At 71.7% G+C, this 57671-nt stretch carries 48 protein-coding genes and 4 pseudogenes; 14 read left to right on the forward strand and 38 right to left on the reverse strand.

The window, feature by feature from the left end; translation table 11 throughout:
- Positions 1–611 precede the first annotated feature (611 nt).
- From ABD990_RS00005 to ABD990_RS00020, 4 genes and pseudogenes are all read left to right on the forward strand, one after another.
- Positions 612–1193: pseudogene (locus ABD990_RS00005) on the forward strand (molybdopterin-dependent oxidoreductase); the annotation flags it as partial.
- A 247-nt stretch (positions 1194–1440) separates the two neighbouring features.
- The gene (locus ABD990_RS00010) at positions 1441–2715 is read left to right on the forward strand and encodes a molybdopterin-containing oxidoreductase family protein (RefSeq protein WP_345377510.1); all 1275 of its coding nucleotides are present in this window, start codon (positions 1441–1443) and stop codon (positions 2713–2715) included.
- A 407-nt stretch (positions 2716–3122) separates the two neighbouring features.
- Positions 3123–3968, forward strand: a complete 846-nt coding sequence (locus tag ABD990_RS00015; protein WP_345377511.1) for a mycofactocin-coupled SDR family oxidoreductase — start codon at positions 3123–3125, stop codon at positions 3966–3968.
- Positions 3969–4529: 561 nt separating this feature from the next.
- Complete coding sequence (locus ABD990_RS00020) at positions 4530–5477, forward strand: alpha/beta hydrolase (RefSeq protein ID WP_345377512.1); 948 nt, start codon at positions 4530–4532, stop codon at positions 5475–5477.
- 21 nt (positions 5478–5498) lie between these two features.
- Here ABD990_RS00020 and ABD990_RS00025 read toward each other — a convergent pair whose 3' ends face one another.
- Positions 5499–5879, reverse strand: coding sequence for a VOC family protein (locus tag ABD990_RS00025; RefSeq protein WP_345377513.1), 381 nt, complete (start codon positions 5877–5879; stop codon positions 5499–5501).
- 297 nt (positions 5880–6176) lie between these two features.
- Between ABD990_RS00025 and ABD990_RS00030 the strand changes: the two genes are divergently transcribed.
- Complete coding sequence (locus ABD990_RS00030) at positions 6177–7898, forward strand: flavin-containing monooxygenase (protein WP_345377514.1); 1722 nt, start codon at positions 6177–6179, stop codon at positions 7896–7898.
- Between the two features lie 63 nt (positions 7899–7961).
- Here the strand turns inward: ABD990_RS00030 and ABD990_RS00035 are convergent, their stop codons facing one another.
- Both ABD990_RS00035 and ABD990_RS00040 read right to left on the reverse strand, forming a co-directional pair.
- Positions 7962–9698 carry a PHA/PHB synthase family protein gene (locus ABD990_RS00035; RefSeq protein ID WP_345377515.1) on the reverse strand — a complete coding sequence of 579 codons (1737 nt, stop codon included), beginning with the start codon at positions 9696–9698 and terminating at the stop codon, positions 7962–7964.
- Between the two features lie 38 nt (positions 9699–9736).
- The gene (locus ABD990_RS00040) at positions 9737–10972 is read right to left on the reverse strand and encodes a polyhydroxyalkanoate depolymerase (protein WP_345377516.1); all 1236 of its coding nucleotides are present in this window, start codon (positions 10970–10972) and stop codon (positions 9737–9739) included.
- Positions 10973–11362: 390 nt separating this feature from the next.
- Between ABD990_RS00040 and ABD990_RS00045 the strand changes: the two genes are divergently transcribed.
- The gene (locus ABD990_RS00045; RefSeq protein WP_345377517.1) at positions 11363–11653 is read left to right on the forward strand and encodes a hypothetical protein; all 291 of its coding nucleotides are present in this window, start codon (positions 11363–11365) and stop codon (positions 11651–11653) included.
- A 232-nt stretch (positions 11654–11885) separates the two neighbouring features.
- On the opposite strand, the gene ABD990_RS00050 is transcribed toward ABD990_RS00045, so the two are convergent.
- The 3 genes from ABD990_RS00050 to ABD990_RS00060 form a co-directional block, all read right to left on the reverse strand.
- Positions 11886–12848, reverse strand: coding sequence for a DUF5996 family protein (locus ABD990_RS00050; protein ID WP_345377518.1), 963 nt, complete (start codon positions 12846–12848; stop codon positions 11886–11888).
- A gap of 891 nt (positions 12849–13739) precedes the next feature.
- Positions 13740–14009 (reverse strand): anti-sigma factor family protein, encoded by a 270-nt coding sequence (locus ABD990_RS00055; protein WP_345377519.1) that lies wholly within the window; start codon positions 14007–14009, stop codon positions 13740–13742.
- Positions 14006–15541, reverse strand: a complete 1536-nt coding sequence (locus tag ABD990_RS00060) for an MFS transporter (protein WP_345377520.1) — start codon at positions 15539–15541, stop codon at positions 14006–14008. Before ABD990_RS00060 ends, ABD990_RS00055 begins: the two co-directional genes overlap by 4 nt.
- 854 nt (positions 15542–16395) lie before the next feature.
- On the opposite strand from ABD990_RS00060, the gene ABD990_RS00065 reads away from it, so the two are divergent.
- From ABD990_RS00065 to ABD990_RS00085, 5 genes and pseudogenes are all read left to right on the forward strand, one after another.
- Entirely contained in the window at positions 16396–16758 is a 363-nt protein-coding gene (locus ABD990_RS00065; RefSeq protein WP_345377521.1) for a nuclear transport factor 2 family protein, read from the forward strand.
- Positions 16759–17190: 432 nt separating this feature from the next.
- Entirely contained in the window at positions 17191–17346 is a 156-nt protein-coding gene (locus ABD990_RS00070) for a cupredoxin domain-containing protein (protein WP_345377522.1), read from the forward strand.
- Positions 17347–17720: 374 nt separating this feature from the next.
- A complete protein-coding gene (locus tag ABD990_RS00075; protein ID WP_345377523.1) occupies positions 17721–19226 on the forward strand; it encodes a serine hydrolase domain-containing protein in 1506 nt (501 codons plus the stop codon).
- Positions 19227–19402: 176 nt separating this feature from the next.
- On the forward strand, positions 19403–21028 hold the full coding sequence (locus ABD990_RS00080) for a wax ester/triacylglycerol synthase family O-acyltransferase (protein ID WP_345377524.1): 1626 nt from the start codon (positions 19403–19405) through the stop codon (positions 21026–21028).
- 223 nt (positions 21029–21251) lie between these two features.
- Positions 21252–21320, forward strand: a pseudogene (locus ABD990_RS00085) (metal-sensing transcriptional repressor); the annotation flags it as partial.
- A 13-nt stretch (positions 21321–21333) separates the two neighbouring features.
- On the opposite strand, the gene ABD990_RS00090 reads toward ABD990_RS00085, so the two are convergent.
- The 20 genes and pseudogenes from ABD990_RS00090 to ABD990_RS00180 form a co-directional block, all read right to left on the reverse strand.
- Positions 21334–21705 (reverse strand): hypothetical protein, encoded by a 372-nt coding sequence (locus ABD990_RS00090; protein WP_345377525.1) that lies wholly within the window; start codon positions 21703–21705, stop codon positions 21334–21336.
- Positions 21706–22232: 527 nt separating this feature from the next.
- Positions 22233–23105 (reverse strand): TIGR03621 family F420-dependent LLM class oxidoreductase, encoded by an 873-nt coding sequence (locus tag ABD990_RS00095; RefSeq protein WP_345377526.1) that lies wholly within the window; start codon positions 23103–23105, stop codon positions 22233–22235.
- On the reverse strand, positions 23102–23332 hold the full coding sequence (locus ABD990_RS34250) for a winged helix-turn-helix domain-containing protein (protein ID WP_425569328.1): 231 nt from the start codon (positions 23330–23332) through the stop codon (positions 23102–23104). Before ABD990_RS34250 ends, ABD990_RS00095 begins: the two co-directional genes overlap by 4 nt.
- Before the next feature lie 54 nt (positions 23333–23386).
- Positions 23387–23893: a CoA transferase gene (locus ABD990_RS00100; RefSeq protein WP_345377527.1), complete on the reverse strand. Its 507-nt coding sequence runs from the start codon at positions 23891–23893 to the stop codon at positions 23387–23389.
- The gene (locus ABD990_RS00105) at positions 23890–24291 is read right to left on the reverse strand and encodes a Zn-ribbon domain-containing OB-fold protein (RefSeq protein WP_345377528.1); all 402 of its coding nucleotides are present in this window, start codon (positions 24289–24291) and stop codon (positions 23890–23892) included. The genes ABD990_RS00100 and ABD990_RS00105 overlap by 4 nt, the downstream gene beginning before the upstream one ends.
- A 5-nt stretch (positions 24292–24296) precedes the next feature.
- Positions 24297–25426, reverse strand: a pseudogene (locus ABD990_RS00110) (thiolase family protein).
- Complete coding sequence (locus ABD990_RS00115) at positions 25423–26448, reverse strand: alcohol dehydrogenase catalytic domain-containing protein (protein WP_345377530.1); 1026 nt, start codon at positions 26446–26448, stop codon at positions 25423–25425. Before ABD990_RS00115 ends, ABD990_RS00110 begins: the two are co-directional and overlap by 4 nt.
- Positions 26430–27824, reverse strand: a complete 1395-nt coding sequence (locus tag ABD990_RS00120) for an FAD-binding oxidoreductase (RefSeq protein WP_345377531.1) — start codon at positions 27822–27824, stop codon at positions 26430–26432. The genes ABD990_RS00115 and ABD990_RS00120 overlap by 19 nt, the downstream gene beginning before the upstream one ends.
- A complete protein-coding gene (locus ABD990_RS00125; protein ID WP_345377532.1) occupies positions 27818–31330 on the reverse strand; it encodes an indolepyruvate ferredoxin oxidoreductase family protein in 3513 nt (1170 codons plus the stop codon). Before ABD990_RS00125 ends, ABD990_RS00120 begins: the two co-directional genes overlap by 7 nt.
- A gap of 63 nt (positions 31331–31393) precedes the next feature.
- Positions 31394–32314, reverse strand: a complete 921-nt coding sequence (locus ABD990_RS00130) for a TIGR03620 family F420-dependent LLM class oxidoreductase (protein ID WP_345377533.1) — start codon at positions 32312–32314, stop codon at positions 31394–31396.
- Positions 32311–32709 carry a Zn-ribbon domain-containing OB-fold protein gene (locus ABD990_RS00135; protein WP_345377534.1) on the reverse strand — a complete coding sequence of 133 codons (399 nt, stop codon included), beginning with the start codon at positions 32707–32709 and terminating at the stop codon, positions 32311–32313. The genes ABD990_RS00130 and ABD990_RS00135 overlap by 4 nt, the downstream gene beginning before the upstream one ends.
- Before the next feature lie 7 nt (positions 32710–32716).
- Positions 32717–33898, reverse strand: a complete 1182-nt coding sequence (locus ABD990_RS00140; protein ID WP_345377535.1) for a thiolase family protein — start codon at positions 33896–33898, stop codon at positions 32717–32719.
- A 26-nt stretch (positions 33899–33924) separates the two neighbouring features.
- Positions 33925–34917, reverse strand: a complete 993-nt coding sequence (locus ABD990_RS00145; RefSeq protein ID WP_345377536.1) for a cyclase family protein — start codon at positions 34915–34917, stop codon at positions 33925–33927.
- Positions 34917–36521, reverse strand: a complete 1605-nt coding sequence (locus tag ABD990_RS00150) for a class I adenylate-forming enzyme family protein (protein WP_345377537.1) — start codon at positions 36519–36521, stop codon at positions 34917–34919. The genes ABD990_RS00145 and ABD990_RS00150 overlap by 1 nt, the downstream gene beginning before the upstream one ends.
- Complete coding sequence (locus ABD990_RS00155; protein ID WP_345377538.1) at positions 36518–37375, reverse strand: hydantoinase B/oxoprolinase family protein; 858 nt, start codon at positions 37373–37375, stop codon at positions 36518–36520. Before ABD990_RS00155 ends, ABD990_RS00150 begins: the two co-directional genes overlap by 4 nt.
- The gene (locus ABD990_RS00160) at positions 37357–37980 is read right to left on the reverse strand and encodes a hydantoinase B/oxoprolinase family protein (protein ID WP_345377539.1); all 624 of its coding nucleotides are present in this window, start codon (positions 37978–37980) and stop codon (positions 37357–37359) included. Before ABD990_RS00160 ends, ABD990_RS00155 begins: the two co-directional genes overlap by 19 nt.
- 91 nt (positions 37981–38071) lie before the next feature.
- Positions 38072–38632, reverse strand: a pseudogene (locus ABD990_RS34255) (hydantoinase B/oxoprolinase family protein); the annotation flags it as partial.
- Positions 38551–40656 carry a hydantoinase/oxoprolinase family protein gene (locus ABD990_RS00170; RefSeq protein ID WP_345377541.1) on the reverse strand — a complete coding sequence of 702 codons (2106 nt, stop codon included), beginning with the start codon at positions 40654–40656 and terminating at the stop codon, positions 38551–38553. The gene ABD990_RS00170 and the pseudogene ABD990_RS34255, both read right to left, overlap by 82 nt.
- A gap of 158 nt (positions 40657–40814) precedes the next feature.
- Positions 40815–42155, reverse strand: a complete 1341-nt coding sequence (locus ABD990_RS00175) for an MmgE/PrpD family protein (protein ID WP_345377542.1) — start codon at positions 42153–42155, stop codon at positions 40815–40817.
- Between the two features lie 5 nt (positions 42156–42160).
- On the reverse strand, positions 42161–43471 hold the full coding sequence (locus ABD990_RS00180) for an MFS transporter (protein WP_345377543.1): 1311 nt from the start codon (positions 43469–43471) through the stop codon (positions 42161–42163).
- A gap of 34 nt (positions 43472–43505) precedes the next feature.
- On the opposite strand from ABD990_RS00180, the gene ABD990_RS00185 reads away from it, so the two are divergent.
- Positions 43506–43676, forward strand: coding sequence for a hypothetical protein (locus ABD990_RS00185; RefSeq protein WP_345377544.1), 171 nt, complete (start codon positions 43506–43508; stop codon positions 43674–43676).
- Between the two features lie 60 nt (positions 43677–43736).
- On the opposite strand, the gene ABD990_RS00190 is transcribed toward ABD990_RS00185, so the two are convergent.
- The 3 genes from ABD990_RS00190 to ABD990_RS00200 form a co-directional block, all read right to left on the reverse strand.
- Entirely contained in the window at positions 43737–44378 is a 642-nt protein-coding gene (locus ABD990_RS00190) for a TetR/AcrR family transcriptional regulator (RefSeq protein ID WP_345377545.1), read from the reverse strand.
- A 1134-nt stretch (positions 44379–45512) separates the two neighbouring features.
- Positions 45513–45761, reverse strand: coding sequence for a hypothetical protein (locus ABD990_RS00195; RefSeq protein ID WP_345377546.1), 249 nt, complete (start codon positions 45759–45761; stop codon positions 45513–45515).
- Positions 45762–45806: 45 nt separating this feature from the next.
- Positions 45807–47132 (reverse strand): MFS transporter, encoded by a 1326-nt coding sequence (locus tag ABD990_RS00200; RefSeq protein WP_345377547.1) that lies wholly within the window; start codon positions 47130–47132, stop codon positions 45807–45809.
- 105 nt (positions 47133–47237) lie between these two features.
- Between ABD990_RS00200 and ABD990_RS00205 the strand changes: the two genes are divergently transcribed.
- Positions 47238–48167, forward strand: a complete 930-nt coding sequence (locus ABD990_RS00205) for a LysR family transcriptional regulator (RefSeq protein ID WP_345377548.1) — start codon at positions 47238–47240, stop codon at positions 48165–48167.
- Here ABD990_RS00205 and ABD990_RS00210 read toward each other — a convergent pair.
- From ABD990_RS00210 to ABD990_RS00250, 9 genes are read right to left on the reverse strand one after another with little or no spacing between them, the layout of a single operon-like run.
- The gene (locus ABD990_RS00210) at positions 48151–48348 is read right to left on the reverse strand and encodes a ferredoxin (RefSeq protein WP_345377549.1); all 198 of its coding nucleotides are present in this window, start codon (positions 48346–48348) and stop codon (positions 48151–48153) included. The genes ABD990_RS00205 and ABD990_RS00210 overlap by 17 nt on opposite strands.
- Positions 48345–49529, reverse strand: a complete 1185-nt coding sequence (locus tag ABD990_RS00215) for a cytochrome P450 (protein ID WP_345377550.1) — start codon at positions 49527–49529, stop codon at positions 48345–48347. The genes ABD990_RS00210 and ABD990_RS00215 overlap by 4 nt, the downstream gene beginning before the upstream one ends.
- Positions 49526–50644, reverse strand: a complete 1119-nt coding sequence (locus ABD990_RS00220) for a cupin domain-containing protein (protein ID WP_345377551.1) — start codon at positions 50642–50644, stop codon at positions 49526–49528. Before ABD990_RS00220 ends, ABD990_RS00215 begins: the two co-directional genes overlap by 4 nt.
- On the reverse strand, positions 50641–51960 hold the full coding sequence (locus ABD990_RS00225) for an MFS transporter (RefSeq protein WP_345377552.1): 1320 nt from the start codon (positions 51958–51960) through the stop codon (positions 50641–50643). Before ABD990_RS00225 ends, ABD990_RS00220 begins: the two co-directional genes overlap by 4 nt.
- Positions 51957–53174, reverse strand: coding sequence for a cytochrome P450 (locus ABD990_RS00230; protein WP_345377553.1), 1218 nt, complete (start codon positions 53172–53174; stop codon positions 51957–51959). The genes ABD990_RS00225 and ABD990_RS00230 overlap by 4 nt, the downstream gene beginning before the upstream one ends.
- Before the next feature lie 21 nt (positions 53175–53195).
- On the reverse strand, positions 53196–54116 hold the full coding sequence (gene dapA / locus ABD990_RS00235) for a 4-hydroxy-tetrahydrodipicolinate synthase (protein WP_345377554.1): 921 nt from the start codon (positions 54114–54116) through the stop codon (positions 53196–53198).
- Positions 54113–55033: an ornithine cyclodeaminase family protein gene (locus ABD990_RS00240; protein ID WP_345377555.1), complete on the reverse strand. Its 921-nt coding sequence runs from the start codon at positions 55031–55033 to the stop codon at positions 54113–54115. Before ABD990_RS00240 ends, dapA begins: the two co-directional genes overlap by 4 nt.
- On the reverse strand, positions 55030–55878 hold the full coding sequence (locus ABD990_RS00245; RefSeq protein WP_345377556.1) for a fumarylacetoacetate hydrolase family protein: 849 nt from the start codon (positions 55876–55878) through the stop codon (positions 55030–55032). Before ABD990_RS00245 ends, ABD990_RS00240 begins: the two co-directional genes overlap by 4 nt.
- Positions 55875–56987: an LLM class flavin-dependent oxidoreductase gene (locus ABD990_RS00250; protein ID WP_345377557.1), complete on the reverse strand. Its 1113-nt coding sequence runs from the start codon at positions 56985–56987 to the stop codon at positions 55875–55877. Before ABD990_RS00250 ends, ABD990_RS00245 begins: the two co-directional genes overlap by 4 nt.
- A 223-nt stretch (positions 56988–57210) precedes the next feature.
- Between ABD990_RS00250 and ABD990_RS00255 the strand changes: the two genes are divergently transcribed.
- Positions 57211–57525 carry a hypothetical protein gene (locus tag ABD990_RS00255; RefSeq protein ID WP_345377996.1) on the forward strand — a complete coding sequence of 105 codons (315 nt, stop codon included), beginning with the start codon at positions 57211–57213 and terminating at the stop codon, positions 57523–57525.
- Positions 57526–57671 lie beyond the last annotated feature (146 nt).

The raw sequence follows: 57671 nt of genomic DNA on the forward strand, positions 1-57671 counted from the left end.
GTCCGCCTCGAACGGGCGTGAGCGGCGCAGCACGCGTCGCCTGACCGGTGGCGAACGGCGCTCTCGTTCACATCTACTGAGCGAAAGCGCCGCTCGCTCAGGCGACAGGGGCGGCGCGGAGGCGGGCACCGCTGCGCTGCTCTTCGCACTTCCTCTCCTCGCTTGCGGTTTCGGCGGGCACAATCGGCGCGCTCGCGGAATCAGGGCCGCCGAATTGCCTGCGGCGACACCCTGAACCGTGGTGATCGGCACCCTTTCGGCGCAGCTGCAGAGAGGGGTGGCGGGCGAGCGAGGTGATTACACCTGCCTCCGAGCTCCGACGTCATTCCGCCGAGCCCGCCTGAATCGACTTCGTCGCACGGCAGGCGTGCAGATGCAGAGGGTCGCCGAGCAATTCGGCAGCGTTCACACGGCGTTACCTTCGAGCAATGAGGGCGAAAAGACCCGCTGCGTGACTTGAACGCGAACCGGCGCTCGCGTCGGCACTCGTTCACCGATCCCGCCCGGAGGTCCTCCCGATGACGCTCGCACCCGAGGCCGGCTCCACCTCCGGCCGCGAACTGAAGATCGTCCGTGGGGCGTGTCCCCACGACTGCCCGGACACCTGCGCGATGCTGTTCCACGTCGAGGACGGCCGGCTCGTCGACGTCAAGGGCGACCCGGACCACCCGATGACCAAGGGCGGGCTCTGCGTCAAGCTGAAGAACTTCCCCGAACACCACTACCGGTCCGACCGCGTCCTGCACCCGCTGCGCCGGGTCGGGCCGAAGGGTTCGGGTGACTTCGAGCGGATCACCTGGGACGAGGCGCTGGCCGAGATCAAGCAGCGCTGGACCGACATCATCGCCAAGTACGGCAGCCAGGCGATCATGCCGCACGCCTACCTCGGCCATCAGGGCGTGATCAACGGCCTCACCTCGGGCGACGCCTTCTTCAACCGGCTCGGCGCCACCGTGGCCGAGAAGACCTACTGCGAGTCCGGCTCCTCCACCGCCTGGCACATGACGGTGGGCGGCACGGGCGGGCTGGACATCGAGTCGATGGCGTACTCGAAGTACATCATCGTCTGGGGCATGAACATGACCAGCACGAACCTGCACGGCTGGCCGTTCCTGCTCAAGGCGCGCAAGGACAACGGCGCCAAGATCGTTGTCATCGACCCGGTCCGGACCCGCACCGCCCGGCAGGCGGACTGGCACATCCCGATCCGTCCCGGCACCGACGGCGCGCTGGCCATGGGCATGATCCACGAGATCATCGCAGGGTCTGGTCGACACCGACTACGTCGAGCGGTACACCGTCGGCTTCGACGAGCTGGCCGAGCGGGCCGCCCAGTACCCACCGGAGCGCGTCGAGGAGATCACCGGGATCCCCGCCGACGACGTCCGGACCCTCGCCCGCGAGTACGCCACCACCCGACCCGCGGCGATCCGCCAGGGCGTGGCCATCGAGCGCAGCCGCGGCGGCGGCCAGGCGATCAGGGCCATCACCTCGCTGCCCGCGCTGGTCGGGGCCTGGCGACACGTCGGCGGCGGCACCATGGAGATGCCGATCTGGGAGTTCCCGACCCTGTTCGACAAGATCTGCATGCCGGAGTGGATCCCCGAGGGCACCCGCGTCGTCAACGAGCTGGACCTCGGCATGGCGCTGACCGGGGAGATGGAGCTCGACCCGCCGATCAAGTCGCTGTTCGTCTACAACTCCAACCCCGTCTCGCAGGGCCCCGCCCAGGCCAAGACGATGGCCGGGCTGCTGCGCGAGGACCTGTTCACCGTGGTCAGCGACCACTTCGTCACCGACACCGCGAGGTTCGCCGATCTGGTGCTGCCCGCCACGATGCAGGCCGAGCAGCTGGACATCATGGTCACCTGGGGCCACCTCTACATCTCGCTCAACCAGCCGGCCATCGCGCCGCCGGGCGAGGCCGTGCCGAACTCCGAGCTGTTCCGCAGGCTCGCGAGGACGATGGGCTTCACCGACGACTACTGGGACCGCACCGACGAGCAGATGCTGCGGGACTTCCACGACTGGGAGGCCCCTGCCCTGCAGGGCATCACCTACGACTCGCTCAAGGAGACCGGCTGGGCCCGGCTGAACGTGGGGCTGCCGCACGAGCGGGCCCCGCACGCCGAGGGGAACTTCCCCACGCCGTCGGGCAAGTGCGAGTTCAGGTCCAGCCTCGCCGAGGGCGGCAACTTCGTCGTCCCGGTCTGGCGATCGATGTACGACCGGATGCAGCCCGGCGACCCGCTCGACCCGCTGCCGGACTACGTGCCGCCGTTCGAGTCCCCCGGCTCCAACCCGGAGCTGGCGAAGCGCTACCCGCTCAACATCGTCTCGCCCAAGCCGCACGCGTTCCTCAACAGCCAGTACGCCAACGCCGCGGACAAGCAGGACGTCCAGGGCGACCAGCGCGTCTGGATCCACCCCGAGGACGCGGCCGACCGCGGCATCGCCGAGGGCGAGATCGTCCGGGTCTTCAACGACCGCGGGTCCTTCGCGGGGCCGGCCGTCGTCGCCGACATCGTCATGCAGGGCCTGGTCATGGCCAACGTCGGACACTGGCAGAACAAGGCGTCGGGCAGCACGGTCAACACCATCACCCTCGACCGGCACAACCAGCTGGGCAACGCGGGCGTCTACTCCGACAACCTCGTCGAGGTCGAGAAGGTCGTCGGCTCGGCACTCGCAGCGGAGCCCGTCGCCGGCTCCTGACGGTCTCGGGCCGGTGGATGCTCCCACCAGCCCGCACGTTCCGCCCGTAGGTGACTGCACCGGCCCGCCCTCACGAGGACGCGGGCCGGTGCGGTGACCACGCTCCCGGAGCTCCCGCTGACGCTGCCCTGCCGCACACCCGCCTCCCCGATCGACCCGGCGGCTCCTCGCGGCGGGCGTGCGGAAGGAGCGCTACGTAGGTGTGCGTATGTCGCAGATCGCTGCGCGCCGGGAAGGATCGGTGGCGGGATGACCGTCGGGCATGACGGCAGGGCGTCGCCGGACATCCGTGATGTCGCCCTGTCCCGGGCCGCCTCGAAGGCATCCAGGCCATCGGCGAAGGGGTCCTTCCGAAGACCTCTCCACCGAGCAGGAAAGTGGCACGAGGTGCGCCGAAGGGAGCTGTCATGGGACGCGTCGAGGGGAAGGTCGCACTGATCACCGGGGCCGCCCGCGGGCAGGGCCGGACGCATGCGCTCCGGCTGGCCGAGGAGGGCGCCGACATCATCGCGATCGACCTCTGCAGCCAGCTCGACACCGTGCCGTACGCGCTGGCGAGCGAGGCGGACCTCGAGGAGACTGCGAAGCAGGTCGAGGACCGCGACCGCCGGATCCTCACCCGCCAGGCCGACGTCCGCGACCTCGGGCAGTTGCAGGCCGCGGTCGCGGACGGCGTGTCGGAGTTGGGGCACCTCGACATCGTCTGCGGGAACGCAGGGATTCTCAGCAGCGCCCCGGCCTGGGAGCTCTCCGAGGAGTCCTGGCAGGAGATGATCGACGTCAACCTCACCGGCGTGTGGAAGACGATCAGGGCGACGGTCCCGCAGATGATCGAGCAGGGTACGGGTGGCTCGATCATCCTCACCAGCTCGATCTTCGGCCTCCAGGGGGCGCCCAACGTCGTGCACTACGTCGCGGCCAAGCACGGGGTGACCGGGATGATGCGCGCGCTGGCGATCGAGCTCGCCCCGCACGGGATCCGGGTCAACTCCGTGCACCCCACGACCGTGGACACCGCCATGGTGCAGAACCCGATGACCTACGAGCTGCTCCTCGGCCGCTCGGGCGCCAGCCGCGCCGAGGCGGAGGCCGAGGTGAAGGCCATGAACGCGCTGCCCGTGCCATGGGTCGAGGCGGTCGACATCAGCAACGCGGTGCTCTACCTCGCCTCTGACGAGGCCCGCTACGTCACGGGCACGACGCACATCGTGGACGCGGGCTCGCTCTCCCCCTACAAGATCCCGCACGCATGACGGTCGGCCACCGGACACCTGCCGCCGTCGTCAACGGCATCTAGCTCGGCAGGACCCCGTGAACACGGGTCCTGCCGGTGCGCCGGGCAGCCCGGTTCTGCCCTCACCGCGCAGGAGGCGCGGCTGCGCTCGTCGCCGTCGGTGGGACCAGGACGCCCTGCTGCCAGCGCGTTGAGCGAACGCGGCAGTGCCGTTCCGCCAGCCGGGGCAGGTCATTCCAGTCCACGCCGGACGCTCTGCGCCACACTCGCGTCCGATCGGCCGCTGGTGCAACGACCTCGGCCGGAGGACCCTGCACGAGGTGGAGCCGGCACAGGTGCGGCCCATGCGTTCGCAGCTCCATCCGGACCGAGCGCGCAGGCCGTGGCTCACCCCCGCGCGAGACTTCTGCGGCCCAGCAGGCGGGATTCGCGACGACGTGGCGGTGGCCGGTACGGCAGAAATCCTCTTGGCCGTTGCCCGACCGCGAGCTGTGCACTCCACCCGGCGCCGGCCGGCTCCGCAGCTGAAACGGCTCGACGCCGTCGGGCCGACGATCACCGAACCTCTCGGGAGGACGTCATGTCGGAAAGGGTGCTGGATCCACAGGTGAAGGCGCTCCTGGAACAACTGGCCGAAGCCGGGCAGCCCCCGTTCGAGCACATGACCGTGCCGCAGGCGCGCCGGGCCGCGTGGGCGTTCGCCGACCTGCAGGGCCCGGCGCCCGACGTCGGGGAGGTCCAGCACCGCTTCATCCCGGGACCGACCGCCGATCTCCCGGCCCGGATCTACCGGCCCGCCGGCGACCGGCCCAGGCCCGCCATCGTGTACTTCCACGGCAGCGGTTGGGTCATCCTCAACATCGAAATCTGCGATCCGAGCATGCGCGCACTCGCCAACGACACGGACTGCATCGTCGTCGCCGTGAACTATCAGAAGGCCCCGGAGCACAAGTTCCCGGTGCCGTTCAACGATGCCTGGGCAACGACGTGCTGGGTGGCCGAGCACGCCGAGGAACTCGGGATCGACCCCGCCCGGATCGCCGTCGGCGGGGACAGCGCGGGCGGGAACCTCGCGGCCGCGGTGGCGCTCAAGGCCCGCGACCAGGGCGGTCCACCGCTGGCGTACCAGCTGCTCGTCTACCCCGCCACCGACCATGACGTCGACAAGCCCTCGGCCGTCCAGAACGCCGAGGGCTACCTGCTGCAGCGGGAGTCCATGCGCTGGTTCTGGGGCCACTACCTGGACGGGGCGACCGACGAACCCGACTGGCGGGCCTCGCCGCTGCGCGCCGGGACCCTCGCCGATCTGCCGCCCGCACTCGTCGTCACCGCCGAGTTCGACCCCCTCCGCGACGACGGGCGCCTCTATGCCGACCGGCTCCGGGCCGAAGGCGTGAAGGTGACCTACAGCGAGTACCGGGGCATGATCCACGGCTTCTACTGGATGCAGGGTGTCCTCGACCGCTCGCGGGACCTGCATGCGGAGATCGCGCGAGAGGTCAGGGCAGCACTGCACTCCGCCGACTGACGAGGGCCGTCACGTCCGCGGCTAGGCTCCACCGCTGCCGTACGGCCGGGTGATCACCTCGAGATTGTGGCCCTCGGGGGAGTCGAAGTACGCCCCGCGGCCGCCGTCGTTCGTGTTGTGGCCCGGCGTCCCGTGCCAGGGGTCGGCGTAGATCGGCACCCCCCGGTCCCGCAGCCGCTCGGTCACGGCGTCGAACACGGCTTCGGAGACGAGGAACGCGTAGTGCTGCGGGTGCACCTCGTCGCTGTCCATGTAGTCGAGGCTCGCCCCGTCGGGCAGCGCGACGACGCTGAACGGCCCGAAACGGGTCGGCGCGGGCAGCCCGAGCACCTCGGCGAGGAAGCGCGCACCGGCCTCCTGGTCGCGGGTGGCGACGATGGTGTGGTTGAACGCGACAGCCATGAGCCGATGGTGCAACCTCGATCCGGGTTCAGGTCAAGAGCGCTCGGGGCCTGCGAGCCTTGACACCCGCTGTGTCTCAGCTCACACTCCGCCACATCACCGTCCGGCGCACCTTCTGCCGCACCGGGACGTGACGGCGGAACGTGAACGGCCACACAGCTGGGCCTCGACGATCCGTGGAGTACCGGTGAGAGCTTCCTGGAACCGTACGCCCGGCCCACCCGGGCTACGTCCTTCCCTGCCGGCAGGTCCTGCCGGAGGTGGTACCCGACCAGGAGAATCAACGGGGAGTGAGGCATGTCCAGCGAGCAGCAGAACACTCCGGGAAACGGCGCCGGAACGGGCACCGATTTCGATGCGCTCGTCGTCGGGGCGGGATTCTCGGGGTTGTACATGCTCCACCGCCTGCGCGACACGCTCGGATTGTCGGTGCGCGTGTTCGAAGCGGCGGACGACGTCGGCGGCACCTGGTACTGGAACCGCTACCCCGGCGCGCGGTGTGATTCGGAGAGCTACTTCTACAGTTTCTCCGACCGCTTGTCCGAGGACCTCCTCCAGGAGTGGACCTGGAGCGAGCGCTTCGCCGCCCAGCCGGAGATCCTGCGGTACCTGCAGCACGTCGCCGACCGCTTCGACCTCCGGCGTGACATCCAGTTCGGCACCCGGGTGACGAGCGCCGCCTACGACGAGGCGACCAACCGCTGGGGGATCGGCACCGACGACGGCGGCTGGGTCACGGCGAAGTTCCTCATCACGGCCGTCGGCTGCCTGTCCGCGGTCAACCTGCCCGACTTCGAGGGACGCGAGAGCTTCCGGGGCGAGCAGTACCACACCGCGCGCTGGCCCCGGGAAGGAGTGGACTTCACGGGCAAGCGCGTCGCGGTGATCGGTACCGGGGCGACCGCGGTCCAGGCCATTCCGGAGATCGCCGAGCAGGCCGCGCACGTCTACGTGCTGCAGCGCACCCCGAACTACGACATCGCGGGGCGCAACGGGCCGCTGAGCGACGAGTACGTGCGCGAGACCAAGGCGACCTACAAGGACATCTGGCAGCGGACCCGGGAGACGAGCTTCGGCTTCCCCTACGACGCCCCGGAGCGACCCGCTCTCTCGGTGTCGGAGGAGGAGCGGCAGCGCATCTACGAGACGGCGTGGGCGCAGGGCGGCTTCCGCATCGGCCTCACCTTCAACGACCTCCTGACCGACCCGGCGGCCAACGAGACGGCCTCCGAGTTCGTCCGCAACCAGATCCGCGCACGGGTGCACGACACGGAGGTGGCCGAACTCCTCGCGCCCAAGGACCACCCGTTCTTCACCAAGCGGCCGCCCCTCGAGAACGGCTACTACGAGACGTTCAACCGGGACAACGTGACGCTCGTCGACGTACGGCGCTCACCGATCGAGGAGATCACCCCCACGGGCGTGCGGACGCGGGACGCGGAGTACGAGGTCGACGCCATCGTGTTCGCGACCGGGTTCGACGCCATGACCGGCATGCTCTTCAGGATGGGCATCTCCGGACGGGGCGGTGTCACGTTGCGTGAGAAGTGGGCCCAGGGGCCGCGGACCTACCTCGGCGTCGCGACCCACGGCTTCCCGAACCTGTTCATGATCACCGGACCGCAGAGCCCGTCGGTGCTGAGCAACATGCCGGTGTCCATCGAGCAGCACGTCGACTGGATCGCCGACTGCATCGGGTACATGCGCGAGCACAAGCTCGACAAGATCGAGCCGCTGCCCGAGGCCGAGGACGACTGGGTCGACCACCACAACGAGGTGACCCGGGCGACGCTGCTGCCGATGGCGAACTCCTGGTGGGTCGGCGCGAACATCCCGGGCAAGCCGCGCAGCCTCTACCCGTACGTCGGCGGCGTCGGGAACTACCGGAAGATCTGCGAGGAGGTCGCGGCACACGGCTACGACGGGTTCGGGATGGCCAAGTACGGGAAGAGCTCGGTGACCGGCACACGTCCGGCCAGTCGCTTCCCGGTGAAGACGGCGCGCGCCGTGATCGGCTGAGGCGCTCGCGGACGCCACACCACTCCGTCGGGCGGCGGACTCCGAGCCGGCGGTCCGGTCGCGTCAGGGCGTCCGGTCCAGTACGTAGGACCCCGGGGCCGGTTCCAGCGGCGGGTGGTTCGCGCTGCCGCCCGAGGTCGGTGCCGGACGTTCGGCGCCCGACCTCTCCAGGATCCAGTCCGCCCAGGCCTCCCACCAGGTCCCCTGCCGCTTCTCCGCGGTGGCGCGCCAGTGCTCGGGACCGTCCGAGGGGTCCCCACCGATGAAGTAGCTGGCCTTCGGGTTGCCGGGCGGATTGACCAGGCTCGCGATGTGGCCCGCGTTGCTCAGGACGTAGGTGCTCGGCCCGCTCACCAGCTCCGTCGTCCGGTAGCAGCCGGTCCACGGGGTCAGGTGGTCGTTGAGCGCCCCGGTGACGAACACCGGCACGGTGATCTTGCCGAGGTCGATCGGCGTTCCCAGCACCTCGAGGTGCCCCTCGGCGAGAGTGTTCGACCGGAAGATGTCGAGGAACTCAGAGTGCAGCGCCGCGGGGAGGTTGGTGCCGTCGGCGTTCCAGGCCAGGATGTCGAAGACCGGCGGCCGCTCGCCCATCAACCAGTTGTTGACGACGTAGTTGAACACCAGGTCGTCCGGCCGCATCCAGCTGAACACCGTGCCCAGCGACCGGGCGGTGATCACCCCGCGGCGCTGCGAGTCCGCCCGGGCCATCTCCAGCGCGCGCGGCGCGGAGAAGGCGCCGATCGGCGCCCGGACGCCGAAGTCCAACAGCGTGACCCCGTACGACGCCGAGTGGATCGTGTGCTCGCCCTGCGCGGCGAGATGGCCGAGGACGGTCGACTGGAGGATGCCCCCGGCGCAGAAGCCGAGGGTGTTGACGTCCTCGACGCCGGCGATGTCCTTGACGACCTCGGCGGCGCTCAGGATCCGTCCGGCGTAGGTGTCGATGTCCCAGTCCGCCTGCTCGGCGGTCGGGTTGCGCCAGCTGATCATGAAGACGCGCAGGCCGCGGCTCGCCGCGTACTCCACGAAGCTGCGGCCGGGCCGCAGGTCCAGGAAGTAGAACCGGCCGATGGGCGGCGGGACGATCAGCAGCGGCCGCTCCCGGACGGTCGCGGTGCTCGGTCGGTACTCGATGAGCTCGGCCACCTCGTCCCGGTCGACGACGTCCCCCGGCGTGACGGCCAGGTCCTCGCCCACGACGAAGGCGCTGCGGTCGACCTGCGAGGGCAGGCCACCGTTGTGCCGGACGTCGTGCGCGAACTGGCGTACCCCGCGGACGACGCTCGCCCCCGCGGTGTCGAAGGCCCGCTTCAGCGCCGCGGGGTTCGTCGGCAGCTGGTTGGTCGGCGAGAGCGCGCTGGTCAGCGCGGTCACCGCGAACCGGGCCCGCTCCACGTCGTGCCAGTCCGCGGAACTCCTCTCGTACTCCTCGACCAGCCGGCCGAGCTCCGAGCCCAGGGCGACGTAACTCTGCCCCAACCGACGGAAGAGCGGGTTCTCCGACCACGCCGGGTCGGCGAAGCGCTTGTCCTTCGGGTGCGGCGTGTGATCGTCCGTCCCGCGCGCGATCGACACGAGGTGCCCGACGAGCCGTCCGGCACCCCGGGTGACGGGCCCGGGCTGGGCCAGCGCCGAGGTGATCCCCTTCAGGACCCCGAGGACCGACGGGATGCCGACCGCCTCGCCACCCTCGATCACCTCGATCGCGTCCGCCTCGTTGGAGGGGACGGGATCCGTGGCCTGCCCGCGCGGAGCGGTCCGCTTCTCACCGGTGCGGCCGGGAACGGTCGTGGTCATGAGCGGCTCCCATCCTGACGCGTTGCGCGGTACTCGAACTAGGACGCGGTGCGGGCCGCCGACCGGGCCGCGACGAAGTCCCGGAACACCGGGTAGATCTCCTCGTTCCAGCGGGACCCCGCGAACACCCCGTAGTGCCCGACGCCCGCCTGCAGATGGTGATGGTGGTCCTCGGAGGGGATCCCGGTGCACAGCCCGTGTGCCGCCTCGGTCTGCCCGGGGGAGCACATGTCGTCCTCGGCCCCCTCGACGGTGAGCAGGGCGGTGCTGCGGATGGCGGCCAGGTCGACCCGCTGTCCGCGCCAGAAGAACTCGCCGCGGGGTAGGTCGTGCTCCATGAAGACGTGCTGCAGGGTCTCCAGGTAGAACTCCGCCGCCACGTCCATGACGGCGCCGTACTCGTCGTAGAAGGCGCGGATCCGCGCCGCGGTCGCCCCGTCGCCCGCGACCAGCGCGCGATACAGCTGGACGTGCGAGTTCAGGTGCCGTCGCGTGTTCATCGACATGAACGCCGTCAGCTGCGCGAGCCCCGGGTAGACCCGCCGCCCGGCCCCGGGGTAGCGCCGCGGCACCGTGGAGACGAGGAACCGCTCGTAGAACGACAGCGGACGCCGGTCCGCGAGCTCGTTGATCTTGTTGGGGTTGACCCGGGTGTCGATCGGCCCGGCCATCAGGGTGAGGCTGCGCGGCTGGGCGGGATCCTTCGCCACCGCCAGGACGCCGACGGCCGCGAGCACCAGCGGCGACGGCTGGCACACGGCGAGTGCGTGGTGCCCCGGGCCGAGGTGGCGCATCGCGGCCAGCACGTGGTCGATGTACTCGTCGAGCCCGAAGCGGCCCTCGGCGACCGGGATGTCCCGGGCGTTGTGCCAGTCCAGCACGAAGACGTCGTGGTCGGTCAGCAGCGTGCGAACCGTGGGGCGCAGCAGGGTGGCGAAATGCCCGGAGATCGGTCCGACCAGCAGGATCGGCGTCCTTCCGGTCAGCCCGGGCGTGGCGAAGTGCAGCAGGGTGGCGAACGGGGTCGTCAGCACGGGCCGGACGTCGACCGCGACGGGTTCGCCCCCGACCGTCACCGAGTCGATGCCCCAGTCGGGACGGACGTGTGTGGGCCGACTGGCCGCCACGATCTCGCTGACGGCCTTCAACCTGCGGGTGCCGCCCAGCCTCGCGACCGGTTCGGGCAGGCCGGACAGGGTGTGGTGCAGGAGCGCTGACGACAGCCGGGCCGGCTCGGTCAGCCGCCGGTGCCATTCGTACGCCGGGTAGAGCATTCCGCCCGACCTCCGTTCAAGGTGCGACGTGCGTCACATACGAACGGTAATCGACCGTTGCACAGCCGGCCACCGCTGGTGACATCTGGTTGGTCGAGGCGGTGAACACGCCCGACGGACCCGCCGTGTTGGTGGGGGCGCGGCATCAGCGTTCCGCCCGACCTGAGGGAACAGGGCGCGAAGCGCTCTCTGTACGTAGGTCTGCGTATTGACGACGTCAGAAGCCGGCGGGACGCTGCCCTGCTCGGACCGCCCTGGGCGTCGCGCGGAGGCCGGCATGGTCGCGGAGAGCGGGGATTCGTCCGCCACGCCTGAGCAGTGCGACCCGTGTCGCATCCTCCGACATCAGGGAGCGGTACGAGTCACCCACTCACGGGACGGAGGTCCGTCATGCGCATGCTGCTCGTAGCCCAGCCCGACGTCGACAAGGGAAGTGAGGCCATCGCCAGCGGCAACATGGCCAAGACCGTCCAGTCGGTCATCGAGCTGATCAAGCCCGAGGCGACCTACTTCGCGCCCGTGCGGGGTCAGCGCACCATGATCGCGGTCTTCGACATGGACGACCCGGGCCAGCTTCCGAAGATCACCGAGCCGCTGTTCAAGATGGGTGCGGTGGTCGAGATCGTGCCCGCGATGAACCTGGAGGACCTCCAGCGCGGACTGGCCGCGATCGGCGGCTGACCTGATCAGACGATCGTGTGGTGCGGAAGCCTGCCGTCGGACACGACGGCAGGCTTTCTGCTGGTCGACCTCTGGAGCGGGCGACGGGAACCGAACCCGCGTAGCCAGTTCGGCACGAGCGGTCGGTGATCGGAAGCCGGCAGCGTCCCGGCGGACGTTCGGGTCGTCGCGGATCGACTGCGGCGTGAGCCCGGTGGTGACGTCGTAGGATCGGGGTGGTTGTCGGCTGCACTCACCGAGCTGCTGATCGGGTTGCTCGCAGCAGACGATGCTGCCACCTGTCGGGGTCGGCCTCCAGCGCTGCGCGGTCCCACTTGCCGAGGTCGGCGGCCGCCTCGTAGGTGCTCTGCAGGAACTCCCGCACCACTCGGTCCGGGTCGCCGGCGGTGCGCGCGGCCTCGTAGGGCAGCACGAACTGCTGGAACTCCGAGCTGTAGAACGCGCCCTTCGCGTCGACCGGGTAGCCGGAGAACCCGTCGGGCGCGGGATAGGCGTAGGCGTAGAAGGCGCCCTCCTGGCCACCACCGGGCCAGAACCCGCAGCTGGACAGTTCGTGGGAGTAGCCCTCGACCATCACCCAGTCCCCGCAGTTCGGCGCCCCTCCGGGATGCGGCGGGGCCGGGCGCCCGGAGAACCGGGTGCAGGCCAGGTCCATCGCGCCCCAGAAGAAGTGGACGGGGCTGACCTTGCCCACGAAGCGCGACCGGAACTCGCCGATCAGGCGGTTCGCCTGCAGCAGCTGCCGCCAGAACAGCCCGGCGGCCTCGTGGTCGTAGGACGCGTGCTCGTGGTCGTCGGGAAACGGGATGGCCGGATCCACCTCGTTCGGCACCGGGCGGATCGGCGCCTCGATCCCCAGCCGGCCGAGCACCGCCATCGTCTCGGCGTGGAAGTCGGCGACGGACATCGGACGCAGCGCGAGCCCATCCGTGCCGCCGTCGCTGCTGCGGACCTCGAGCCGATGACCGAGGAAGTCGAACTCGATCTCGAACGCACCCGCGCCGTACGGGATCGCCGACGTCGTCAACCCGCGCGGGCTGACATACAGCGTCACCTGCCACCAGTGGTTGACCAGCGGCGCGTACGCCTTCCGGATCTTGCCCACGATCTGGGTCCACATGTGCAGGGTGTCCCGCGTGTCCGGCCAGTCCGCGACCCGCAGACCGGGCCACGCGCTCCTCTGCTCCACGCCCACGGCGCGCTCCCTCCGTTGTTGTCCTGACTCGTCGAAGCCCGAGGTCAACGTCGGCGCGGCGCGTCAGGAGCGGCTCGGTGGCCGGCTTCACCGCGGCGGGCTCAACCGGGCGGTTCGCCGGTTGGCCCGACGTCAGTCAGGTCGGTAGGTCGGTCCCCACCGTGTCCGCCACCCTGTAGGCGGCATCCCAGGCCGGCCACGCGTCGTCGCGCTGCCCGGTGCGGCAAGATCGGGCTCACCTCGACTCCGCCCCGACGAGCCCATCGCAGTTAGCCGTGATGTCGCTGACGACCAGGTACGTGGTTGCCGACCCTGGTGGCGCGGAGCTGAGGGTCGGGCCGAACGGCACCGAGCAGGCCGAGCCGTGCGGGGTGAGCTGAACGACGCGCGGTGGCGTGCGGTCGAGCCGCCATCCGAGCCCGCGGCAGAACTCCCTCGTCCGGTCCTTCGGTCGCCAGGCTCGCGACGGCAGCGGCTTTCGTACGCCTGACATCCGTCGTGCTCCATCGCAGCCTCCTCGGTCGTGTCACGAGCGGCGTTCCGGAGCCCGAGCAACTCGTCACGCATCCGCGGATCTCATACACCGGCCCCGACAGCGGCGGCCACCGTCCGCGCTCCGCCCGGCACCAGCTAGGGCCATCGGTCTCGCACAGGACGGGACCGTTGCTCCTGCCAACGGTCTCCCGGGCGAGACGCGCCTCGGATGGGTCGGGGCCGGAGAGCCTCCTTGCCCGCGCCTCACCCGTCCGGTGCCCGAGCCCGCTCGCGATCATGCTGACGCCTCCCGCTGAGCGCCACCGGTCGGCCGCCGGATGCGAGCTGAACCAGGTCCTCGACAGCAGTTCCCCCGGTCGTCCTCGAGCCGGAGGCCCGGCCCGGCGAGGGCGAGGCTCATCGCCGGCGTGGGGCGCGGAGCGTGGCCAGGAGGCGCTCGCGCACGTACGGGTCGAGGCCGGCGACCTCGGCGGCGGTCAGCCTGCCGGCCAGGCCGGCCACGGTCCGCCACTGGGCGAGCGCGGCACGGCAGCCCGGGCATCCTTCGAGATGCTCGTCGAAACGCCTGCGCGTCTGCGCGTCGAGGCTGTCGTCGAGGTAGGCGGTCAGGAGTTCGACGAGCTCGATGCAGCGGTCATCGGCGCCCGCCGGCCGCTCGCCGGTCATGGGTTCCTCCGCTCGAAGTAGTGTTCCAGCCGTTCGCGGACGAGCCCGCGAGCGCGGTGCAGCGCCGCGATCTCGTCCGCCGCGTCGAGCCCCAGCGCCGCGCACACCTGCTCCGCGGAGCGGCCTTCGACGTCCCGCTGCACGATCACCTGCCGTAGCTCGGGCGGCATGGCGAGGACGGCCGCGCGCACCTCGGCGAGCGTCGCATCGTCGTCGACCCGCGCGTCGGCCCACTCCCGTGGCGGGGATGCCCAGTGGCCCGGCCAGGCCGGGTCGTCGTCGGGGAGGAACCGGTCCGCGGGGAACGCCGGCTCGCCGGCCACGGGCCCCGGCGGCGCCGGTGGCGGTGGCGGTGCGCCGGGGAGCACGACGACGAGCAGGATCCCCGCGGCGACCCCGATCGCGACGAGCGCCCAGCCCGCCGTGCCGACGCCCGCCCGGTCGCTGAGGAACCCGATCGCGAGCGCGAACGGCACGAACGTCACCCAGGTCAGGGTGCCCACCCCGGAGGCGACCCCGGCCCGGACCGCCGAGGGGACGCCGTCGTGCAGGCGCCGCAGCACGGGGATGCCGCCCGCGACCACGAGTGTGGTCAGCACCACCTGAGCGGCGATCACCACGGGGGCGGAGCGACTCGTCGTGAGGATGAGGCAGCAGGCCACGATCATCAGCGCAAGCAGCACCGCCGCCGGACGCCGGGTCCACCACGGGCGTGCGCCCAGCAGACCGCCCAGGCCGAGCGCAGCCGTCAGCCCGGCCCAGTGCGGCCCGTACACGAACGCCGGCACCGCGAGCGCGACCAGCCAGAGCGGGCCGAACTCGAGCATGCTCTGCATCAACAGGGTTCCGGCGACGGTCACCGCGATCACCAGGCGCAGCCGGCCCGGCTGCAGGATCACCCGGTAGGTGGCACGTACCTGATCCCGCAGCGACGTGGACTCGTCCGCCCCGTCGGCCCGGTGCAGCCGGGGCTCCCGGAACGCGAGCAGCGCCAGGCAGGCCCCGATCAGCAGCGGCACGGTGAGGAAGTACGTCGCGCGCAGCGAGACGACCTCGGCGATCACGCCGCCGGCGAGGGCGCCGACGACGAGCGCGCCGCTCTCGACGAGCCGCAGACGGCCTGTCGTCGCCTCGAAGGCGGTGCTGGCGCCGGTCTCCTCCAGGATCGTGTCGTAGACGATCGCCTCCACGGTGCCCGACTGCATCGCGAAGAACAGCCCCAGGAACACCGCGGCGACCAGGTACGTCGGCACGTTCCGGCTCAGCCCGCCGATGGCGACGCTCGCCGCGGCGGCGACCGAGCCCAGGACGAGCACTCCGCGGCGGCTCCACCGATCCGCCAGCAGGCCGGACGGCACCTCGAACAGCGGCACCACAGCCGCGTACACCGCCGCCATCACGCCCACCCCGGCGGCGTCGAACCCGATGCCGGTCATGAACAACTTCTCGATCGGCACCCAGAGCGCCAGGTTCTGCAGGAACACCGCCGCGAACAACGGCGCCAGCCGACGCCGCCCGGCTGCGGTGAGCACCCGCTGCTCGGTTCTGCTCCTGCCGAGTCGCTCGGCGAGCGGGCCCATCACGTGCCCCCTGTCGTGCCGGCGCCGAGCGACGGCGCTTCACCCCTGGCCCAGGTGCAGAGCAACGGCGAGTGGTCCGTTGCCTGAGGTCTACACGGTGGTGGTGCCGCTGTGCGGAGCGCGGCCATCGTCGGCCTCCCTCTCTGCCGGCTCGGAATGAGCGGACAGACCGAGCGGCGGCGCGGAACTCATCGGTGAAGCCGGATCGCCCGTGGAACCGGCGGGGCCGGGAATGCGGAGTCCTCGGCTGCGGCCGCCGGTTCAGCGGTGCCGGCGGTATGCAGCCCGACGGTCCCGTTGCCGAACTCGGTGCCGGTGACCAGCTCGAGCCGGTAGGACTCGAGAAGGACACGACGCACGATCACTCTGGATCAGTCTGCGTCGCTCGAGGGCCTCGGCGGAGATCCTCTCCCCGCGCGGTTGATCACTCCCGTGCCCGGGCCCTCGACGATCAGGCTGCCCTCGGAGGCGCGCCGCAGATCTCGCCGGAGCCCTATCAGCCATCGTCGGTGAAGGCGCGGGTGTTGGACGGCCTCGTAGTACGGCAAGCGGCCTGTCAGGTCAGGCAGCGCCGGCGTGCATGCGAAACCGTCGCTGCCGCCGGCCCGGGACCTTCAGCACCGCGACGAGGGCCGGGCACAACCCGACGCTGCCACATCCCCGGTGCCCGCCCCAGCCACGGCCCCCCGTCTCCGCGGCGGCGTCTCACGCCGCCACGGCCCACACTGGAGCGACCGAAACAGCTCGGCGCGACCGGGACGCATCCCTCCGTGCGCACTGACCGCACCGCAACCTCAGGGGACGGCGTGGACGACGAGACAACCCGCGCAACTGTCGAGGCCGTCAAGCGGCTCGATGCTGCATGCGACCGCGGCGACATCGACGCCTTCATGGCGGCCATGACCGACGACTGCATCTGGGAGTCCTTCACCCCGGCCCCCGATGGGCAACGCTACGAAGGCCAGGCGGCGGTACGGCAGGCGATGGCGGACTTTTTCGGCACCTCCCCGGTCTTCGACGGCGAGGAGATGCTCGCCTGTGCTGATCGCGTGACAGTGCGCTGGACCTGCCGCTTCGATGGCGGACACGTCCGAGGAGTCGACGTCGTGCGAGTCCGCGACGGGAAGGTCGCCGAGATTCTCTCCTACGTGAAGGGTGACCGTCCGTAGACCCGTGTCGTAGTACGGCAGAGCCGCAGCAGGGCTCGCCGTGCCCGGCGGCGGCCCACTCGTCGCGGCGGCGGCGGATGGTGCGGTCGGAACACCCGGGGTGGCGATGTGCCCGTTGCCGCGACCGTGCACCAGCGCTGCGACATGATCGAAGACGACGCGGGCGCCGATCCGTTGTGGCAGTCCCACGGGGCCCGGGGCGAATCCCGGCCGCTCGTCGACCCCGTCGCGACTGGCTAGGTCGGCGTCGGGCCGGATTTCACATGACCGTCAGCCCGACCCACGTGAGGGGCGGCGAGATCTCGCTGCTGGTCACGAACCTGGGCTGGCGCCCACATGAGCTGGTCGTCGCTGCCCTCGCGCCGGAACACGCTGTGGGGCAACGTCCGAGCGGGGCCGACGGGCGGATCGACGACGGGCAGCCTCGGAGAGGTGTCCGCCAGCTGCGCCGCGGACAGCGGTGACGGCATCGTGCCGGCAACGACGGGATGGACCACCTTGACCCTGCCGCCCGGCCGCTACGAGCTGGTCTGCCACTACCCCGGGCACTACCGCGCGGGGATGTACGCCGAGCTCGACCTCGCCTAGCGTCCTGGGCTAGCGGGACTGTTGCGGGACACCTCTTGGCGGCGGCACGGAGGCCGGCACCGTGCTTGGCCGCCGGTCCGGCGGTCACTCCTGGTAGGAGTCCTGCGCCGCTCAAGCCTCTCGGTGGGGTGAGTAGCCAGTCCTGGTGGCGGTGAGGCGACGAGGCCGGGGCGAGCGTAGCCGGCGCCGGTGCAGACGAGCGCCCGGCGCTCTGTTGCGGATCGAGGTGGTCGGTGCCGGCGTCATCGAGGTGGGTCGTTCGGCCCGGCGATCGGAGCCGCTCGCCTCCTCTGCACCCGGTCAGGGTGGAGGACCGTCGGCCACCGCAGCTCGGCCGGCATGCGGCCGGTGGCCGTGCCGGAGGGGAGGCCGTGGTGACGGTCGAGCAGCTGGACCTGGGCACCGAGGTCGACCGGATCCTTCACCGCCGGCCCGCCGTCGGGTTGGCGGTCGGCGTGGTCCGGCGCGGTGGGCTGGATCTCTTCGCCGGGCGCGGCCTGGCCGACATCGCCTTGCGGACGCCCGTCGTCGAGGACACCGTGTTCCGGGTCGGGTCGCTGAGCAAGACCTTCACCGCGGTCGCGGTGATGCAGCTGCAGGAGCAGGGGTTGCTCGACCTCGACTCGCCGGTGAACGACCACCTCCGGGCCTATCGGCTGATCCCGGCGCGGACGGGCTGGCCGCCGGCCACCGTGCGGCACGTGCTGACCCACACCGCCGGGATCCGGGAGGTGCAGCATCCCTCGGGCATCGCCCGGCAGCTATTCGGCGAGACGGTCCCGGCGGGCCGGCGGGTGCCGTCGCCGGCCGAGTACTACCGGCACGGGCTGCGCGTCGTCGCGGAGCCGGGTTCCCGGTTCCGCTACACCGACCACGGCTTCACCACACTCGGCCAGCTCGTCGAAGACATGACCGGCGAGCCGTTCGACCACTACCTGCGCGAGCACGTTTTCGGCCCGCTCGGCATGACCGACACCGACCTCGGCCGGTCCGCCCGGATCGGCGCACGGCTGGCCACCGGCTACGACCTGACCACCCGCGGCCCCACACCTCATCCCGACTACGAGATCGTGACCACGGGCGCCGCCGCCGCCTACTCGACGCCCCGCGACATCGGCCGCTACCTCGCAGCGCTCCTCGGCGGCGGCGCGAACCAGTACGGCGCAATCCTCGGACCGGGCACCCTCGCCACGATGTTCGCCCCGCAGTTCCGTCCCGATCCCCGGGTCCCGGGTGTGGGCCTGGCGTTCTTCCGCGGCGACGCCGGTGGGCGCCTCGTGCTCGAACACCAGGGCGTGGTGCCCGCCTTCACCTCGCAGATCCACCTGGCCCCCGACGCCGCACTGGGCCTGGTGGCCTTCACCAACGGCACCCGCAACGGCGGGTTCTGGCTGCCGGTGGAGACCACAGCGCTGTTCGGCCGCCTGCTGGGGGTGCCCGACGAGACCAGCCGCACCGACGTGCCGCAGCATCCGGAGGTCTGGCCCGAACTCTGCGGCTGGTACCTCCTGCCCGGCCCGCTCACCGACGTACGAGCCCGCAGCATGCTCGGTGCGGGAGTGGAGGTCCTCGTCCGCCGCGGCCGGCTCGTCTTCCGGTGCCTCGGCCCGGTGCCCGCGCTGGCACGGGGGCTGCCGCTGCGCCCGGACGACCCCACGGACCCGTACGCCTTCCGGGTCGAGGTGCCCGCCTTCGACCTCACCCTGCGCGTGGTGTTCGGCCCCGACCCGGCAACCGGGACGATGGCGGTCCACCTCGACGTCATGCCGCTGTCGGCGCTCAAGCAGCCGGCCGCCACCAACCCCCGCCGCTGGGCGCTCGGCGTCGCCGCCTTCGGCGCCACCGCGCTCGCCCTGCACCGGCACCGCAAGCCCCGTTGACCGCAGCCACCCGGAGCCCTCGGGCGGGGGCCCCACCGGAACGGCGGCCTTCAGCACGACGCCGGCCTGACCGTCGAACGAGCGAGCAGGCGGCCGCCTGGACGTCTGCGTGATCGACTACAGCGTCAGCACAGGGTCGAACAGGAATGCCAAGCATGTCCACGGGCTGGCAGACGATGTCCGAGCCCGCGCAGCAGCGGGGCAGGCCCAGTGCGCCGGCTCCGCTCGCAGAGCCGATGTGCCCGTCGGCTCTGGGGCGCCCGCCCCTGGACCCTGATGGGCCCGCGCAGCACTGTGCCCAGCAATTCAGGGCCGCTAGTACGGCAGCAGAGCGGGTGATGGCCATGGATCGGTTGACCGCACAGGATCTGATGAGCCTTTGGCCGGATGATCTGGGGTGGCCCATGGACATCGGCGCGCTGGCCGTCCTCGACGGCGCCCGGCTGCTGGATGCCGACGGCCACTTCCGGCTGGAGATGGCGCGCGAGGCGATCGCGCAGCATCTTCCCCGGGCACCGAGGTTGCGCCAGGTGCTGTATGTCCCTCGGCCGGGGCTGGGCGGGCCACTGTGGGTCGATGCGCCGTCGTTCGAGCTCGATGAGCACGTACACGTCGCCGCGTTGCCCGCACCGGCCGGCGAGGCGCAACTGCTGGCCGCCGTCGAGCAGCTGTGCTCCCGGCGGCTGGACCGCTCTCGACCGCTGTGGCAGATCTGGTTTCTGCCCGGGCTGCCGCAGCGGCGGGTGGGCATGTACATCAAGCTGCACCACACCGTCGCCGACGGCCGCGCCGGGGTCGCGACCCTCGGCGCCCTCCTCGACCTGGAGCCGGACGCGCCGCTGCCACCCGCCCCGACGTGGACCCCGGCGCCCCTACCGTCGAACCGGGAGCTGCTGCAGGACAGCCTGGAACGCCGGCTGCGGGCGGCTCGGTCCGCGCTGCGCACCCTGGCCCGTCCGCGCGCTACCGCCGCGCGGGTGCGGCGGGCCTGGCAGCCGGCGATGGTCGGCATCCTCGATCAACGAGCGCCGCGGACCAGCCTCAACCGCCGGATCGGCGCACACCGCCGGCTGGCCGTCGTTCGCACCCGGCTCGACCTGGCCAAGCAGATCGCCCACGCGCACGGAGGCAAGGTCAACGACGCGTTGTTGTCGGCCGTCGCCGGTGGGTTGCGGGAGCTGCTGCTGAGTCGCGGTGAACCGGTCGAGGGCGTCGTGCTCAAGGCGTTCGTCCCGGTCTCGCTCCATCATGAGGACGTCGGGCGCGAGCGGGGCAACCAGGACGCGATGCTGATCGCGCCGCTGCCGATCGGCGAGCCCGATGCGGGGCGCCGGCTGCGCCTGATCGCCCGCGAGACCGCCGAGCTCAAGGGGATCACCCACTCGCCCGGCGTCAACGCCTTGCCCATCGGCTGGCTGCAACGCACCGCCTGGCGCCTGGCTCCCCATCAGCGCTACATGAACGTGTCGATCACCAACGTGCCCGGCCCACCCAAGCCGCTGTTCATGGCCGGCGCCCCGCTGCTCGAGGTGGTCCCGATCGTGCCCATCAGCGCCAACCTCACCCTCGGCGTCGGCGCCCTCAGCTACGCGGGGCTGTTCACCGTCATCGCCGTCGCCGACCGGGACGCCTGCCCCGACGTCGAGGTCTTCGCTCACGGCGTGCGCGCCTCGCTGCAGGAACTGCTGGCCGCGTCGATACCAGCCGGGCGGTCGCCCGGCACGCCCGCCTCGGCGGCGCACGACAAGGCGACGGTCATGACACGACCCGAGGAGGATGGGCACTCCCTCCGACCTGGGTGACCTCGAGCTTTCCCAGGAACGCCCGCTGGATTCACCAGTGACGGGCTCGTGTGGCGGTAGTTCATCGCGCCTCGACCGCGACAGCGTGGACGTGAACGCTGATGATTCATGCAGGGTGGGGTGCTGCGAACTGGTGCGGGCTCCCTCGACGCCCGTCGAGGAGTAGACCCGGCCAACGGTGTGAGAGGCCCGGCCCCTCGCATGGGCGCCAGGCACAGCCCACCTCACGCGGATGCGCCGGGCCGAGGGCCAAGTCCGAGGCGTCGTCAAGATGATCGAGCTCGACACGTGATGCACCGACGTGCTCAGCACCAGACGGCCGGTGGTTGCTGGGGTGCTGAGAACTGGCCGTCCTCGGAGTGGTCGGCGTGCCGGTCCTGGTGGCGGTGCAGCAGCCAGATGCCGTAGCCAGCGGCAAGCGCGCCCACTACCAGCTCGATCACAATGGCGACGACGCCCGGACGCGAATTCGCTCCCGGCTCGAAGAAAAACGGGATTTGCATAGCGGCGTTGATGAGCACCAGTGGCCAGATTGTGCCGGTCACCACGACGACGGCCGCAAAGGCGACGCTCATTCCCACCATGTTCAGGGCATAGACCCCGACGAGGACGGGGTCGACGCCTGCGGCAATGATGCCGATATGTGCCGCGCCGTACAGGAATGACGAGATCAGCACGGCACGCGGTCCCGCGCGGCAGAGTGCCGGAGCTTGTTGCGCTTGGCAGCGACCTCCCTCAACAGCCGGTTCTTCACGTCCTCGGCCTCGCGCCACGCCCTCGGCCCGGCGGGGACGGCCTCGCGCAGGTAGTGGCGTCGGCCTGTGACGGGTTCGATCCCGGCATACACGGAGACGCATAGCGACCCGTTGGCGCGGGTCTCGATGGACCCGCGAGCGCGGCTGTCGCCAGCGCCGGAACGTCGCGGCATGGGAGCAGGATGAGCGAGGTTTCGCACCCCGTGTGATCCCCCGCGGCTGCCCTGACCCCGGTTCCCGAGACCGCAACCGCTGGTCGAGCGTGGAACGGGCGACGGGAATCGAACCCGCGTAGCCAGTTCGGAAGGCAACGGATCCACGTCCGCCAACGCGTCTACCAGCACAACAGTCTCCGAAGAGCATGCTCACGTGTCTCTGAGCACCTCTTTGAGCGCAGGTTCGTGCCACATCTGGTTCCACGGAAGTACAACCCTTGAGCGCAAGATCGATCATCGAACTCTGCTGATGACCTTGGCGAAGTCCTCCATCGCTGGTTCGGGGACAGTGATGTAGCCGATCCCCAGTTCGGCCTGGAGCCGTTCTAGGTCTTCCACGAGTTGGGTGGGGGCGCCGACCAGCAGTGTCGGAACGTCAGCGAGTTCCCCCTCGGACCAGGTGACGTCGAAGCGTCGGAGTGCAGCGGCGGCTTCGCGGCGGGATCCGCTGAGCGCCACAGCGTGGATCAACAGGTTCAGCTCGGGAGGTGTTGGGCGGCCGTCTGCGTGTCGCTGGAGGTGCCGGACCCGGTGCGTCAGCTCGCCGTACCGGAGCAGGCGAAGACGCCCCGGGCGGTTGCCCTCAGCGGCGCCGCTGAGGGCGACGGTGTCGGCTTGCCGGGCGGCGAACCGGAGGACACGATCCCCGTTGCCCGCGATGGTCAGCGGCACGCAGGTCTGCCGGGGCCGCGGGAGGTGCTCGGGATCGGCGAGGAGCCGGCGTACCTCGAGCGTCGTCCGCTCGAGATGGTCGACGCGCTCGCGGGCGGTTCCCCAGCGCAGGCCGGCGGCGTCGAACTCGTCCTTGACGTAGCCGGCGCCGAGGGCTGCGTCGAGCCGCCCGTCCGTCAGCTGGTCGGTCGTGGCCAGGTCACGAGCGAGCAAGGCCGGGACGTAGAAGCCGGTGTTCAACACGAACACCGACAGCCGCGGCCGCGTGGTCACGGCCGCTGCCGCCACCAGGGCGGGAAACGGCGCGGGCATGCCGAGGTGATCGGCGACCGAGATCACGTCGTACCCGAGATCCTCGGCCCGACGGCACCGGTCCTGCCACGTGACGCGGTCGGACGGGCTGAGCAGGTTGATTCCGAACCGCAGCCGGCTCACCAGACCGCTCCCCCTTGCTCCTCGATGTAGGTACCGGACTGCCGGCGCGTCCTGACCAGGCCCGCCATGTCGAGCTCACGTAGGGCCTGACGGACGACCGCCCGACCGACACCGTGTTCATCGGCCAGACGTCGTTCGGAGGGCAGTCGCTCCCCGGGCTCGCCGAGCCGGACGCGGGTGCGGAGCCGCTCGAGCAGCTCTGCCGAGTCAGGTTCGGTGGATGGCATAGACGGAGTTCTCCTTGTCGGCGGTGACGAAGACGGTGCCGTCGGCTGTGACCGTTACTCCTCCGGATCGGGGGTAGTGGCCCTCGAGATGGTCGACGGCGAGGCCCTCGGCGAGGGCCCGGTGATCGACGGGACGCCGACCTCGGCGTTGACGGTGTAGTCGACCGCGGGGCGTCCATCGGGATGCCCCTGCACGCGTAAGTGGATCAGGTCGGTACGGCGCTCGCGCAGGCGTTCGGGGGCCAGCCATGGCCGTCCGACGACGTTGTCGACGAGGATCCCGCGGCCGGGTCCGGGGGCGGCGATGAGGGCGAGCACGAGTTCCCGTCCCTCCGCGGAGCGCAGGTCGACGGCGACGGAACGTCTGCCGGTGTTCGGCGACGCCCAGTAGTAGCTCGCCCCGCTCGGCGCGACCGGCCACCGATGCTGGTCACTGCTGCCGCGGAGCGGGTCGATCCGGACGACGTCCGCACCGAGCTGGGCCAGGGTCATGCCGCCTGTCGGCCCGGCGGCGAAGCTCGCGCACTCGACGACGTGCATATCGGGCAGCGGTCGCGTCATCGGGTCCCCCGCTCCGGCCGGAAGCGGACCTCGGCGGCGCCGCCGGGGCCGAAAACGGGGAGAACGGCTTCGCCGACGCGCAGCGTGGTCGGGTCGGCGTCGACGACGTTGGTGACGAGGTGGGGCCCCTCGACCAGCTCGACGACGGCGACCGTGTACGGCGGCTGGGGGGCCGGCGGCGGGAGGTAGGCCTTGTGGAACACGCAGAACGACCAGATCGTCGCCCGCCCGGAAGCGGTCTCCCAGACGAACGGCCCGGCCGTGTGACAGCCGGGGCACACCGAGCGGGGCGGAAACTGCGCCCGCCCGCAGGCGCAGCAGCGGGTGATCCTCAGCTCGCCGTGCCGCAGCCCGTGCAGGTGGCGCTCGAGGCGGGCGGCGGTCGGCTCGGCTGGCACGGTACTCACAGCTCCTTCCCGTACATCACCGAGGTGACGACCGGTGACGAGCAGGCCCACTGGATCAGCGACGCCCCCTCGACTTGCCGCGCGCCGCACTCGCCGCGCAGCTGGCGGACGGCCTCGACACTGAGTCCCCAGCCCTGCATGTAGCTCTCGGAGAGGTGCCCACCGGAGGTGTTGACCGGCAGTGCGCCGCCGAGGCCGATCGGCCGCCCTGGATGAAGTCGCCGGACTCCCCCACCGGGCAGTAGCCGAGCCCTTCCAGGGTGAACAGCACGTTGGGGCTGAAGTTGTCGTAGATCATCAGGGCGTCCACGTCGGCACGGTCGCGGCCCGCGGCGGCGAGGACGCGCCTGCCCACGCAGGACAGCGCGCCCGCCCAGAAGTCGTCCGGTGGGAAGTCGGACTCCACGAGTTGCCCGGCCTGGGCCGCGCCGAGCACGTAGACCGGGGGGCGTGGGTGGTCGGGCGCGGCCTCGGGGACGGTGAGGATCATCGCCGCGCCGCCGTCGTTGATCAGGCAGTAGTCGAGCAGGTGCATCGGCTCGACGACGAACCGGGAGGCGAGGTAGTCCTCCAGCGAGATCGGCTTGCGCATCACGGCGTTGGGGTTGAGGCGCGCGTGGTCGCGGAAGGTCATCGCGATCGTGGCGAGCTGCTCCTCGGAGGTGCCGTACCTCGCCCGGTGGCGTTGCAGCATCATCGCGTAGAACGCGCCGGGCGAGGTCATCCCGTACGGCAGGACCAGCGACGCCGAGGTGCCGTATCCCTCGCCGGCGCCGCCGTAGGTGGCTCGGGCCGAGGCACCGTCGTTGCCGTAGACCAGCGCCACGGTGCGGCACTGCCCCGTGGCCAGTGCAGCAAGGGCGGTGTGCACGGCCACCCCGCTCATCCGGCCCTCGGCGGGCAGATGGGAGACCCAGCGGGGCTGGATGCCGTGATCGGCGGCGATCGCCTCGTAGCTGCTCACCCGGCTGGTGATGAGCCCGTCGACGTCGGCCGCCGTCAGGCCGGCGTCCGCGAGCGCCTCGCGCAGCGCCCAGCCGCCGAGGTCGTCGGCGGACAGACCGGGCAGTCTGCCGAAGGTGGTGGTGCCGACACCGACGACGGCGGCGCGCAGCCCGGCGGTCATGACGGTCCTCCGGTGGTGGGGACCAGGACGGCGCGGCCGACGACGCGGCGCTCGTCGAGGTCGGTGAAGGCGCGCCCGATGTCGTCGAGTGCGTAGCGGGTGACCAGTGGGGTGACCCGCCCGTCGGCGACCATCCCCAGCGCGTCGACGAACGTCGACATCGGTGTCGAGCCCGAGCCGGCGAGGGTCGCGTCCTTCGCGAAGAGGAACGCCGGGTGCAGCCGCAGCGGCTGCGAGCCGACCTGGCCGGTCAGGACGTAGCGGCCACGGTCGGCGAGGCCGCGGAAGGCGTGGGAGAACACGTCCGGGTGCCCCGTGTTGTCCAGCACGACGTCGGCGCCGCGCCCTTCGGTCGCCGCGAGGACGGCCTGCCACGCCGTGCTCCCGGCGATCACGACTTCGTCGGCGCCGAGGTCGCGCAGCCGGTCGGCCTTGCCGGGGTCGCCGGTGAGCGCCACGACCCGGGCCCCGAGCGCGGCCGCGACCTGCACCCCGTGCAGGCCCAGACCCCCGCCCGCCCCGGTGACCAGCACGGACTCGCCCGCGCGAAGCCGGGCGACACCTCGCAGGGCCTGCAGACCGGTTCCCACCGCACACGCGACGACGGCGGCGCTGGTGAGATCGACGTGCTCGGGCACGGGCAGCAGGCTGGACTCGCGCAGGACGACGTACTCGGCGAAGCCGCCGTAGGTGAAGGCGCGCTCCGGGCAGCGCAGCTCGTCGGCGCCGGTGCAGCAGGCGCACCGCCCGCAGGTCGCGAACTGCTTGCCGGCGACCCGGTCACCGGGGGCGAAGCGGGACGTCGCCTCGCCGGTCTCCACGACGAACCCGGCGATCTCGTGGCCGAGCACCGCGGGCAGCGGGATCCGGAGCAGCCCGGCCCGGTCGGCCTGGTCGTGCCCGCACAGCCCGCACGCGGCGACCCGTACGAGGACCTCGCCGGGTCCGGGGCGGGGGCGGGCGATCTCCTCGACGCCCACGACGTCCGGCCCCCCGGTGTGCCTCAGCACGGCGGCGCGCACGCGATCACCTTGCCCGGGTTGAGAATCCCCTGCGGGTCCAGCGCCTGTTTCACCGCGGCGTGCATCGCCAGAACGGGCTCGGGCAGCTCCCTTCGCAGGCCCGCTCGCTTGAGCAGGCCCACGCCGTGCTCGCCGGTCACCGTGCCACCCAGGGCGAGCGCGGCGTCGAGGATTTCGTCGAACGCAATCTCCGCGCGGGCCCGTGCCACCTCGTCTCCGGCCGGAACCACGAGCACCGGGTGCAGGTTGCCGTCTCCGGCGTGGGCCACCGTGGCGATCTGGACCGTGTGTCGCCGCCCGATCATCTGGATCTGGTCGAGCATGGCGGGTACTGCGCTGCGGGGGACGCAGATGTCCTCGGTGAGCACCGGACCCAGCCGTTCCAGCGCCGGGTAGGCCAGCCGTCGGGCGGCGAACAGGGCGTCGGCCTCGGCTGCGTCGGAGGACGCGGCCGCCCAGCTCGCGCCGGCCTCGGTGAAGCAGCGCAGCAGCGCCTCGGCCTCCTGCTCGCCGGCCTCCCCGGGTGCGTCCGTGCGGGCGAGCAGCACGGCGTCGGCCTCGGCGGACACGCCCATGTTCTTCCAGTCGTCGACCGCGACGAGGGTGGCGCGATCGATCAGTTCCAGGGCCGACGGGGTCAATCCGGCCGCGGCGACCCCGGCGACGGCACGCCCTGCCGCGGTGAGGGCCGGGAAGTACCCGGCGACCGTGCGCTCCGGCGGGCGAGCGGGCCGCAGCCGGACGGTGACCTCGGTGATGACCCCGAGCGTGCCCTCCGACCCGACCATCAGACCGGTGAGGTCGTAGCCGGCGACGCCCTTCGCGGTCCGCCGCCCGATCCGGACGAGCTCGCCGGTCCCGGTCACGACCTGCAGCCCCAGGACGTAGTCCCGGGTCACGCCGTACTTCACGCAGCAGAGCCCGCCGGCGTTGGTGGCGACGTTCCCGCCGATCGTCGACCAGGGCGCGCTCGCCGGGTCCGGCGGGTACCACAGGCCGTGCTCCGCACAGGCGGCGCGGAGGTCGTCGTTGACGACCCCGGGCTCGACGACGGCGAGCCGCTCGGCGACGTCGATCTCGCGGATCGTGGCCATCTGCTCGGTGCCCAGGACCACGCAGCCGTCGAGGGCGTTCGCACCGCCGGACAGCCCGGTGCCGGCGCCGCGGGGGACGACCGGGGTGCCGTGGTGCAGGCAGGCGCGGACCACCTGCTGCACCTCCTCCGCGGTGCGCGGGCGTACCACGCAGGCCGGGCGACCGTGCTCGGCCCAGGCCGCCTCGTCGTGCCGGTAGGCGGCGAGCACGTCGGGATCGTCGAGGATCCGGTCCGCCGGCAGCACCCGGTGCAGGGCCTCGACCACCGTGGCGGTCAGCACGGCTCCCCCACCGGGGTGGGCGCGCGGAAGCGGGCGAGCGCATCGGCGAGCGCCGTGCGGTAGCGGACGACGTTGCCCATCTTGACCTCCTCGTAGCCGCGGACGAGGTCCGGCAGGTTCACGATCTCGACGGCGAGTGCGTGGGTGTCGGGGCGGACCGAGCGGGCGAGCTCGTCGAGCACCTCCCGGTACTCGGTGACCAGCGCGCGCTCGGTCCGGCGGACCGTGGCGGCACCGAACGGGTCGAGGACGGTCCCCCGCAGACGCCGCGCGGCCACGAGCGTCCGGAACACGGGCCGGAACCAGGGCCCGAGCTCGAGCTTGCGGCGCATCCCCAACGCCCGCAGGACCGGTGGGTGCAGCCGGTAGGCGATCCGGGCGTCGGCGCCGAACCGGGCCCGGATCTCGCGTTCCTGGGCCGGGTCGAGGGACAGCCGCGCCACCTCGTACTCGTCCTTGTAGGCCATGAGCTTGTGCAGGTGGCGGGCCGCGGCCTCGGTGAGTGCCGAGGAGCCGGGCACGGCGGCGGCCTCCGCACGGCGCAGCCGGGCGAGGTCGGCGGCATAGCGCCGGGCATAGGCGAGGTCCTGGTAGGCGACGAGGTCGGGGACCCGGATGGCCAGCAGCCGGGCGAGCTCGGAGCCCGGCTCGGCGCCGACGCGCTCGATCAGGGACCGGACCTCCGCGGGGGGCTCGGCCGGGAGCTCGGGCTCGCCGCGCAGCGCCCGGACGGTGGCGTCGAACCCGGCGCGGTCGGCGACGAACTGCCTGCCGCGGCGGAAGGCCTGCACGTTGGTGTCGGCCTTCGTGCCGTTGAGGGTGATCGCCTCCTCGATGGCGGCCGCCGGGATCGGCAGTGCGCCGGCCTGCAGGGCGACGCCGGTGAGCAGCAGGTTCGCGTACTGGTCCTGCCCGAAGAGGGTCTCGGAGAGGGCGCGGGCGTCGAGTGCGTGCAGCGTGGCGGGGTCGGTCGCCGCGCCGATGCGGTCGAGCAGCTCGGCCGGGTCGGGGAACCCGACGGTGGTGTCGGTGACCATCGCGCCAGTGGGCACCTGGGCGGTGGAGACGACGGCGACGGTGCGAGCGGCAGCGGCGACCGCCAGCTGTCGGGGGTCCGCGGCGACGAGGATGTCGGCGCCGAGGTAGAGGTCGCACGTCCCCGCGGTCGCCTTGTTGGCGGCGGTGTCGCCGATCCGGACGTCGGAGACGACCGCGCCGCCCTTCTGGGCCAGCCCGGTCTGGTCCAGGGCGCGCACCGGCAGACCGGCGATCGTGGCCGCGGTGCTGAGTATCTGCGCCAGGGTGACCACTCCGGAGCCGCCGACCCCGGGGATCCGGGCGGTGAACCGGTCCGCGGTGACGACCGGCTCGGGTTCGGGCAGCTCGGCTCCGATCGGCGCGGCCCGGCGCGCGGCGCCGGCGGCCCGGCCGGGCAGGACGGTCAGGAAGGACGGGCAGTCACCGTCGAGGCAGGAGAAGTCCTTGTTGCAGGAGGACTGGTCGATCCGGGTCTTGCGGCCGAACTCGGTCGCGACGGGCTGGACGGACAGACAGTTGGACTTCGCCCCGCAGTCCCCACACCCTTCGCAGACCCGCTCGTTGATCACGATCCGCTGCGGCGGCTCCGGTGCGAGGCCTCGCTTGCGCTTGCGGCGCAGCTCCGTGGCGCACTCCTGGTCGTGGATCAGCATGGTGACGCCCTCGGTGCGGGCGAGCGTGTCCTGCGCCTCGGTCAGCCGGTCGCGGGACCAGACCTCCACCCCGGGGGCCAGGCCGGCGCGTCGGTACCGTCGCGGGTCCTCGGTGGTGATGATGATGCGGCGGACGCCCTCGCTGCGCATTGCGTGGGTGATCTGCGGGATCGTCATGCCCCCGGCGGGCTGCTGGCCGCCGGTCATGGCGACGGCGGAGTTGTAGAGCAGCTTGTAGGTGATGTTCACCCCGCCCGCGACCGCGGCGCGGACCGCGAGGCTGCCGGAGTGGTGGAAGGTGCCGTCGCCGATGTTCTGCAGGAGGTGCTGCCGGTTCAGGAACGGCGCCATCCCGACCCACTGGGCGCCCTCACCGCCCATCTGGGTCAGGCCCGTGATCTGGCCGGTGGTGCCGGTGTCCATCATCAGCACGAGGCTGTGGCAGCCGATGCCGGCGCCGACGAGCGAGCCGTCCGGGGTGCGGGTCGACGAGTTGTGCGGGCACCCGGAACAGAAGTACGGGGTCCGGGTGGCCAGCGGGAGGTCGATGCGGTTCCGCGCCGGGCGGCGGGCCTGGGCCCAGGCGTCGACGGAGGGGAAGTCCCCGTGCTCGCGCAGCCGGCGGCCCAGGGCTGTGGCAATGACGTCGGGATCGAGCTCGCCGTCCGCCGGCAGCAGTGCGGTGCCGTCCGGGCCGCGCTTGCCGTGGACGGCCGGGGCGGCCGACGTGCCGTAGAGCAGCGCCTTGAGCGCGGCCTCGACGAAGGACCGCTTCTCCTCCACCACGACGATCTCACGCAGTCCTACGGCGAACCGCCTCACGATCCCCGGCTCCAACGGATGGACCAGACCCAGCTGCAGCAGGCGCACCCCGCGACGGCCGAGCTCGGCGTCGTCGAGGCCGAGCAGGCGCAGCGCTTCGCGCAGGTCGAGGAAGGTCTTCCCGGCGGCGACTATCCCGACCCGGTCGTCCGGGCTGCTGATCGCGATCCGGTTGAGCGAGTTCGCGGCGGCATAGCGGTTGGCCAGCTCCAGGCGAGCGCCGTCTCGGCTGCGCTCGAGGCGGCCCAGGTCGGGTTGCAGCATCCGGGCGGTCAGCTCGTGGACGAAGGGCCGCCCGTCGATCTCGGTGTCCGGGAGCACCGGCACGATCCGCTCCGGGTGCACCTGGGCGGTGCCGGTCCCGTCGGCGACGTTCGTGGCGATCTTGAACCCGACCCACAGCCCGCTGATCCGGGAGAGCGCGACCGCGTGCAGGCCGAGGTCGAGCACCTCCTGCGGATCGGCCGGAGAGAGCACCGGCATGCCGAGGTCGGCGAGCAGCGGCTCCGAGCAGCCCGGCACCGTGGAGGACTTCGCCGCCGGGTCGTCGCCGACGAGGGCCAACGCCCCGCCGGCGCGGCTGGTGCCCATCAACGTGTTGTGTCGCAGCGCGTCCGCGGCTCGGTCCAGGCCCGGCGACTTGCCGTACCAGTAGCCGGTCACGCCGTCGACCCGGCGGTCGGCGGAGCGGGCGGTGAGCTGGGCGCCCTGGACTGCGGTGGCGGCGAGCTCCTCGTTCACCCCGGGCCGGAAGACGACGTCGTGCTCGGCGAGCAGCGCGGCCTGCCTGCCGAGTTCGAGGTCGTATCCGCCCAGCGGCGATCCCTCGTAACCCGAGACGAAGGCAGCGGTGCGCAACCCGGCGCGACGGTCGGCGCGGCGGACGTCGAGCGGCAGCCGGGCGAGGGCCTGGACGCCGGTCAGGTGGACGAGCCCGTCGACGACGCGGTAGCGGTCGTCGAGGGCATGCGGGCGCGTGGCGCGGTCGGTCACGTGGTGGTTCCTTCGTTCGCGGGAGGCGCAGCTCGGCCGACGCGGTCGTCAGGTCCGGGGTCGTCAGGTCCGGGCAGCGGTCGCAACCAGTACTGGCGCGAGCAGGCGGAGCTGGTCGAGGATCTGGCCCGGGACGTCCCCGGCCGCGGCGAGCGGGTGTACGGCGACATGATCGGCACCGGCCGCGAGATGCGCGTGAACCCGGGCGCCGACGGCCTCCGCGTCCCCCCACGCAACCAGGTCGTCGACCAGGCGGTCGCTCCCGTGGCCGGCGAGATCGCTCTCCGGGTGGCCGAGCGCATGCAGGTGCGCGACGTAGTTGCGCAGCCGCAGCCGGGTGGCGACGTGCGCACGCGCGGTCGCGCGTGCGGTGGCCGGATCGGGATCGACCACGACGGCCTGCTCCACGCCGAGGAAGGCCGCCGGGCCGATCCGGTCACGCATCGCGGCGGTGTGCGAGGGCGGCACGAAGAAGGTCAACCCTCCGTCGGCGCGGTCCCGGGCGAGCTCCTGCATCCGCGGGCGGAGCGCGGCCAGCACCCGCGGGACGGCCACGTCCGACACCGGCCCGCGGTAGGGATGGGTGTCGAGCGTGTCGAGGTACTCCCGCAGCGCGGTGAGCGGACGGTGATGGCCCTGACCGCGCCCCGCCTCGGCGTGGCTCGCCCCGAGGCCGAGGACGAACCGGCCGGGGTAGGCCTCACCGAGAGTCTGGGCGGCCGCGTCGGTCGCCGTGGCGTCGCGGCCCCAGATCGTCGCGATTCCCGTGCCGACGACCAACCGGTCGGTGCCCGCGAGCAGCAGGCCCGCGTGGGTGAAGACCTCCTTGTGCGCCGGCGACTCGCCGATCCACAGCGCGCGGTGGCCGAGCTGCTCGATCTCCCGCGCCACACCGAGGGCGTCGGCCGCGGGCAGCTCGGCCAGCGCGGCCAGCCACACCCCGGTCGGACCGACCAGGGCAGCCACCTCGCGCCCGGCGGTCACGACGGCACCGGCCCGAACTCGGGAAGCGCGCCACCGTCCCCGAGCTCACGGAACGACACCACGACGGCGCCGCCGATCTGTGGGTCGTCGGCTCCGCTCCAGGTCGTCGTCAGCCGCGGACCGCTGTCGAGCCGCACCTGCACGACGACGTAGGGCACGGCGTCCCCGGCGAAGTACGACCTGTGGAACCGCACCCAGGAGTTCACCCGGCCGGTGCCGGGATCGGTCACCCAGCCGACGTCGGTTCCGAAGTCTCGCGGGCAGACCGGTCCGGGCGGCCAGAACGCGTGCCCGCACGTGTGGCAGACCGGGATGCGCAGCTCGCCGCGAGCGGCGCCGTCAAGGTGCTCGACGTCCTCGGGATAACGGGCGGGGAGGGGTCGGGAGCTGCTCACGAGGAGATCACCGGTCCTTCTCGAAGATCACGGAATCGCCGAACGGGGTCGCCCACTGGACGACCTCGCACCGCTCGACCTGACGTTCCCCGGCCTCACCACGGATCTGGCGAACCGCCTCGACCATGTGTCCCCAGCCGCAGAGGTGGGCCTCGGCGAGCAGCCCGCCCGCGGTGTTGACCGGCAGTTCGCCATCGAGCTCGATGCGCCCGCCCTGGATCCAGTCCAGAGCCTCGCCCTCGCCCGTGAAACCGAAGCGCTCCAGCACGAACACCACGTTCGGGGAGAAGGCGTCGTAGAGGGTCAGCACGTCGACGTCGTCGGGCCCGGAGAGGCCGGCCATGCCGTAGACGGGGTTGTCGGCGGGGGTGACCGGGTGGCGTGCGTCGCCCTGGGAGAAGACGCCGAGACCGGGCGGGGCGAAGATGAACTCGTCGTGCCCGGCGTGCAGGCCCTGCATCCCGCCGATGATCACCGCCGGGTGGCGCAGGTCGCGCGCGCGTTCCACGGTGGTCACGAGCAGCGCGCCGCCGCCGTCGCTGAGCAGCGCGAAGTCAGGGCGGCGCAGCGGCTCGACGATGAACGGCTGTGCCCGGTAGTCCTCGAGCTCCAGTGGCTTGGTCATCTGGGCGTGTGGGTTGAGCCGAGCGTGGCGGCGGGCGGCGAGCGGGACGGCGGCGATCAGTTCGGGGTCGGCGCCGTAGCGGGCGCAGTACCTGCTGAAGGCCATCGCAGCGCCCCCGCCCGGGGCGGTCATCCCGTACTGCGGGAACTCGCCGTGTGAACCTCCGCCCTGCCGCAGGCCCTCCACGTCCCCGGAGCCCCCGACGATGCCCAGGCCGGAGAACGACACGCCGCCCACGCACGCGGCGACCTCGGCGGTGCCCAGCGCGACCGCCTGCACCGCGGCCTGCAGCGCCGGCCCCACGAAGCGGCCGTGGCTCCAGGTCTGCATGGCCGCGCGCAGCCGCAGGCCGAACGCCTCGGCCATCCGGTCGTAGTCCACGGCGAGGGGGAACCCGACGTTGGTGAACAGCCCGTCGACGTCGTCGCGGTGCAGCCCGGCGTCGTCGAGTGCCAGCCGCAACGCCTCCGCCGAGAAGTCGAGGGCGCTGCGCGGGGAGACCCGGGCGACCTCGGTCCGGCCGATACCGACGACAGCGACCTGCCGCAGCGGTCCGAGCGGCATAACGCGCTCCTTTCGAACGAGGGTGGTCAGAGCAGGGCGTGCGCGTTGGCCGGGCTGCCGACCCCGCGCGGGAGCGGCAGCACCCCGGATACCAGCAGGAACTCATGGCTGCTCCGCTCGCGGCACCGTTCCGCGAGGTCGGCCAGGTGCCACAGCTCGCCCAGCGGCATGCCCTGCAACGCGATCAGCCGCCGGTGCAGGAACCCCTTGGCCCGGTCCACCGGGAACACCTCGACGCCGACGTTGTCCATTGCGACCGCGGCGAACTCGTGGTCCCACAGGTAACCGGCCATGTCCTTCGTGGACTCCAGCCCGGGGCAGGCGAAGCCCGAGCCGATGGTGCCCCGCAGCCGGGCGCGATGCTCGGCGGGCAGCGCCCGGTACCACTCGGTCCAGCCGGTACGCACGACCAGCACGTCGCCGGAGGCGAACGTGGTCCCCTGCGCCCCGGCGACCTCGTCGAGCAGCGCACTGGTGATCTCGACCGGTTCGTCGGCCGCGAGCGGGGTACCACGGGCAGCCAGATGGCCGGCGACGTCGATCAGCACGCCACGGCCCCCGAAGCCGTGCTCGGCCCACCGGTCGATGCCGAGGACGTCGGAGGTGGCGAGGTCGTGCTCGGTGCGGCCGCCCCAGTACCCGTGCCGGCCCGCGTTGATGTGCCGCAGCCCGTCCCACTGCGAGGAACCCTGCAGGTAGAACTCGTCGAGCCGGTCGTCGTGCCCCGCTGCGGTGTCCTCGACGACGTGGCGGTAGCAGCTCCGCTCGTCGAACAACCCCGGATCGGGCTCGTCGAGCGGCAGGGTGAGCGAGACCATCTCCCCGCTACGGACGGTACGCGCGGCGGCGAGGCGCTGCTCGGGACCGATCAGGTTGAGGGTGCCGATCTCGTCCGCGCGGCCCCACACGTCCCAGGCGTGGTGCTCGTCGCGGTCGGGCAACGTCGGCAGGTCGGCGAAGGCGGGTGCCCGTCGGGTGGTCTCGGTTGTGTCCAGGGCCGTGGTCGTCGCGCCGCTCATCAGGCCCCCTCGAGCATCTCGCGCAGCCTGAGCTTGGACACCTTGCCGGTGTCGGTCTGCGGGACCGCGGCGGCGTCGAGCACGACGAAGCGGCTGGGCACCTTGTAGCTGGCCGCCCGCGAGCGGACGTAGCTGGTCAGCCGGTCCGGCAGGTCGGGGCCCGCCTCCGCGGCCCCGTCCGGCACCACCACGCAGGCCATCTCCTGGTCGCCGTCCGGTGTCGTCAGGCCGATCACGTAGGCCTGGTCGACCTCGGCGTGCTCGGACAGGATGCCCTCGACCTCGACCGGGGCCACGTTGATGCCCTTGATCTTGAGCATTTCCTTCCAGCGTCCCCCGAAGACCAGGCGGCCGTCGACGTCGATGAGACCCAGGTCGCCGGTGCGGAACCAGCCGTCCGCGGAGCGGGTGCCGACGTCGAGGGCGTCGCCACCGAGGTATCCGTCGATCACGCAGCCGCTGATCTCGATCTCGCCGCTGGTGCCCGGCGGGCACTCCGTCCCCGACGCGTCGACGATCCGGATCTGCTGGGTGGGCAGGACCCGGCCCTGGGTGTGCAGCCGCACGTCCAGGGGGTCGTGGGCGTCGGTCATCGTGACGAAGCCGTAGGACTCGGTCAGCCCGTAGGCGCTGCACGCCTCGCTGATGCCGAGGCCCTCGACGGCCAGCCGCTTGTCCTCGGCGTTGAACCCGACCGGGCCGGTGCGCAGCGAGGAGATGTCGCGGCTGCCGAAGCTCGGTGCCGCGAGCAGGGCCCGTACAGCCGTCGCCAGGCCGTAGGAGACCGTGCACCGCTCCCGCTCGATGAACTCCAGAGCCGCGTCACCCTCGACCTTCTCCTGGATACACAGCGTGGTGGCGTGGGCCAACGCGACGGGCAGCGCATTGCACGCGCCGTAACCGAAGAACAGCGGCATCGCGAACCACAACCGGTCACCCGGCCGCAGGTGCATGCACTCACCCATGGCACGACCGTTGCGCAGCAGCTTGCCGTGCTCGAGCGGGACCGGCTTGGGCAGCGCGGTGCTCCCGCTGGTGTAGAGGATCAACGCCACGTCGTCGGCGGTGGCCACCGGCGGGGGCGGCGACGCCGGCTCCAGGCCCCGCGGGAACGGCTCGGCGGCGGGCCAGAGGACCGCCCCCAGATAGTCCCCGCCGCGGGCGGCGGCGAACGTCTCGCCGTGGCCGGCTGCGGCGAGCTCGGCGAGCATGTCCTTGCCGAACACCTCCGCGTCGGTCACCACGACCCGCAGATCGGCCGTGCCGATGAGGTGCGCGAGCTCGCTGGAGCGGTACCAGGTGTTGATCGGCACGGCCACGAGCCCGGCACGCTGCGCGCCCAGCATGGTGACCAACCACCTGATCCCGTTGGGGAGCAGGATGCCGACGCGCTGGCCCGGCTCCAGCCCGGCCGCGGCGAAGGCGCCCGCGAGATCGTCGACCCGCCCGGCCAGCTCGGTGAACGTGAGGCGCCCTTCGGGCGCGACAACCGCCTCACGGTCGCCGTGCCGGGCGCTCAGCTCTGCCACCGCGGCCGGGAAGGTGTCGAGAGGGATGGTGGTGGGCGCGCCCGCGCCCGCCGCGGTGACCGACGCGGTGCTCACGTCCGTCCTCCTGTCGTCTCGATGTGATGGGGAGTGACGACCACGTCCGCGCGCACGAGGGTCCCGGTCGCCGGGTCGGCGCACTCGACGAGGTCGATGCCGTCGCGGTGGTGGCACCACTGACCGCGCTCGGCCAGCCGCGCCGCGACGGGGCTGCGGCGGACCGCCAGCTCGCCCTCCCGTGACCAGGCGCGGCGCTCGGCCCGCTGCCGGGCCCGTTCAGTCTCGGTCGCGGTGGGGTCGGGCCTGCCCGTCGGGTCGAGCACGACGCCGTACGAGGTCCGGGCCGCTGCGACGGTGACCGCGCCGGCGGCGACGTCGTCGGCGACCCGCGCGGGATCGCGCTCCAGCGGGTCCCCGTAGCCTCCGCCGCCGCCCACGTGCAGGTGCACGACGTCACCGGGAGCGACCGGCAGCCCGAACTGCTTGCCCTCCAGCTGCCGGGCGGGTGCGGCGAGCTCGTCCAGGGAACCGGGGATCACGCCGGCGTCGAGGGCGGCGTCGGCCCGGGCCCCGCTGACGAGGGCGGCGCCGCTGCTCGAACCCGGGTAGCCGCCGAAGACGCCGGTGGGCGGGACCTGCCAGCACGCCGCCATGACCGCTTCCTGACCGCCCGTGGTGTACCAGGGCACGAAGGCGAGATCGATGCCGGTGCCACCGCGGGTGCGACCCGGCCCACCGGAGTCGGGGTTGAGACGGCGCCACAGGTAGAGCACCGGGTAGGCGAGCTCGTTGACCTCGATGTCCGGGATGCTGTTCTGGGGCTGGGCGAGCACGCCGCTGACGTCCATGCCGTCGGCCACCGCCTGGGCCCCGGCGCCGCTGCCACCGCCGTTCATGTCGGGGAAGGGCACAGCCGGCCCTCCTCGTCCGGGGCATAGAAGAAGCTGGCGCTCCACGAGTCCTGCCACGGCGCCATCACGTGGTCGCGGACGAACGCGTTGTCGCTGGCGGCCTGCAGGTCGGCGAGCAGCCGGGTCACGAGCTTGCCGATCCGGAAGCCGGTCTCGATGTGGCCGGCGCCCATCGGCGCGGGCATGCGTGCGTCGCAGATGGTGCCCGGTGCGGTGACCACCTCGATGGGGCGAAGGGTTCCCTGGTTGATCGGCAGGTCGGGCAGCAGCGTGATCAGCAGCGGCGACACGACAGCACCGAGGGTGGTCGCCGCACTGACGTTGATGAAGCCGTCGGTCTGCGGCGCCGACTCGGTCAGGTCGAAGCGCAGCGCATCGTCGGACACGGTCAGTGTGCAGCGCACCGGGTAGAGCGCGTCGGTGTGCCCGTTGTGCTCGGCGAACTCCTCGGCGGTGTAGGTGCCGTTGGGCAGGTCCACGATGCGCCTGCGGACCGCCTGCTCCGCCAGGTCCTTGGCAGCCTCGATGTAGCAGCGGAAGGTGTCCGGGCCGTAGCGGTCGATCATGGCTCGCAGCCGCTCGTCGCAGCGGTGACAGGCGGCCATGAAGCAACGGATGTCGTTGAGCACCAGATCCGGGACCCCGGATGTTGGTCTCGATCAGCCGCCAGAGGTCCTCGACCGGCTGCCCCTGGTCGACGATCTTGATCCCCGGCAGGCGCAGGCCCTCGCCGTAGGCCTCGGTGCCGATCGGGTTCATGCCGCCGGGTGCGAACCCGCCGAAGTCGTTGACGTGGGCCTCGGCCCAGCACCAGGCCATGAGCTCGTCGCCCGCGAAGATCGGCCGAACCACGCCGACGTCCACCGCGTGTGCGTTGCCGGTGGTGAACGGGTCGTTGCAGACGAACATGTCCCCGGGCCGGATCTGCTCCCGGGGATAGGTCGCGAGGATGTGGCGGACGGCCTGGCGGGCGGCGCCGAGGTACATGGTGATGAAGCCCGCATAGCTGATGATGTCGCCGTCGGCGTCGGCGATGAAGGTCGAGAAGTCGAAGGCCTCGGCGATGGCCGGGCTGCCGGAGGCCCGCATCATCACCGCGCCCATCTCGGCGGCGAGGTTGTCCAGTGCCTTCGACAGGATCTCGACGTCGACGGGGTCGACGGTGCTCCTGGTGGTCATGCGGCGTCCTCGCTCGCGGGTGCGGTCCCGACATCGGTCAGCAGGTAGTTGCCGAGCCCGTCGAGCTGCAGCTCCCATCCTGCGGGCACGGTGACGGTGGTCAGGGGGTGTTCGAGGACGGCCGGGCCCGCGAGCCGACCACCCACCGGGAGCGTGATCGCGTCGTAGACGTCGATCTCGGTCTCCTGGCCACCGAGGTGGACGTGCCGAGTCCCGGCCGCGGCCGGGACGCTGTCGTCGTCGGGACGCGGGGCGATCTCCGCGGCCCGCACCCGGCCGGTAGTGACGACCCGGACGGACATGAGCACGACGGGGCTGCCCACCCAGGCGGTTCCCGCGCCGTACTCGGCCTCGTACAGCTCGGCGAACCGCTCCTGGATGTCGGTGAGGTCCGCGGAGACGCGGCCGGTGTCCGCGGGGGCCCGCCTACGCGGAATCGGCAACCGCAGCTCCCACTGCTGGCCCGCGAACTTGAAGTCCCCCTGCCACTCCACGTCGATCCGGTCCTCCGGATGACCGGCGGCGCGAAGAGCGCCGACCAGCTCCTCGTCCAACTCCCGGAGAGCGGCCACGACGTGATCGGCGCTGCCGGCCTGCCACATCGCCGAGCGCGCCCGGCTGCGGACGTCGTCGCTGGCCAGCAGGCCTCGGGCTGAGAAGACCGCGGCGTCCGCCGGGATCACGACCTGCCGGATGCCCACCGAGCGGGCGATATCGGCGGCGAAGGTGCCCAGAGCACCCCCGAAAGCCACCATCGCGAACCGTCGCGGATCGTGGCCGCGTTCGACGGTGACCGCCCGGACGGCGTTGCTCATGTCCGCGATCACCATCCTGTGCACTGCGGTGGCGGCCCCGACGGCGTCCGTCCCGAGGGGCTTGCCGATCTCGCGTTCGAGGGCCTCACGGGCCGCGTCGACGTCGAGTCCGCGGCGACCACCCAGGAACGCACCGGGGGCGAGCAGCCCCAGCGCCGCCGACGCATCGGTGACCGTGGGGCGGGTCCCGCCCTTGCCGTAGCAGATCGGGCCCGGCTCGGCTCCCGCGCTGTGCGGCCCGGCCTGCGGGACGCCCCGGGCGTCGATCCAGGCGATGCTCCCGCCCCCGGTGCCGATCGGCATCACGTCGATCTTGGGTAGCGCGGTGAGGAACCGCTCCCCCAGCATCACCCGCTGGGTCACCTGCGGTGTGGCGTTCTGCAGCACCGACACGTCGAACGAGGTACCACCCATGTCCGCGGTGACGATGTCGGACAGACCCAGCCGGGTGGCGAGCGACCGCGCCCCGATGACCCCGCCCGCGGGGCCCGAGTCGACGAGGGTGATCGGGCGGGTCCGCGCCTCGTCGGCCGAGACGGTGCCCCCGAAGCCCTGCATGAAGGCGACGGGCACGCGCACCCCGCGCGCGGCGAGCTCCTGCTCGATGCGGCCGGTGTACTCGGCAACCCGGATACCGGTGAAGCAGTTGAGGACCGTCGTCATGGTGCGCTCGTACTCGCGGATCACCGGGTGCAGCCGCGACGAGACGGACACGAACAACTCGGGGTGCTCGGCCTCGACGATCGCCGCGATCATCTCCTCATGGGCCGGGTTCGCGAAGCTCCACAGCAGCGACACCGCGATCGAGTCGACGCCGGCGAGCACCAGCTCGTCGACCGCACGGCGCGCCTCCGCCTCGGTCAGCGGAACGATCGCCCTGCCCTTGCGGTCGACCCGTTCGGCGACCTCCACGACGTGCTTGCGCTCCACCACCTGGGGCAGGCTCATCTGCTTGTGGTGATCACGGTGGGCATTGCGGGCCGAGCGGGCGATCAGGAGGTTGTCCCCGAAGCCCTTGGTCGTGATCAGACCGACCGTCGCGCCACGCAGCTCGGCGATCGAGTTCGTGACCACCGTGGTGCCGTTGACGAACCGGGTCGTCGCCCCGAGCACGTCGGTCAGGGGCCGGTTGATCCGGTCGGCGAGGTTCTCCAACGCGCACAGCAGACCGACAGCAAGATCGGACGGCGTGGTGTCGGCCTTCTCGGAGTAGGAGCGGCCGTCCGAAGCGATCGCAGCGACGTCGGTGAACGTCCCCCCGATGTCGCACCCGATCTGGTATGTCACTGAGGAATTCAACGTCGTTGGTCCTTCCTTGCCGGACAGGTATCGAGCGGCGCCACAGACCTTCGTGCTCGAACCGGTCCGATGTTCTGCCAACCGTAGAGACGACATGCTGTCGAGTCAATCGACCAAATGTTGCTGTAACCCGAGTGGGCCGCCTGCTAGGTCAGGCGCGCAACCAGGTCGCGCACCCCGCGCTCGCCCGGCCGGACGAACGCGTCCAGGACGTCATCGACGCCCCGCCGGCCCAGTGCCAGTCCGGCACGGGTGCGGAACTTGTTCAGCACGTCAGCCGGGACGAGGTCGACGCGCTCGGCGCTCGTCGCCGCCGCGCTCCTCCCATCGGCCAGCACGAGCTCGACCCGCGCGTCCCGCCTGTCGGGGAAGGCCTCGTCGAAGACCGGGTCCACGGTGACCACACTGCGCGCCGCGAGGCCCGCGAGAACGGGGTCAGCGGGGCCCGTGTACCGCCGTGGCTCGAGCCTGCCGTCGACGAGGGCTGCCGCCACGGCGAACTGCAGGCTCATCTGACGGGCGATCGGCGTGGCCAGGCAGGACGGGTTGTCACAGCCCGGATAGCCCGCGGCGGCTGCGGACGTGTGAATGGTGATCGACGTGACCTTGGAGGGATCAATGCCCTGGTCGTGCAGCTGCCGGGCGGCGTCGATGGCCTCCTGGGTCAGCGCGCAGGAGGGATGAGCCTTGAAGAAGGTGCGGTCGACGGCGAGCCGATCGGTCCGGATGTCCGGTTTCACCGTGGCACGAGGCCCTTCCGACAGGCCGCCGAACGCGCGACGCAGCCCGAATGCGCCCTCGATCGCGCTCTCCGCACCGGTCGCGCCTGCTCGGGCGAGCAGGACGGCGGTCAGGCCCGCCCGGGCAGCTGACGCATTCTGGAAGTACACCTCCGTTGTCCCGGCCGGGGCCCACTCGCAGATGCCGGCTGCGGAACTGGCCGCCATGCCGAGCGCGTGCACGGTGGTCGGTGGGTTCACGCCGAAGAGGTACGCCGCCGCCGCGGCCGCCCCGAACGGCCCGAACACTCCGCTCGCGCGCCAGCCGCGGTCGACGAAGTCCCCGGTGAGCGAGGTCGCCGCCACCTGCGCGATCGCCTCGTAGCCGAGCACGACGGCGCGCAGCGTCTCGACCACCGAGGCCCCGACCAGCTCGCCGACGCCGAGCGCGACCGGGACCACCACGGTGCCGGGATGAACCCGGCTCTCGGCGTGCGTGTCTTCGTAGAGCAGCGCATGGCAGCCGACAGCGTTGACGAACACCGCATCCGCCGTCCCGCGCCGCACTCCTCCGGCCGCCCAGACCGCGCTCGCCCCCTCGCCGCCGGCGTCCGCGACGGCTCGCGCCTGGGCGACCCACGGCATGTCCCGGCCACCGTAGACACAGGCCAACGCGTCCAGCACGCAGATGCCGGCTCGCTCCAGGTGCTCGTCCGACAACTCGGACGCGAGGGCCGCGAGCTGCCCGGTGAGGTCGTCGAGGAACATCGTCGTCAGACACCCTCCGGCTCACGGTCGAGCGGCGGCTCGCCCGCGGGCTCGCCCCGGTCGACGACCAGTCCCTGCGGTCGACGGCGCCGCACGAACAGGGCCGCGATCAGGCTGAGGAGAGCGCCGAACATCAGGAAGTAGGCCGGCGCACGGTTGTCGCCGGTGGCCTCGACCAGGAACTGGCTGATGTAGAGCGCGGGGCCGCCGAGCAGCGCGGCCGCCAGCGCGAAGCCCACCGCGAAGACCGTGGCCCGCACCTTCGCCGGGACGACCTCGATGTAGGTGGCGGGGGCGACCGAGGTGTAGAGGGCCGGGACGATGCCCATGGCGACGGTCACCAGTACCACCAGCGGCAAGGTCTTCGCCGAGGAGAGCGCGGCGAACAATGGGTACGCGGTCACCAGCATCACCGCAGACAGCACGAGCAGCATGGGCCAGCGACCCCACCGGTCCGACAACGGCCCGCCGACGGCGACGAGCACGACCGCCACGGCGATGCTCACCACCGTGGCGAGGGTGGCCTGACCCTGGGTGAAGCCCAGCTGAATGATGTAGGACTGGGCGTAGGTGAACGCGACGTAGTAGCCGATCTGCTGGAACGCGGCGACGCCGAAGACCAACACGATCAGCTTCCCGTACCGGGTGAACGACTCCTTGGCCGGGGACTGGGACACCTCGCCGGTGTGCTCCAGTGCCCGGAACTCGGGCGACTCCTCGAGGCGCGCTCGGATGTAGAAGCCGATCAGCCCCAGTGGCAGCGCCAGCAGGAACGGAACCCGCCAGCCCCAGGAAGCCATCGCCTCGGGAGTGAGCACCGCGCTGAGCAGCAGCACGGCCCCCGCAGCCAACAGCAAGCTCGCGATACTGCCGATCTGCACCCGGCTGGTCATCGCGCCGCGTCGGTTCTGCGGCGTGAACTCAGCCGCGAAGGTCATCGCAGTGCCGTATTCGCCGCCGGCGGCCAGACCTTGGAGCAGCCGCATGACCACCAGGAGGATGGGTGCCCAGACCCCGACGGTCTCGGCCGTGGGGAGCAGACCGATGACGGTCGTGGCCCCGGCCATCAGCACGAGTGTGGCGACCAGTGAGGGGCGCCGACCCACCCGGTCGGCGATCGAGCCGAACAGGAGCGACCCGAGCGGCCGGACGACGAACGCGACCCCGAACACGGCGAACGCGGAAAGCAGCGCGACGCCTGGCTGGCTGCCCGGGAAGAAGAGCTTGGAGAGCACCACGGTCAGGAACCCGTAGACCGCGTAGTCGTAGGTCTCGATGGTGTTGCCGATGGCCGCGGCGAAGGTGACACGCCGCATCAGAGCCGGCGGGGGGGCGGCAGGACCAGAGGGGATGGAGGGCACCGAAGGCTCCCGAGTCAGCGTTGACGTGAACGATGCGGAGGCAGGTGACGCCGTCCCTGGCGGCGCGACCATCGACGACTCGGCAGCGTCGATTCGGCAGAGCAGGGACTTCGCCGAATCCACACCCCGGGTCGGCGCCGTCGTCGAGGCGGAAGGGTGACCCAGGTCTCGACAGAGATTAGAGACGACACCCTGTCGAGTCAAGCATCACATTGCCGTCCTAGATCGCTTTCGGCGATTCGAGGCGGAGGGAGTCGAGCCAGAGTTCGGTGACGACGTCGAGGAGCGCCGCGCGGTCGATCTCGAAGACCTTCTGCACGATTGCACGGAAGCAGAGCTGGTCGAGCTGGATCATCAGCAGCTGGACCCGGAGCCGCCGCGCCTCGCGCTCGCTCTCGGGGAACTGGTCGAGGTAGGCATGGAGCTCCCCGGCAAGCTGGTCGAGCTGGTCCTTCCACCGGGCCGCGACGTCGAGATCGCTCGCCATGGCCTCGTGGATCGCGGGCAGGAACGGGGCCTGCTCCTCCCACCAGCTGAGCGCCTGGTCGAGCCAACGACGAAGCGCTGCCGCCGTGCCCTCCACCAAGGCCTGGTCGAGCAGCGCCCAGTACCGACTGCTCTGCTCTTCCCGGACGACCGCGTAGACCTCGTTGAAGACCTCGGCCTTGTTCGTGAAGTGGAGGTAGAAGGTCGCCCGATTGACCTTGGCGGCCTTGGTGATGTCTCCGACGGACGCCTGGCCGTAGCCCTTCTCCTCGAAGACCCGCCTGGCCGCTGCCACGATCCTGCGGCGGGTCATCAACCGCTGCTCCTCCCGGACCGACAGCATGCCGGCCGGATCGTCAGACGGGGAGGAAGCCACGGTCGCGATGATAGAGGCCCCCTCCGCCCGCTGAGACACCGTCGCTGCCCGGCCCCCGACCTCTCTCGGCGACTGACCGAGCATCCCCTGGGCCGGGCACGACAGCCACAATCAGGCTCCGCAGCTCGCCCACGGCCGAGCTCACGTCACGGTTGAGCGGTCCAGGCGCCCGTCAACCTCGATCACCAGAGCATCGCCACTCTGCATGCAGCAGCGCTTCAGGAACGGACGATCGCTCGGATCACCGGAGCGCGCACGAGATCGCCGTCGTCGGGGAAGCCGTTTCGGTGAAGTCGTTTCGGTGAAGCAGGCGGGTGCAGCTCGCGGCTGCTCGTCAACCGACAGCGGCCCCCGACGAGATTGTCTCGGGAGCAGCGCTACATCGACATCATGCAGCAGTACGGCGTCGCGCTCACGCCGAACGAGCTGACCACCATCGGCCTGCGAATCTGCGACGCCTTCGACCAGTGACTCTCCTTCGGCGGGGTCACTCGCCGCGTTCAGCAGGGCGAGCCGCAGCTCGACAACACCCACGCCCAATACCTAGTGGCAGGCGCGGTTGCCGCCTACTGCTCGGAACACACGTCGAAGATCACCGGCTGACATCGGCGGGTCGCGCTGTCCTTCGGGCGATACCCAGCTGGCCGGGCCGCTCGACAACCCCACTTGGACCACCCTGCTCGACGTCCCCCAACGCAGGACCACCCGACCCCGCTGCTGTCCAAGATCATCGCCATCGCCCGTAAGTCAGGGTGCGGCGTTCGGCCGCGAGCTCGCGGCCGCGGAGACGATCAGCATCGCCGACCACCTGTACAGCGCCGTTGGCGTCGTCCCGTGCAGTTCGTGCGCTCCCTCGACGCCCGAGGGCGACGGCAACGCGGTCCACGGTCGGCGTGCGGGTGGGCGTCGACCTCAACCAGCTGCAGCCAGGACGGCTGCTCCTCGGCCAGCACCGTCGACGCCCTCGAGGCCACCCGCCCGATCGCCGTCGCGCCGGCTCAGCGCGGTGCCGCCGTCGTCGGCCGGTCGGCAGCGGCAAGTCCACTCCGCAACGCGGCCCGATGAGCTGAACACCCCGGCGACCCCGCCGCCCTGCAGGGGGTCGTCCTGCGGACGGGACCGCTGCCCGTCGGACTACGGCGGGGCGGCGTTGCCGGCGAGGTCGGCCGCCGCTCGGCATGGTCGGCGTACCAGCCCGCTGCGCGCCGACTTCTCGATCTCTGCAGCTGCCTCCGCGAGCGGCTTACCCATCTGGCCGGTGACGAGCGCGTCGAGCTCGGTGCAGTCCACCGATCTCCCGCGCGAGCGCCCGCAGGAGATCGGCGCGCCGCGGTGGCCGGGTGATTCCCAGGCTCGGGCCGCCGCGCTGATCGCGGCCTCCACCGCGGCGTCGTCCTGCGCGGGGGCCGACGGTCTCGATGAGGATGGTCATGTCTCCACCCGGTCGGGGGTGCGGACCTCTCCGGTGGTGCTGGCGGCGGCGGACCCGACCCGCCGGGCCAGCACGAGGCCGCAGGCCAGGGTGACCGCCAGGATCGCCACGACGTAGACCGAGACGGAGATGGACGTCCCGGTCGCGCCGAGAAGCAGGGTGGCCACCGTCGGGCTGATCGCGCTGCCCAGGACGGTGGCGAGCTGGTAGCCGAGACCCATGCCGGAGAACCGAACCGAGGTGTCGAAGGCGTCGGAGAACAGCGCGGGCAGCACTCCGACTCCTGCGGCGAAGAAGACCCCCCAACCGAGGACGTAGGCGAGCACGACCAGCCCGGTCCGTCCACTCGAGACGGCGCCGAACATCAGCGAGACGGCTGTGGCGGTCCCCGCGGCGCCGATGCCGAGCAGGAGGGTGCGCCCGATCCGGTCGGACAGCCAGCCGGACAGCGGCGTCGTGACGAGCTGGACCGCGGTGGCGACGGTGATAGCGGTCAGCACGGTGCCCGCCGGAACCCCACCCGCGGTGCGGGCGTAGCCGACCATGTAGGTGATGGCAAGGATGCTGGCTGCGCTGAAGCCGGTGAAGGTGCCGGCGACGAGCAGGACCTCGCAGCGGTGATGGCGCAGCAGTGAGACGAACGGCGACCGGACGATCGCGTTGTCCCGCCGGGCCGCTTGGAACGACGGCGTCTCGGTGACCTTCAGCCGGATGACCAGGCCGACAGCGACCAGCACGACCGACGCCAGGAACGGCACGCGCCAGCCCCAGGTGAGCAGCTGCCCCTCCGGCAGTCCGCCGACCAGGGCGAAGGCGGCACTGCCGAGCAGGACACCCACGGACTGACCGGTGTGCGGCAGGCTGGCGAACAACCCGCGGCGGCCCTCGGGGGCGAACTCGAAGGCCATGATGATCGCCCCGCCGTACTCCCCGCCGAAGGCGAAGCCCTGGACCAGCCGGAGGACGAGCAGCAGGATCGGCGCGGCGACGCCGATCTGCGCGTAGCCGGGCAGCAGCCCGATCGCCAGGGTCGCACCGCCCATGAGCAGGACGGTCAGGACGAGCATCCACTTGCGCCCGACGGTGTCGCCGAAATGCCCGATCACGATTCCACCCAGGGGCCGCGCGAGATAGCCGGCGCCGAACGTGAGAAAGGCGGACAGGGCCCCGAGCACCGGCGTCATCTCGGGGAAGAACACGTGCGGGAAGACGAGCGCGGCGGCAGTTCCGTAGATGAAGAAGTCGTAGTACTCGACGGAGGTGCCCGCCGTGCTGGCGCCGACGACCTGCCAGGCGGATCGGGTGGTGGGAGCTGAGCGCATGGTGGAACTCCTTCGTCCAGGGCGGCTCGTGGTGGGGCGGGCGGTACGCACGCTCAGCCCATAAGGTTGTGGCGAGTGCTGCGATGGGCGCATAGAGTCGGCCCTATGGATGAGTCGATCACGATGCGTCGCTTGTCCGTGTTCTGCCTGGTCGTGGACGCGGGCGGGGTGACGCGGGCAGCGGAGCAGTTGCTGGTGGCGCAGCCGAGCGTGTCCGGTCAACTGCGGTCGTTGGAGCGCTCGTTGGGCGCCACTCTGTTCGTCCGGTCCGGTAGCGGCCTCGTGCTGACCGAGGCGGGCGAGCGGGTGTACCAATGGGCCAAGGAAGTGCTGGCGAGCAGCGTCCAGGTCCAGCGGGACGTCGACGACCTGGTCGCCGGGACCGCCGGATCGCTCGTCGCGGCCGCGAGCATGGCCATCGGTACGTACCTGCTACCCCCGGTCATGACCGCGTTGCGGGCCGAGCGGACCGGTGCCGACATCACGGTGCAGATCAGCGAACCGGAGATCGCCCTCCGCGCGACCCAGCGGGGCACCGTCGACCTCGCCGTGACCAGCTGGATCGAGGGCGAGATGCCTGACGCGCTGGTCGGCGAGAAGCTCTGGGAGGAGCCGATCGTGGTGTGCGCCAGCCCGAACGGCCCGCCCCACTCGGACTCGGTGACCCTCGCCGAGCTGGCGGGACTCCCGCTCGTCGGGGTCCCGACCGGCGTCTCCTACCACCGGATGCTGGTGGAGCAGCTCCGCGCGCACGGCGTCCCCGAGCTCCCGGCCGTGATCCGGCTGGGCCACGCCGAGGCCATCAAGGAGGCGGTGGCGGCGAACGGCTGGGTCAGCCTGTCGGTCGGGTACACGATGCACGCGGACCTGGCGTCCGGACGGCTGCGAGCCGTCCGGATCCGGGACGCACACCTGGTCGAGGGCATCGGGCTCTACCACCGCGAGGCGAAGTACTTCTCGCCCCTGCAGTCGGCGGCGATCGAGGCGCTGCGCGAGCTCGGGCGCTCACGATGCGCCGTTACCCCCGGACCGTGATGGCCCGGGCCGGGCAGTCCGCCGCGGCCTCCCGCACGGCGAGGCGGTCGGCCTCGCGCAGACGGCCGGGCCGCAGGAAGGCGATGCCGGTGTCAGTGTGGAGGTCGAACACCTCCGGCGCCGCCACCAGGCAGTTGCCGTAGCCACAGCAGGCGGTCTCGTCGATCTCGACGTCGGTCATGTCTCCTCCTCGAAGCGCAGCGGCAGGTGGGTGAGGCCGAGATGGTTGCCGCCCTGGAGGCTGCTCCAGGCCGGCGGCCCGGCCGCGCGCAACGGCGGCCGCGCCGCCAACTCCTCGAGCAGCAAGACGAACTCAGTGCGCGCCAGCGGCGCACCGATGCACTGGTGGATGCCCCAGCCGAAGGCGAGGTGCCCGCGGGCGTCGCGGTCGGGGTCGAACCGGTCCGGGTCCGGGAAACGCTCCGGATCGCGGTTGGCCGCAGCGAGGGACAGCAGCACCGCATCGCCCTCCGCCACTGCGGTCCCGCCGACCTGCGCGGGGCAGGTGGCCCGCCGGGCGAAGTTCTGCGCGGGGCTGCGGAGGCGCAGCATCTCCTCCACGAACGCCCGGGCGCGCGTGGGATCGGCCCGCAGCGCCGCCTGGGCCTCGGGATGTTCCATCAGCAGCCACGCCAGGGTGGCGGCCGCGTTCATCGTCGTCTCGTGACCCGCGACGGCGAAGGTCGCCAGGATCCCGACCTGCTCGTCCTCCCGGATCGGACGACCCTCGATCTCCGCATGCAGCAGCGAGCCGACGAAGTCGTCCCGAGGTCGGGCACGATGGTCGGCGAGCTCGGCACGCATCAGCTCCCACAGCCGCCGGTGGGACTCCGCGGGATCGACGTCGACGTACCGGCTCCACAGCTCCTCGGTCAGTGCGCGGAACTGCGCCACCGTCTCCCCGGAGAACCCGACCAGCTCGGTCAGCACCTGCAGCGGCAGCGGCAGGGCGACTGCGGAGACGAAGTCCCCTCCTCCCGCCGCGGCGAAATCGTCGACGAGACGGGTCACGACCTCGGCGAGGAAGGGGCGCAGCGCCCGGACCCGTGCAGGGGAGAGGGCCTCGGCCATCAGCGCCCGGTAGGCGGTGTGCAGGGGCGGGTCGAAGTCGATCGGTATCGCCCGCCTGCTCCCGTCGGTGGGGATGCGGTGCCCGGACGCCGAGGAGAACGTGGCCGGATCGCGCAGTGCCGTCCGGACCTCGTCGTATCTCGTGACCAGCCAGAACCCGTCGCGGTCCAGTGCGCGCACCGTGCCGCCGAGGTTCCGTGCGGCGCGATAGCGGTCCCAGACGGCCGGCTCGGTCAGCTCCGGGTCGTAGGGATCGAAGCCGAACCCGGTGGAGTCGGCGACGGTGCTCACGTTCCGGCCTCGCGTGGCCCGACGAACCCGGTCTGCCCCTCCTCCGAGCCCAGCGCCAGCACCGGCCCGTCCAGCTGCTCCTGCCACACCAGCGACTCCATGCCGATGTGCAACGGGTGGTCCTGGACGGTGTAGACGCCGAGCCCTTCGGGGCCCTGGTAGTGGGCGTGCTCGAGCCAGCCCGGCGCCGAGAGCAGCAGGTCGCCTGCCTCCCACTCGATCGTCCGGCCGTCGACGACGCTCTCCCCACGACCCGCGAAGTGGTAGTTGATCGCCACGGAGGAGTGCCGGTGGCCGCGCCCTCGACGGCGCGGAGGCGAACCCGGGGGCATGAAGGATGCGGTGACGAAGAAGCTGTGGGTCGCACCCTGGCGCCGCTGGGTCGCCGGGTTGTAGAGCGCCATGATCGTGCGCTTGCCGTCCCCCGGCTGCCGGGAGAGGTGCTGCCCGACCTCGGCCCACGGCCAGTGCAGCGCCCGGGACTCGACGACCTCGATGTCCACGAGGAACTCGTAGCCGCGCAGCCGCGCGCCCTCGTCGCCGATGGCGATGTCCGGCGCGGTGCCCCGGGTGTAGGTGGCCGGTGCGTCGGAGGTCCTCGGCTTGGGCTCCCACGACTCGGGCAGGTCCTCGGCGTAGTGCACGCCGAGCTTCTCCAGCAGCGGGGCATTGGAGTAGCTCAGCCGGGCCCACACGTCGTCGCCGTCGTTGCGGAACCGAAAGCCCTGCATGGACGGGATGTTGGCGACGTCGAGATGCGCGAGCGCGATCTCGTCGTCCTGCACGGTGATCCGCCCGCTGCCGCGGATGCCGATCTCGACCCGGTGCGCGTTCTCCCGCAGGGGCGCGGTCTCCTCGCCCGGCTTGAGGACCTCGATCGTCACGGACACCCCGGGCGAGAGGCCCAGCCCGGGAGCGGTGGCCGCGGGATGCACGATCCGGCTCGCCCGCCGGCCGTTGGCAGGGCGGGGCGCCGCGGCGAGCCTGTCGATCTCCGACTCGATCAGCGCGCGCGGGATCTTGATCGGGTCCCAGGGCTGCGGCGTAGCGGCGGGCCGGTCGCTCACGTCGACCAGGCGCGCGGCGGTGTCGGGACGGTCGTCGGTGAGGCTCATGAGGAGTTCCCTTCGAGTTGACGGGTGGCCGTCGCCGGGGCGACGGCCGGATGGGGACTGCGCAGCGTGACCACGCACAGCAGGGTCAGCAGCCCGAGGAACACGAGATAGGCCGACACCGCCGTGGCGGCTCCGGTGGCCCCGTACAGGACGGTGGCGACGATCGGGGACAACGCGCCCCCGAGGACGCCGCCGATCGCGTAGGCGACCGACGATCCGCTGTACCGGACCGCGACGGGATAGGCCTCGGTCAGGAAGGCGCCGTAGGGCCCGGTGGCCACCCCGATCCCGATACCGGCGACCGCGCACGCCAGCGTCGACGCCGCGACCGATCCGGTGCCGAGCAGCCAGAAGTACGGGAACGCCCAAACCGTCAGCAGGCCGGAGCCGACGATCAGGAGGGTCCGTCTGCCGTACCGCTCGGCCAGCACCGCCGACACGGTGATGGCGGCGGCCCAGGCCAGCGCCGTGCCGATGGAGATCGCCAGCATGGCCGAGGCGGGCACCAGCTGCTCCGCGGCGACGTAGCTCAGCGTGAAGACAAGCACCACGTTGCCCAGCCCGGAGCCGATTAGGTTGAGCCCCGAGGCCGGCAGCAGCACCCGGGGAGCCCGCAGGACCTCGGCCAGCGGCGCATGGCGGACCTGCTGCGCCGCGCTCACCCGGCGGAACTCCGGGCTCTCGTCCAGCTTCAGCCGCAGGACCAGGCCGAACGCGACCAGCACGGCCGAGGCGAGGAACGGGATCCGCCATCCCCAGGCGGCGAAGCCAGCCTCGGACAGCGCGAGTCGGGTCAGGAGGAACACCAGGCTCGCGAGCACGACCCCGAGCGGCAGACCGAGCTGCGGGAAGGAGCTGTAGACGACGCGGCGGTGCGGTGGGGCGTGTTCGAGGGCGAGCAGCGTGGCGCCGCCCCACTCCCCGCCGACCCCGAGACCCTGGGCGAAGCGGAGGACGACGAGCAGGATAGGTGCGGCGATACCGATCGACGCGTAGGTCGGAAGGATGCCGATCAACGCCGTGCCCACGCCCATGATCAGCAGCGACAGGACGAGCATGCTGCGTCGCCCGATCCGGTCCCCGAAGTGCCCCATCACCGCTCCCCCGAGCGGCCGGGCGACGAACCCGACGGCGTAGGTGGACAGCGCGGCAATGGCCCCGGTGACCGGCGAGGCACCGGGAAAGAACTGCGGCGCGAACACCAGTGCGGCCGCGGTGCCGTAGATGAAGAAGTCGTACCACTCGATGGTGGTTCCGACGAGGCCGGCGAGCGCGACCCGGTGGGCGCTCGGAGAGGTCCGTGTGCCCGCGGTCATCGCGCGCCGAACCGGACGGGCAGCGACGCCAAGGACGGGAAGATGAGGGAGGGGTGGCGCTCGGCCTTTGCCTCGAGGTCGATCGCACCCGCCCGGTCGGCCAGACCGGCGAGCGTCTCGGCGAGTTGGATCCGGGCGAGCGGCGCGCCGAGGCAGTGGTGCAGACCCGTTCCGAAGGCGAGATGGCGAGAGGCGTTCGGCCTGTCCGGGTCCATCCGGTCCGGATCCGGGAAAGCCCGTTCGTCGGTGTTGGCTGCGCCGATCACAACCAGGACCTGCTCGCCGGCGGGGAGCAGGCTGCCGTCGGAGGTCACGACGTCCTCCGCGGGGATGCGGTTCGCCACCTGCACCGGTGCCCGCAGCCGGAGCAGCTCCTCCCGAATGCCGACGCGGGTCGTGGGGTCGCGCCGAGCGGCCTCGAGGAGCTCCGGCCGTGCGGCCAGGTACTCCACCAAGTTGCTGAGGGAGGTGCGCGTCGTCTCGAAGCCCGCGTCGAGCACGGTGTGCATCAGCGAGAGCACCTCGTCACGGCTCAGCCGGCCCTCGGACTCGGCGGTGAGCAGCCGCTCGACCAGCGGAGTGGGCCGGGTGGTGCGGCCGAGGAACCCGTCGAAGTAGTCGAAGTAGAACTGGGAGACCTCGTCGAGCCGGGCCTGCTGGGCGGGCTCCAACGGGAACGGCGAGAAGATCATCAGGAACTCGACCTGGGTGTCCAGCATGAGCGCCCAGTCCTCGTCCGGCATGCCGATGAGCAGCCGCAGCACCCCGCGGGGGATGCGCGCGGCGAACTCCGCGACGGCGTCGAACGGCCGCCCGTCGACCAGGACCCGGTCCAGCTCGGCGGCCACCTCGGCGGCCGCGGCCGTTCGCAGCTCCTCGGAGCGGCGTGCGGTGAACAGCGGCGCGACGATCCCGCGGAGCCGTCGGTGTACCTCGCCGTCCGTCTGCACCATGTTGGCGCGCAGCCGGCGGGCCGCGGGCCCGGCCGGGAACCAGGCGGGGAGGTCCGTGCCGGGCGCCTGCAGCCGCGCGGCGGGATCGCGCAGCACGGTCTCGGCATCGGCGTGGCGCGAGACGATGCGGATGGGGCCGGCCTGCAGGACCGGGAAGTCGTCTCGGAGTGTGCGGTAGACCTCGGTCCGGTCCCCGGCCAGCCAGTCGGGATCGGCGAACGCGGTGAGCGGGTCGGGGGCGGTGGTGGGGGCGGTCGTCATCGTCAGCTCCCTGGGAACCGGTCAGCAGGTGTCGAGCAGGTGTGCGCCCTGGTCGAGCAGGACGCGGACCCGGGGTTCGCCCGCGGGCGAGAGCGGCAGCAGCGGCGGTCGGACGTGGGCGGAGGCGATCCGCCCGTGTCGCTGGAGGACCCACTTGGCCGGGGCCGGGTTGGTCTCCACGAACAGCAGGTCGACGAGCGGATGCAGGCCGTAGTGCAGCTCGCGGGCCCTCTCCTGGTCGCCTGCTTCCCAGGCCTGGTACATCTGCGCGACCGCGATCGGGGCGAGGTTGGCGACGGCACTGATGAATCCCGCCCCGCCCAGGGCGAGCAGCGGCAGCCCGAGCAGCTCGATCCCGGACCAGACGAGCAGCTCTCTGCCGCACAGGTGCAGCACGCGGGAGAAGTGCTCGAAGTCCTTCGTCGTCTCCTTGACCCCGACCAGGTTCTCGTGCTCGCCGAACAGCCGGGCGACCGTCTCCGGCGCGATGTCCACTGCGGTCCGGGAGGGCACGTTGTAGATCACGATTGGCAGGTCCGGGAACTCGCGGGCGATCGTCGCGTACCACGTGACCAGCGCGTCCTGGGTCGGTCGGGCGTAGTACGGGGTGATCACGAGCGCGGCGTCCGCACCCGCGTCCCGGGCCGCCGCGGTGATCTCCAGCGTCTCGTCCAGCTTCGCCGAACCGGTACCGGGCAGGAACGGGACGGCGTCGTCCACCTCCTCGGCCACCGCGCGGATCGCGGCGATCCGCTCCGCGACGGTCTGGGCGCCCGGCTCGCCGGTCGAGCCCCCGATCGAGACGCCGTGCGAGCCGGACTCCAGCTGCCAGCGCACGAGACGGCGCAAGGAGTCGAGGTCGAGGTCCCCGTCCTCGGTGAACGGCGTGATCAACGGGGCGATCGAGCCCCGGATCCGTGCCGGGTCGCTGCGGAACTTCACCGGACACCGCCCACGAGCACTCGCGCCACCGCCAGATCGGACAGACCCATCCCCATCCCCTTGAACACGGTGCAGCGCGGCCGCTCCGGTCGCGTGACCTTGCCGACGACGACGTCGCCGAGCGTGTGCACGGCCGCCCAGTCCTCGCCGTAGAACTCCCGGAGCTCACGCGAGCCGCGCCGGGCGTTGGGCTCGCTGTCGACGACGGTCAGCGCCGACGCTGCGAGCACGTCCGGCTCGAACTCCGCGTTGCCGGGCAGGATCGCGCCGACCGCGTTGAGGTGCGCTCCGGGAGCCAGGTGGCCGGCGCGGAGGAAGGGTTCGGTCGCGCGGGTGATCAGTGTGACGATCGGGCAGTCGGTGGTTGCCGCGGCCACGTCCGGCGCCACGACGGCATCGAGCCCCAGCTGCGCTCGCACCTGGTCGGCCAGCGCCTCTGCCTTCTCCTGCGTGCGGTTCCACACCCGGACCCGGCGCAGCTCCCGAACGGTGGACACGCTCTCCACCTGCCGGAACGCCTGGCGTCCCGCGCCGAGCACGGCGAGCTCGTCGGCGGCGGGATCGGCGAGGAAGCGGGTGGCGATCCCCGAGATCGCCGCGGTGCGCATCGCACCCGCCGCGCCCGCTTCGGCCACACCGAGGGTGTGGCCGTCCGTGGCCGAGAAGAGCGTCATCAGCGCGCTCGCTCCGGCCGGGGTGTTCACCCAGGTCTTGAACAGCGCCAGATCGGACTCCAGATCCACTGCGCCGAGGGCGTGGGCGCTGCCCGCCGTCGGTTCGGCGGGCCAGGTCGCCATCGTCTTGTCGATGTTCCAGGCGCCGCCGTGGGACTCGTGGCCGAGCACCTCGGTCAGCGAGTCGATGACCGCCCGCACCCCGATGCCCGCCCGGACGTCCTGTTCGGACCAGACCCTCATCGTGCTGCTCCCACCTCGGCTGCGACCGGCTCGTCGACGACCCCGTGGCGCAGCACGCCCACCCCGTCGACCTCGACCTCCAGCTGGTCACCTGGTCGCAGGAACCGGGGTGGCCGTCGGCGCAGGCCGATGCCCTTCGGCGTCCCGGTCGCGATGACGTCGCCCGCGCGGAGCGGGGTGAAGGTGCTGACGTAGGCCACCAGCCGTGGGACGCCGAAGACCAGGTTCGCGGTGGTGTCGTCCTGGGCCTGCTCGCCGTTGAGCCGGGTGGTCACCCGCCACGGCCCTCGGCCGATCTCGTCCAGCGTGGTCAGCCAGGGGCCGAGGGCCCCGCTGCCCGCCCAGTTCTTGCCCGCCGTGGCCTGCACCGAGTGCGCCTGCCAGTCCCGGACGCTGTTCTCGGCCATGCAGGTCACGCCGGCGACGTGCGACCAGGCCTGGTCCTCGGCGATCCGTCGCCCCGGTCGACCGATCACGATGGCGGCCTCGCCCTCCCAGTCCAGGCTCTCCTCACCCGCGGGTCGGACGACCGGGGAGCCCGCGCCCACGACGGAGTCCGGGAACCGGGTGAACAACGTGGGCCGTGCCGGCACGTCGCGGCCGGACTCGCGGGCGTGCGCGGCGTAGTTCATGCCGACGCAGAGGATCTTGGCGTGCTCGCCCATCGGCGGCTCCCAGGTGACCTGATCGACGGGGATCCGCTCGTCCCCGGGCTGTGTGCCCATGGGGCCGTTGAGGAGAGCCTCGAACGACGAGACCCGGCGGTCGAGCCGCGTCACGACCTCGCCCTCGACCACGCCGAACGTGCGGGCGCCGGTGGCCAGGCGGAAACGCGCGAGCCTCACGGCGCGCTCACCGGGGCCCGCAGGCCGGCCTTCTCCAGCCGGGGCAGGACGTCGCGGACGAAGTCGGCGATGCCGGCGTCGTAGTCCACCCAGGTCAGCAAGACGCCGTCGATGCCGGCCGCGCTCAGCATCTCGAGCCGCTCGGCGATCGTCTCCGGGGTGCCGACGAGTGGGAACCCGCCCGCTCCCGCGGCGAAACGCTGTCGCATCATCGCCAGGATCTCCGGTGGCATGAGCTGGGTGTTCGCGCCCTGCAGGCGCATCCAGGCGTCGACGCTCTCGGTGTCCTCGAACTCGACCGAGAACCGTCGCAGGTAGGCCTCGGCCGCGGCTGGGTCCTCCCGCTGGACGACCACGGTGTGGGTCCAGACCTGCACCTCGCGGCCGAAGTCCTCCCGGGCCATGCGCTTGTAGTCCGCGACCTGCCTGCGCACCCCGGCCTCGTCCTCGGACTGCACGATCACGAAGCAGAGGTCGGCGTGCTCGGCCGCGAACCGCATGCCCCGAGGCGACCCGCCCGCGTTCATGATCGGAATACGGGACTGCGCCGGCTTGGGCAGCGACACCCCACCGACGACGTCGAAGAATCGGCCATGGAAATCGAACTCCTCGGTCTCCGACCACAGCCGCCGGATCACCTCGAGCCACTCCTGCAGGTGGTCGTAGCGCTCGTCGTGCTCACGCAGCGGCGCGCCGAACATCTCCAGCTCCGGCTTGTTCCACCCGCCGACGACGTTGAGCGCGAAGCGCCCGCCGGAGATGAGGTCCACCGTGGCCGCCTGCTTGGCGGCGACGATCGGATGCACCGTCGGGGCGTGGGAGGTCGCGAAGACCCCGATCCGCTCCGTCGCCGCGGCGATCCCCGCGGCCCAGGTGAACGGGTCCATCACGGATCCCGACGAATGCTGCGGCCGGTTCTCCGGGTAGCCCTTCCACCTCGCGAAGGGGACGACCGCCTCGAATCCCGCTGCGTCCGCCGCGCGGGCGGTCCGCAAGGAGAAGTCCCAGCTCGTGACATGGGCTTCGGGGGCCAGCGTCTGGGAGGCACCACGCCCGTTCGTGCAGAACAACCCCAGTTTGAGGGCGTTGTCGCCCAGCAGCGGATTCATCGGCGAACCTCCTCGTCCGGCATGGCGACGACACTAGGAAGTCCGAGCGCCATCAGTCCAAGACGAACCTACCGAGGAGGCCATAAGCGTTCGCCTATTCCGACGGATCGAGCTGCATCTGTCGTGTGGCCGTGATCCACACCTCGTCCCTTGCGCACGAGCTGGGGCAGCGAGGCGCCGACACGACCTGGACCGCCGCTTCACCGCCCAGACCGGGACAGGCCTGGCGACGTGGCGCCGCCGCGCCTGCGCCCTTCACGTCCTTCCCGAGCTGGCCGCAGGCCGCCCCGTCGCCCAGGTCGCCGCCGACCTCGGCTACGCCGGCCCGGTCGCCTTCACCACGATGTTGACGCAGCTGCTCGGAGCTCACCGACCACCTTCCGCACCCCGTGATGAGCGGGCGACAGCTTCCGGAGCGCGCGGCATGCTCCCGCCCCGCAGCCGAGCCCAGATTCGAAAGCTTCCGGCAGTTCAGCTGCGGAACCGGTGGGTGATGGCCGCGTCCGTCGAGGTGGTGCATGGGACGACAACCGCATGAGCCTGAGACTCCGCAGCCACGACAAGTCCTACGACAAGGCGCACCCCATGAGCACGCACGCCACGAGCACGCACGCGACGGCCAGGCTCGGTCAAGTGACGAGGACCAAACTCCGGTATAGGTGACGTTGGTGCCACGAAATGGTT

The sequence above is a fragment of the Pseudonocardia yuanmonensis genome (assembly GCF_039542425.1).
Classification (GTDB): domain Bacteria; phylum Actinomycetota; class Actinomycetes; order Mycobacteriales; family Pseudonocardiaceae; genus Pseudonocardia; species Pseudonocardia yuanmonensis.

Bases quoted from the DNA above. Each gene is read 5' to 3' on its own strand.
- ABD990_RS00140 (WP_345377535.1), bottom strand. From the start codon at position 33,898: ATGCCGCTCGGACCGCTGCGGCAGGTCGCTGTCGTCGGTATCGGCCGG.
- ABD990_RS00145 (WP_345377536.1), bottom strand. From the start codon at position 34,917: ATGAGCGGCGCGACGACCACGGCCCTGGACACAACCGAGACCACCCGA.
- ABD990_RS34250 (WP_425569328.1), bottom strand. From the start codon at position 23,332: ATGCCATCCACCGAACCTGACTCGGCAGAGCTGCTCGAGCGGCTCCGC.
- ABD990_RS00240 (WP_345377555.1), bottom strand. From the start codon at position 55,033: ATGAGGGTCTGGTCCGAACAGGACGTCCGGGCGGGCATCGGGGTGCGG.
- ABD990_RS00185 (WP_345377544.1), top strand. From the start codon at position 43,506: ATGGAGGGCACCGAAGGCTCCCGAGTCAGCGTTGACGTGAACGATGCG.
- ABD990_RS00160 (WP_345377539.1), bottom strand. From the start codon at position 37,980: ATGGCCGCCTGTCACCGCTGCGACGAGCGGCTGCGAGCCATGATCGAC.
- ABD990_RS00250 (WP_345377557.1), bottom strand. From the start codon at position 56,987: ATGAATCCGCTGCTGGGCGACAACGCCCTCAAACTGGGGTTGTTCTGC.
- ABD990_RS00205 (WP_345377548.1), top strand. From the start codon at position 47,238: ATGGATGAGTCGATCACGATGCGTCGCTTGTCCGTGTTCTGCCTGGTC.
- ABD990_RS00025 (WP_345377513.1), bottom strand. From the start codon at position 5,879: ATGGCTGTCGCGTTCAACCACACCATCGTCGCCACCCGCGACCAGGAG.
- ABD990_RS00045 (WP_345377517.1), top strand. From the start codon at position 11,363: ATGCGCATGCTGCTCGTAGCCCAGCCCGACGTCGACAAGGGAAGTGAG.
- ABD990_RS00175 (WP_345377542.1), bottom strand. From the start codon at position 42,155: ATGTTCCTCGACGACCTCACCGGGCAGCTCGCGGCCCTCGCGTCCGAG.
- ABD990_RS00230 (WP_345377553.1), bottom strand. From the start codon at position 53,174: ATGACGACCGCCCCCACCACCGCCCCCGACCCGCTCACCGCGTTCGCC.
- ABD990_RS00220 (WP_345377551.1), bottom strand. From the start codon at position 50,644: ATGAGCCTCACCGACGACCGTCCCGACACCGCCGCGCGCCTGGTCGAC.
- ABD990_RS00055 (WP_345377519.1), bottom strand. From the start codon at position 14,009: ATGACCGGCGAGCGGCCGGCGGGCGCCGATGACCGCTGCATCGAGCTC.
- ABD990_RS00200 (WP_345377547.1), bottom strand. From the start codon at position 47,132: ATGCGCTCAGCTCCCACCACCCGATCCGCCTGGCAGGTCGTCGGCGCC.
- ABD990_RS00100 (WP_345377527.1), bottom strand. From the start codon at position 23,893: ATGACGCGACCGCTGCCCGATATGCACGTCGTCGAGTGCGCGAGCTTC.
- ABD990_RS00020 (WP_345377512.1), top strand. From the start codon at position 4,530: ATGTCGGAAAGGGTGCTGGATCCACAGGTGAAGGCGCTCCTGGAACAA.
- ABD990_RS00015 (WP_345377511.1), top strand. From the start codon at position 3,123: ATGGGACGCGTCGAGGGGAAGGTCGCACTGATCACCGGGGCCGCCCGC.
- ABD990_RS00030 (WP_345377514.1), top strand. From the start codon at position 6,177: ATGTCCAGCGAGCAGCAGAACACTCCGGGAAACGGCGCCGGAACGGGC.
- ABD990_RS00080 (WP_345377524.1), top strand. From the start codon at position 19,403: ATGTCCGAGCCCGCGCAGCAGCGGGGCAGGCCCAGTGCGCCGGCTCCG.
- ABD990_RS00180 (WP_345377543.1), bottom strand. From the start codon at position 43,471: ATGCGGCGTGTCACCTTCGCCGCGGCCATCGGCAACACCATCGAGACC.
- ABD990_RS00210 (WP_345377549.1), bottom strand. From the start codon at position 48,348: ATGACCGACGTCGAGATCGACGAGACCGCCTGCTGTGGCTACGGCAAC.
- ABD990_RS00035 (WP_345377515.1), bottom strand. From the start codon at position 9,698: ATGACCACGACCGTTCCCGGCCGCACCGGTGAGAAGCGGACCGCTCCG.
- ABD990_RS00040 (WP_345377516.1), bottom strand. From the start codon at position 10,972: ATGCTCTACCCGGCGTACGAATGGCACCGGCGGCTGACCGAGCCGGCC.
- ABD990_RS00225 (WP_345377552.1), bottom strand. From the start codon at position 51,960: ATGACCGCGGGCACACGGACCTCTCCGAGCGCCCACCGGGTCGCGCTC.